The 47037-nt window shown below is 71.1% G+C and carries 45 protein-coding genes (1 of these 45 cut by a window edge); 27 read left to right on the top strand and 18 right to left on the bottom strand.

Features of this window, described 5'->3' with window-relative positions:
* Positions 1 to 155: 155 nt before the first annotated feature.
* Positions 156 to 1049 carry a dihydrodipicolinate synthase family protein gene (locus ABD093_RS08855; protein ID WP_193116459.1) on the top strand — a complete coding sequence of 298 codons (894 nt, stop codon included), beginning with the start codon at positions 156 to 158 and terminating at the stop codon, positions 1047 to 1049.
* Between the two features lie 28 nt (positions 1050 to 1077).
* On the opposite strand, the gene ABD093_RS08850 is transcribed toward ABD093_RS08855, so the two are convergent.
* The 5 genes from ABD093_RS08850 to ABD093_RS08830 all read right to left on the bottom strand — a co-directional run bounded on the left by ABD093_RS08850 (position 1078) and on the right by ABD093_RS08830 (position 6722).
* Positions 1078 to 1845 carry an SDR family NAD(P)-dependent oxidoreductase gene (locus ABD093_RS08850; RefSeq protein WP_193116458.1) on the bottom strand — a complete coding sequence of 256 codons (768 nt, stop codon included), beginning with the start codon at positions 1843 to 1845 and terminating at the stop codon, positions 1078 to 1080.
* A gap of 28 nt (positions 1846 to 1873) precedes the next feature.
* Entirely contained in the window at positions 1874 to 2341 is a 468-nt protein-coding gene (locus tag ABD093_RS08845; protein ID WP_226849713.1) for a P-loop nucleotide/nucleoside kinase family protein, read from the bottom strand.
* A 159-nt stretch (positions 2342 to 2500) separates the two neighbouring features.
* Positions 2501 to 4087, bottom strand: a complete 1587-nt coding sequence (locus tag ABD093_RS08840) for an MDR family MFS transporter (protein ID WP_193116457.1) — start codon at positions 4085 to 4087, stop codon at positions 2501 to 2503.
* Positions 4088 to 4536: 449 nt separating this feature from the next.
* Positions 4537 to 5235: a response regulator gene (locus ABD093_RS08835; protein ID WP_343923821.1), complete on the bottom strand. Its 699-nt coding sequence runs from the start codon at positions 5233 to 5235 to the stop codon at positions 4537 to 4539.
* A gap of 122 nt (positions 5236 to 5357) precedes the next feature.
* A complete protein-coding gene (locus ABD093_RS08830; protein ID WP_343923819.1) occupies positions 5358 to 6722 on the bottom strand; it encodes a sensor histidine kinase in 1365 nt (454 codons plus the stop codon).
* A 102-nt stretch (positions 6723 to 6824) separates the two neighbouring features.
* Between ABD093_RS08830 and ABD093_RS08825 the strand changes: the two genes are divergently transcribed.
* A complete protein-coding gene (locus tag ABD093_RS08825) occupies positions 6825 to 7574 on the top strand; it encodes a GAP family protein (RefSeq protein WP_193116455.1) in 750 nt (249 codons plus the stop codon).
* Between the two features lie 17 nt (positions 7575 to 7591).
* Here the strand turns inward: ABD093_RS08825 and ABD093_RS08820 are convergent, their stop codons facing one another.
* Positions 7592 to 8233 carry a hypothetical protein gene (locus ABD093_RS08820; RefSeq protein ID WP_193116454.1) on the bottom strand — a complete coding sequence of 214 codons (642 nt, stop codon included), beginning with the start codon at positions 8231 to 8233 and terminating at the stop codon, positions 7592 to 7594.
* 124 nt (positions 8234 to 8357) lie between these two features.
* Between ABD093_RS08820 and ABD093_RS08815 the strand changes: the two genes are divergently transcribed.
* From ABD093_RS08815 to ABD093_RS08795, 5 genes are all read left to right on the top strand, one after another.
* Complete coding sequence (locus ABD093_RS08815) at positions 8358 to 8981, top strand: TetR/AcrR family transcriptional regulator (RefSeq protein ID WP_193116453.1); 624 nt, start codon at positions 8358 to 8360, stop codon at positions 8979 to 8981.
* A gap of 225 nt (positions 8982 to 9206) precedes the next feature.
* Positions 9207 to 10253: a LacI family DNA-binding transcriptional regulator gene (locus ABD093_RS08810; protein WP_193116452.1), complete on the top strand. Its 1047-nt coding sequence runs from the start codon at positions 9207 to 9209 to the stop codon at positions 10251 to 10253.
* 5 nt (positions 10254 to 10258) lie between these two features.
* Entirely contained in the window at positions 10259 to 11545 is a 1287-nt protein-coding gene (locus tag ABD093_RS08805) for an alpha/beta fold hydrolase (RefSeq protein ID WP_343923815.1), read from the top strand.
* 417 nt (positions 11546 to 11962) lie between these two features.
* Complete coding sequence (locus ABD093_RS08800; RefSeq protein WP_343923813.1) at positions 11963 to 13303, top strand: MFS transporter; 1341 nt, start codon at positions 11963 to 11965, stop codon at positions 13301 to 13303.
* Positions 13304 to 13386: 83 nt separating this feature from the next.
* On the top strand, positions 13387 to 14028 hold the full coding sequence (locus tag ABD093_RS08795; RefSeq protein ID WP_193116449.1) for a TetR/AcrR family transcriptional regulator: 642 nt from the start codon (positions 13387 to 13389) through the stop codon (positions 14026 to 14028).
* A 42-nt stretch (positions 14029 to 14070) separates the two neighbouring features.
* Here ABD093_RS08795 and ABD093_RS08790 read toward each other — a convergent pair whose 3' ends face one another.
* Positions 14071 to 15345: an ATP-binding protein gene (locus tag ABD093_RS08790; protein WP_193116448.1), complete on the bottom strand. Its 1275-nt coding sequence runs from the start codon at positions 15343 to 15345 to the stop codon at positions 14071 to 14073.
* A 173-nt stretch (positions 15346 to 15518) separates the two neighbouring features.
* Entirely contained in the window at positions 15519 to 16535 is a 1017-nt protein-coding gene (locus ABD093_RS08785; protein ID WP_343923810.1) for a formylglycine-generating enzyme family protein, read from the bottom strand.
* 170 nt (positions 16536 to 16705) lie between these two features.
* On the opposite strand from ABD093_RS08785, the gene ABD093_RS08780 reads away from it, so the two are divergent.
* From ABD093_RS08780 to ABD093_RS08770, 3 genes are all read left to right on the top strand, one after another.
* The gene (locus tag ABD093_RS08780) at positions 16706 to 17128 is read left to right on the top strand and encodes an RbsD/FucU family protein (protein ID WP_193116447.1); all 423 of its coding nucleotides are present in this window, start codon (positions 16706 to 16708) and stop codon (positions 17126 to 17128) included.
* A gap of 155 nt (positions 17129 to 17283) precedes the next feature.
* Complete coding sequence (locus ABD093_RS08775) at positions 17284 to 18651, top strand: exo-beta-N-acetylmuramidase NamZ family protein (protein WP_343923807.1); 1368 nt, start codon at positions 17284 to 17286, stop codon at positions 18649 to 18651.
* A gap of 14 nt (positions 18652 to 18665) precedes the next feature.
* Positions 18666 to 20483, top strand: a complete 1818-nt coding sequence (locus tag ABD093_RS08770) for a glycoside hydrolase family 3 protein (RefSeq protein ID WP_193116446.1) — start codon at positions 18666 to 18668, stop codon at positions 20481 to 20483.
* 40 nt (positions 20484 to 20523) lie between these two features.
* On the opposite strand, the gene ABD093_RS08765 is transcribed toward ABD093_RS08770, so the two are convergent.
* Positions 20524 to 21666 carry a glycoside hydrolase family 183 protein gene (locus ABD093_RS08765; RefSeq protein WP_343923804.1) on the bottom strand — a complete coding sequence of 381 codons (1143 nt, stop codon included), beginning with the start codon at positions 21664 to 21666 and terminating at the stop codon, positions 20524 to 20526.
* A gap of 146 nt (positions 21667 to 21812) precedes the next feature.
* Positions 21813 to 23069, bottom strand: coding sequence for an MFS transporter (locus ABD093_RS08760; RefSeq protein WP_343923802.1), 1257 nt, complete (start codon positions 23067 to 23069; stop codon positions 21813 to 21815).
* Between the two features lie 142 nt (positions 23070 to 23211).
* Here ABD093_RS08760 and ABD093_RS08755 point away from each other — a divergent pair, with 142 nt between their 5' ends.
* The 3 genes from ABD093_RS08755 (at position 23212) to ABD093_RS08745 (ending at position 26001) form a co-directional block, all read left to right on the top strand.
* The gene (locus ABD093_RS08755) at positions 23212 to 23775 is read left to right on the top strand and encodes a helix-turn-helix domain-containing protein (protein WP_343923800.1); all 564 of its coding nucleotides are present in this window, start codon (positions 23212 to 23214) and stop codon (positions 23773 to 23775) included.
* A 62-nt stretch (positions 23776 to 23837) separates the two neighbouring features.
* Positions 23838 to 24725, top strand: coding sequence for a glycoside hydrolase family protein (locus tag ABD093_RS08750; RefSeq protein ID WP_193116444.1), 888 nt, complete (start codon positions 23838 to 23840; stop codon positions 24723 to 24725).
* 157 nt (positions 24726 to 24882) lie between these two features.
* Complete coding sequence (locus tag ABD093_RS08745; RefSeq protein ID WP_343923798.1) at positions 24883 to 26001, top strand: mandelate racemase/muconate lactonizing enzyme family protein; 1119 nt, start codon at positions 24883 to 24885, stop codon at positions 25999 to 26001.
* A gap of 81 nt (positions 26002 to 26082) precedes the next feature.
* Here the strand turns inward: ABD093_RS08745 and ABD093_RS08740 are convergent, their stop codons facing one another.
* Positions 26083 to 26481, bottom strand: coding sequence for an NUDIX domain-containing protein (locus tag ABD093_RS08740; RefSeq protein ID WP_343923796.1), 399 nt, complete (start codon positions 26479 to 26481; stop codon positions 26083 to 26085).
* Positions 26482 to 26543: 62 nt separating this feature from the next.
* On the opposite strand from ABD093_RS08740, the gene ABD093_RS08735 reads away from it, so the two are divergent.
* The 3 genes from ABD093_RS08735 to ABD093_RS08725 all read left to right on the top strand — a co-directional run bounded on the left by ABD093_RS08735 (position 26544) and on the right by ABD093_RS08725 (position 28537).
* Entirely contained in the window at positions 26544 to 27467 is a 924-nt protein-coding gene (locus ABD093_RS08735) for a phosphotransferase (RefSeq protein WP_343923794.1), read from the top strand.
* Between the two features lie 69 nt (positions 27468 to 27536).
* Positions 27537 to 28325, top strand: coding sequence for an SDR family oxidoreductase (locus ABD093_RS08730; protein WP_343923792.1), 789 nt, complete (start codon positions 27537 to 27539; stop codon positions 28323 to 28325).
* The gene (locus ABD093_RS08725) at positions 28322 to 28537 is read left to right on the top strand and encodes a hypervirulence associated TUDOR domain-containing protein (RefSeq protein ID WP_193116440.1); all 216 of its coding nucleotides are present in this window, start codon (positions 28322 to 28324) and stop codon (positions 28535 to 28537) included. Before ABD093_RS08730 ends, ABD093_RS08725 begins: the two co-directional genes overlap by 4 nt.
* 30 nt (positions 28538 to 28567) lie before the next feature.
* On the opposite strand, the gene ABD093_RS08720 is transcribed toward ABD093_RS08725, so the two are convergent.
* The 5 genes from ABD093_RS08720 to ABD093_RS08700 all read right to left on the bottom strand — a co-directional run bounded on the left by ABD093_RS08720 (position 28568) and on the right by ABD093_RS08700 (position 33542).
* Positions 28568 to 29962: an extracellular solute-binding protein gene (locus ABD093_RS08720; RefSeq protein ID WP_343923789.1), complete on the bottom strand. Its 1395-nt coding sequence runs from the start codon at positions 29960 to 29962 to the stop codon at positions 28568 to 28570.
* 401 nt (positions 29963 to 30363) lie between these two features.
* Entirely contained in the window at positions 30364 to 31266 is a 903-nt protein-coding gene (locus tag ABD093_RS08715) for a carbohydrate ABC transporter permease (protein ID WP_193116438.1), read from the bottom strand.
* Complete coding sequence (locus ABD093_RS08710; RefSeq protein ID WP_343923787.1) at positions 31266 to 32189, bottom strand: carbohydrate ABC transporter permease; 924 nt, start codon at positions 32187 to 32189, stop codon at positions 31266 to 31268. The genes ABD093_RS08715 and ABD093_RS08710 overlap by 1 nt, the downstream gene beginning before the upstream one ends.
* Before the next feature lie 3 nt (positions 32190 to 32192).
* Positions 32193 to 32714 (bottom strand): type 2 periplasmic-binding domain-containing protein, encoded by a 522-nt coding sequence (locus ABD093_RS08705; RefSeq protein ID WP_343923785.1) that lies wholly within the window; start codon positions 32712 to 32714, stop codon positions 32193 to 32195.
* A gap of 66 nt (positions 32715 to 32780) precedes the next feature.
* Positions 32781 to 33542 carry an ABC transporter substrate-binding protein gene (locus tag ABD093_RS08700; protein WP_343923783.1) on the bottom strand — a complete coding sequence of 254 codons (762 nt, stop codon included), beginning with the start codon at positions 33540 to 33542 and terminating at the stop codon, positions 32781 to 32783.
* A gap of 352 nt (positions 33543 to 33894) precedes the next feature.
* On the opposite strand from ABD093_RS08700, the gene ABD093_RS08695 reads away from it, so the two are divergent.
* From ABD093_RS08695 to ABD093_RS08645, 11 genes are all read left to right on the top strand, one after another.
* On the top strand, positions 33895 to 35019 hold the full coding sequence (locus tag ABD093_RS08695) for a glycoside hydrolase family 172 protein (protein WP_193116436.1): 1125 nt from the start codon (positions 33895 to 33897) through the stop codon (positions 35017 to 35019).
* Positions 35020 to 35047: 28 nt separating this feature from the next.
* Positions 35048 to 36040 (top strand): LacI family DNA-binding transcriptional regulator, encoded by a 993-nt coding sequence (locus ABD093_RS08690; protein ID WP_343923781.1) that lies wholly within the window; start codon positions 35048 to 35050, stop codon positions 36038 to 36040.
* 131 nt (positions 36041 to 36171) lie between these two features.
* Entirely contained in the window at positions 36172 to 37836 is a 1665-nt protein-coding gene (locus ABD093_RS08685) for a purine-cytosine permease family protein (protein WP_193116434.1), read from the top strand.
* Positions 37837 to 37839: 3 nt separating this feature from the next.
* Entirely contained in the window at positions 37840 to 38142 is a 303-nt protein-coding gene (locus ABD093_RS08680; protein ID WP_193116433.1) for an urease subunit gamma, read from the top strand.
* A gap of 9 nt (positions 38143 to 38151) precedes the next feature.
* Positions 38152 to 38505, top strand: a complete 354-nt coding sequence (locus tag ABD093_RS08675; RefSeq protein WP_193116432.1) for an urease subunit beta — start codon at positions 38152 to 38154, stop codon at positions 38503 to 38505.
* Between the two features lie 3 nt (positions 38506 to 38508).
* On the top strand, positions 38509 to 40212 hold the full coding sequence (locus tag ABD093_RS08670; RefSeq protein ID WP_193116431.1) for an urease subunit alpha: 1704 nt from the start codon (positions 38509 to 38511) through the stop codon (positions 40210 to 40212).
* Positions 40213 to 40277: 65 nt separating this feature from the next.
* Positions 40278 to 40934, top strand: coding sequence for an urease accessory protein UreF (locus ABD093_RS08665; protein WP_193116430.1), 657 nt, complete (start codon positions 40278 to 40280; stop codon positions 40932 to 40934).
* Positions 40927 to 41703 (top strand): urease accessory protein UreG, encoded by a 777-nt coding sequence (gene ureG, locus ABD093_RS08660; protein ID WP_319021504.1) that lies wholly within the window; start codon positions 40927 to 40929, stop codon positions 41701 to 41703. The genes ABD093_RS08665 and ureG overlap by 8 nt, the downstream gene beginning before the upstream one ends.
* Entirely contained in the window at positions 41700 to 42431 is a 732-nt protein-coding gene (locus ABD093_RS08655; protein WP_193116429.1) for an urease accessory protein UreD, read from the top strand. The genes ureG and ABD093_RS08655 overlap by 4 nt, the downstream gene beginning before the upstream one ends.
* 49 nt (positions 42432 to 42480) lie before the next feature.
* Entirely contained in the window at positions 42481 to 43368 is an 888-nt protein-coding gene (locus ABD093_RS08650) for an aldo/keto reductase (protein ID WP_343923776.1), read from the top strand.
* A 584-nt stretch (positions 43369 to 43952) separates the two neighbouring features.
* Complete coding sequence (locus ABD093_RS08645) at positions 43953 to 44453, top strand: FBP domain-containing protein (RefSeq protein WP_343923774.1); 501 nt, start codon at positions 43953 to 43955, stop codon at positions 44451 to 44453.
* A gap of 23 nt (positions 44454 to 44476) precedes the next feature.
* On the opposite strand, the gene ABD093_RS08640 is transcribed toward ABD093_RS08645, so the two are convergent.
* Entirely contained in the window at positions 44477 to 45139 is a 663-nt protein-coding gene (locus ABD093_RS08640) for a nucleoside/nucleotide kinase family protein (RefSeq protein WP_193116426.1), read from the bottom strand.
* On the bottom strand, positions 45123 to 47037 hold the 3' portion of the coding sequence (locus ABD093_RS08635) for a UvrD-helicase domain-containing protein (RefSeq protein ID WP_343923772.1). The gene runs 1325 nt beyond the window's last position; 1915 of the gene's 3240 nt are visible here — the last part of the coding sequence; its start codon lies beyond the right edge, outside the window; its stop codon occupies positions 45123 to 45125. Before ABD093_RS08635 ends, ABD093_RS08640 begins: the two co-directional genes overlap by 17 nt.

Genomic DNA, 47037 nt, shown 5'->3' with positions numbered 1-47037 from the left:
CGAGTGACCGGCGCTCACAGCGCCGGCCAGCAACTCCTCGGTCGGGTAGCGGAACACCGATCCACAGGTCTTGACAATTTCTCCGGATCACCGGCCATCCTCCCCTCGCGTGTAGCGTCCACGATCCGTTCTCCATCCGTCGCCCAGGAGCCCGCATGTTCTCCGGCCTCAGCGCCTTCCCGCTCACCCCGCTGCGCGATGACCAGGTCGATCTCGCGGCCTACAGAGGGTTGATCGATCGCCTCGTCGCAGCCCGCGTCGACTCGATCGGGGCCCTCGGCTCGACGGGTTCCTACGCCTACCTCGACCGCGCCGAGCGCCGCGCCGTCGTCGAGGCGAGCGTGGACCGCGCGGCCGGCATCCCGGTGATCGCGGGCATCGGAGCTCTGCGCACCTCGCAGGTGCTGGCCCTCGCGGAGGACGCCCAGCAGGCCGGGGCCGACGCCGTGCTGCTCGCCCCGATGAGCTACCAGGCCCTCACACAGGACGACGTGGCCGCGCTCTACGAGGACGTCACCGCCGAGCTCTCGGTGCCGCTGGTCGTCTACGACAACCCCGCGACCACGCACGTCACGTTCTCGATGGATCTCTACGCGCACATTGCGAACCTCCCGCACGTCGACGCGATCAAGATCCCGCCGATCACCCAGGGAGTCGATGCAGCGCGCGAGCGGGTGCGGGCGATGCGGGCCGTGATCCCCGAGCACGTGCGCATCGGCATCTCCGGCGACGGCTTTGCAGCGTCCGGGCTGCTGGCCGGCTGCGATGCCTGGTTCACCGCCGTGGGCGGCACGATCCCGCAGGCGATGTCCGCCATCGCGCGGTCCGCGCTCGACGGGAGGGCCGACGACGCCCTTGCCGCATCGGCCCGCCTGGCCCCGCTGTGGGACCTGGTCGCTCAGCTCGGCAGCCTGCGCGTCTCCGCGGCTCTCGCCGAGCATCTCGCTCTGGTCGACGCGCCGTGCCTGCCCCGTCCGCTGCTCGGGCTGCGCGGCGCGGAGAGGGAGCGGGCGGTGGCCGTCGCCGACCAGCTGGGACTGCTCTCCTGAGGCCGATCACCGGCGAGGAGCATCCGGCTCAATGCACCGAGAAGCCGCCGTCCACGGCGATCGACTGGCCCGTGACATAGGCCGAACCCGGTCCGGCGAGGAACACCGCGGCGGCTGCGAAGTCCTCAGGCAATCCGTTCCGGCCGACAACGGTCCGGGCCGCGAGGGCGTCGATGACTGCCGGATCGGAGATCGTCTCGCGGTTCAGGGGCGTGCGCACGAAGCCCGGGATCAGCACGTTCGCGGTGACCCCCCGCGAGGACCAGGCCTCCGCCTGCACCCGGGCGAGCCCTTCCACCGCGGCCTTGGAGACCCCGTACGCCCCGCTGTTCCCGAAGGGCCGATGCGCCTGTTGCGAGCTGATGTGGATCAGGCGGCCGTAGCCGCGCTCCGCCATCCCGGGGGCGAGGCGCTGGCCGAGCACGAACGGCGCGTCGAGGTTCACCGCCATGGTCGCGTCCCAGGTCGGCTCGTCCAGCTCCGACATCGGCGGGCGCAGGTTGATGCCTGCGCAGCTCACCAGGATGTCGACCTCACCGGCGACGTCGGCCAGGGCGTGGGCGCCGGCACGGGTGGAGAGATCTGCGCGGAGGCCCTCGGCGGTGCCGCCGTCGGCCCGGATCTCTGCGACGGCCTCGTCGATCGCGCTCTGCGTGCGGGCCGCGATCAGCACGCGTGCCCCGGCGCCGGCCAGGGCGCCCGCGATCCCGCGACCTATCCCAGAGCTGCCCCCGGTGACCAGGGCCGTGCGTCCGCGCAGGCCGAACAGGGACTCGAGGGTGGGGGAGGAGCTCATCGCCGAAGCGTAGCGACTCCGCGCCGGCTCAGTCGGTGCGGATCACGGTGATGGGGCCCTCGTCGTCCGTCGGCGGCTCGAAGTGGTCGTAGTAGATCTCCGCGAGAGCGCGCGGCAGGCGGAAGTCGTCGCCGTGCTGCTCGGCCCGCGCCTCGATCCGGGCCAGCGCGGTCGCTCGGGAGACGACCACCTGCACGATCTCCGGGGTGATGCCCGACGGGAGGAGCAGCGCCCGCCAGTGATCCCGCATCTCCCGCGACCAGAACGACAGGTCCAGCACTACGTCCTGCCCGTCGCGCACGCACGTGAGCAGGCGCTCCTCGAGCTTCGCGATGATCTCGGAGCCCACGGCCTCGGGCAGCGGCATCGTGCGGTGGCCGCGGGCCCAGGCCTCGGTGTCCACGGACAGCCGCACCATCCCGTCGGCCTCGTAGCGGCGCGCGATGGTCGACTTCCCCGAGCCCGCCGGGCCGCACATGAAGATCACCCTGCTCATCGCGCCAGCGTAGGGCAGCAGCACCGACTCAGCGGTCTCTGCAAAACATTCGGTCCCCAGCGCTGCCTCGACGCCGTGGAGGCGGTGAGGACACGCTGGGGACCGAAAGTTCGTGGGGCCGGCCGTGCGCGCCGGGTGGAGCGCAGCGACCAGAGCAGCTCAGGCGGTCTGGGCGACCTGCTCGGTCTGCTCGACCTCTGCCGGGTTGTTCTTGAGCGTGGCGGCGAGCACCACGGCGATCGTGGTCATGATGCCGCCGAAGGCGAAGGCCCACGTGGCGCCGCTGGCCTGAGCGGCCTGCGCCGTGGCACCGGATTCGACCGCGAGAACTGAGCCCAGCGTGAGCAGGGCGATGAACACCGCGGTGCCCAGCGCGCCGGCCAGCTGCTGCAGGGTGTTGAGGATCGCCGAGCCGTGGCCGTAGAGCGACCGCGGCAGCGCCCCGAGGGACAGTGCCATCAGCGGGGTCATGACCATGGCCATGCCGATGCCCAGCGGGACGTTCAGCGCGACGATCAGGCCCTGGCTCGACTCCGCATCGAGCAGGAGCACCTCGAGCCAGCACACGATCGCCATCAGCGCGGCGCCGGGAACTACGATCGGGCGCGGACCCACGCGGTCGAACAGAGCGCCGACCAGCGGGCCGAGCACGCCGGAGGCGGCCGCGCCGGGCAGCATGGCCAGGCCGACGTCGAGGGTGGACATGCCCAGCGACCCGGTCATGTACAGCGGCAGCGCCACGACGGTGCCGAGCATGGTCGCGAAGCCCAGCAGGATCACCAGCACGGACACCGAGAAGGTGCGCACCTTCAGCGGGCGCAGGTCCAGCAGGGGCTCCTTGCCGCGGGAATGCATGCGCACCTGCCGGTTCGCGAACACCGCGAGGGAGAGCACGCCGATGCCGGCCACGAGCAGCGGCACCAGGCGGGCCTCGCCCTCCACGATCTGGCTGATCGAGGCGAGTGCGTAGATGACGCCGCCGAAGCCGATCGCGGAGAGGATCACGGAGGTGACGTCCAGCTTCACCTTCTCGGGCTCGGTGTAGTTGCGCATGAAGATCAGGCCGATGACCAGGGCGATCACGATGATCGGCAGCATCATCACGAACAGGTAGTGCCAGCTCCAGTGCTCCAGGATGAACCCGGAGATCGAGGGGCCCAGCGCGGGGGCGGCCGAGATGACCACGCCCACCAGGCCCATCACCAGGCCGCGTGCCGTGATCGGCACGAGCGCGAGGATCGTGGTCATCAGCAGGGGCAGCACCATCGCGGTGCCGGCGGCCTGGACCACGCGGGCTCCCAGGAGCACGGGGAAGGTCGGGGCGGCCACAGCGATCGCGGTGCCGACCAGGAACAGCAGCATCGCGGTGATGAACACGGCGCGCACCGACAGTCGCTTCATGAGGAAGCCGGTGGTGGGGATGACGACGGCCATCGTGAGCATGAAGCCCGTGGAGAGCCACTGGGCGGTGACCGCGGTGATCGACAGGTCCGCCATCAGGGTGGGCAGCGCGACGGACAGCAGGGTCTCGTTGAGGATCATCACGAACGCGGAGACGACCAGGACCGCGATGATCGGGGCGACCTTGTAGGAGGTGGGCGCGCGGCCGTCCTTCACCGTGGTGCCGGGGTTGTCGGCTCCGTCGCGGGTGGCGTACTCGGCGTCGGCGGAGGCGGAGCCGCCGGAGACGATGCCGGGTGCATCGACGGCGGGGAACTCGCCCGTGGGCTGACGGGTGGAGGTCATAGGGGTGGCATGCTTTCTGCATCGAGGGACCGGAGGGCCGGAACCTGCACGTCCGCGCGCTGCAGGGCGGAGCAGTCAGGTCACCATCCGGTGGGGCCGACGGGCAGTGCCCGCGACCCGGACAAGTCTTTCAGGGGCGCTCGCATCCCCGTAGGGAATGTGCTGTACGCATCCCCCAACGCCGGGTCGTGCTCCCGCATTCCCGGCCGACGCACGTCGTCTGGGATCAGGCCTCCTGTCGGGGTCCAGCCCTCCTGTCGGGGATCAGCCCTCCTGTCAGGGTCCAGCCCTCCCGTCGGGGATCAGCCCTCCCGTCGGGCTCAGGCCTCCTGCACGCGATCAGGCCTCCTGCCGGGGCTCAGCCCTCCGTCGAGCCTGCAGTGTGTGTCGGTGAGAGCGCCCTCAACGACACACACTGCAGGCTCGAGAGAGAAGAGCGTCCGAAAGGGTCATCCGCGGTGCTGGCGCCACCACAGCGCCGCCTGCACGCGGGAGTCGAGCTGCAGCTTCAGGAGCGCGTGGGAGAGGTGGGACTTCACGGTGGTGATCTCGACGAAGAGCTGCGAGGCGATCTGCTGGTTGGAGAGCCCCTGTGCGACCAGGGCCAGCACGTCCTCCTCCCGGCGGGTGAAGGCGGGCTCGAGGAGGTCGCCCGGGACCGGCCGACGGTCAGAGGCGGGGCCCGACGTCGGGACCGGATCAGGTGATGGCTGCGATGCCTCTCCACGATCCCGGTCGTCGGCTGCCGATCGGCCCCGCAGCGCCCCGACCACGGCGCGGGTCGCCGCGGCGGAGAGCACGGCGTCGCCCCGGTGCACATCGCGCACCGCGGCGAGGATCCTCTGCGGGTCCTCGGACTTCACGAGGTAGCCGTCGGCCCCGGCGGCGAGCGCCCCGAGCACATAATCGTCGAGGTCGAATCCGGAGATCACCAGCACGTTCGCTCCGGTCTCGCGCAGGCGCGGGGTGATCTCGATACCGGTCGCGCCGGGCATCCGCACGTCGGTCAGGACCACGTCGGGCCGGTGCTCGCGGGCGGCGGCGACGGCGGAGTCCCCGTCGGCCGCCTCGGCGATGACGGTGATGTCCACCGCGGAGTCCAGCAGCGCGACCAGGCCGGAGCGCACCGCAGGGTGGTCGTCGGCCACCAGGACGCGGATCGGGCAGGTCGACGATTCGTCGGGTGCGGGTGCGGGTGCGGGTGCGGGTGCGGGTGCGGGTGCGGGTGCTTGCGTGGGCGCAGGCGGTCTGGGGCGCGAGGTCGCATCGGTCACGGTGTGGCCTCCTGGGCGGCGTGGGAGGAGGTGCGCGGATCGCCCTCCTCGGCAGTCGTCTCTGTCGTCTCTGTCGTCGTAACCGTCGGTCCTGTGGTGGTCGTCGGTGGGGCCGGTGTCGTCGAGGGGGCCCGATGCGCGGACGCCGGCCGGTCCTCCGGCGCATCCACCACGCTGGGCGCCCGCACGGGCAGCTGCGCGAGGACCCGCCAGACGTCGGCCTCCGCACCGGGACCCGGACCGGAGGTGGCGCTCCCGCCCACGGCCGTCGCCCGATAGGAGAGGGCGCCGCGGCCCACGCCGGTGCCGGGCACGGAGCGCTCGGCGCGCCGGTTCCGCAGCTCGAGCGTGACCTCGTCGGCCCCGACGTCGATGCGGAGGGAGATCGGTGCCAGCCCGTGCCGCACGGCGTTCGTCGAGGCCTCCGCCGCGATGCGCAGCAGGGCCGCCTGCACGGAGGGCTCCACGCGCGAAGGATCCGTGACGGCCGGGTCGATCTGCACGCGGGCCTGCGGATCGCGTCCGCGCAGGCGCGTGGTCAGCGAGGGCCAGTCCAGGGTCACCGTGGGCTGGGTGCCGGACTCCGCGGTGGAGAGCACCCCGATCATCGAGCGCAGGTCCCGCAGCGCCGCATGCGCCGACTCCCGGGCGGTGACCAGGGAACGGTCCCGTGCCTCGGGCTGTTCGAGGGAGGCGGCGAGGTTGGTGTGGAGGGAGACCGCGCTGAGGTGGCCGGCGATCACGTCGTGCAGGTCGTGGGCGATCGTGAGGCGCTCGGTCTCCACGGCCTGGGTGGCCCGCGCGGCGGCGAGCTCGTGCTCGAGGTCGGCGAGGGATTCCGCGCCCAGGCGTGCGTCGCGGTGATGGCGCACCTCCCAGCCCCACAGCAGCGGGGTGGACAGCACGAGCGCGGCCACCAGCAGCACCACCAGCACGATGGGACCCGGCGCGCCGAGCACCAGCGCGGCGAGCACGGAGACGACCCCGAGGCCGATCGCGAGGGCCGTGGTGAGGTGCGCGAGGCGCTTGGTGCCGTGCAGGACAGGGTCGAAGATCGCCTCGAACAGCAGCAGGTAGGCGGAGATCTGGCCGCCCACGACGATCTCCGCGATCGCCAGGGGCCCGGCCACGAGGAGCGTGATCCCTGGTCGGCTGCGCCTCCACAGCAGGCTCACGCAGGCGATCAGCAGCATCACCACCGAGACCCAGGTCGGCCACCGCAGCGCGCCGCCGACGAACCCGGAGTTGCTGGCGCCGGTCGCCGCGAGCAGGACGACCGCCCCCGCGTAGCCGGCCGCCGCGAGGGCGTCGTGGCGCGTGAGCCGAGGGCGCTCGGGAGTCCCGAACGGGTCTGCAGACATGCTCCGAGGCTACGCGGAGCCGGTGCGGGTCGCCTCCTCCCGGCGCACAGTCGGCACCTTGGGAGGAGGACCGCAGGAGATGTCGCGACCACGATGGTGGGCATGGAATCGCTCCCCGACGCCGCCGGCCCCCTGGGCCTGGTCCTGCTCGCCCTCGTGGACTCCACCTCGATGGGCACGCTGGTGATCCCCGTGATCCTGCTCGTGGTGGGTCAGGGAGGGGCGCTGCGCATCGCCGGGCGCACGCTGCTCTATCTCGCGGTGATCGGCCTCTTCTATCTGCTGCTGGGGATCGCGCTGCTGGCCGGGCTGCTCCCGCTGATCGAGTCGTTCGGGTACCTGCTCGCCTCGCCGGCGGTGATGCTCGCGCTCGCCGTGTCCGGGGTGCTGCTGGTGGTCTGGTCCTTCCGTCTGGACCCGAAGTCGGTGCGCAAGCGCGGCGGGGATCCGGAGGCGTCCGCCCGGCGCTGGACCGATCGCGCCCGACGGGCGTCCGGGCGGCCCGGTCTGCTGATCTCCCTGGCGCTGCTGGCGGGGGTGGTCGAGGCGGCCTCGATGATCCCGTACCTCGCGGCGATGGGGATCATCGCCGACATGGGGATCGGTCTGGGCGGCGGCGCCCTCGTGCTGGTGGGCTACTGCGCGGTGATGATCGTGCCGGGCGCGGGGCTTTGTGGAGTGCGCGCCGCTCTGGGTGCCCGGGCCGACGCCTTCCTGGACCGCGTGCACGAGTGGGCGGTGAAGAATGTGACCAGCGCCTTCTCCTGGGTCGTGGGCATCATCGGCGTGATCATCCTGCTCAACACGATCGGCCCCGCCCTGACCCTGCTGACCGGCGGCCAGGGCGCCTGAGATCCGGCCCCGTATGCTCAGCGCCTCAGCGTCCGGAACGTCGCCCACGCCGAGCGGGCGGAGTCCACGACGACGACCGCGGGGTCCCTGCTCGAGCGGCGCCCGGTGCCCGCGTCCTCGCCCCGACGGCCCGTGGTGACCGCGACTGTCAGCGCGAGGATGCCCAGGCCGAGAGTCGCGAACTCGACGGTCTCCCCGATCAGCCCGGCCAGGAGGGCGAGCCCCTCGTGGTCTCGCCCGGTCAGCTCATGCTCGAGCCCGGTCACGGGGACCGTCACCACGAGGCCGATCCCGAGCAGGACGGCGCCTGCGGCCAGCCAGAGGAGGGCCGTGGCCCGACCGGAACGCCGAGCACGACCAGAGCGCCCCTGCAGCGCTGCGACCGCGAGGAGCGCAGCCGCGACTCCGAGCAGGGCCAGCCGGAGCAGGGACACCTGGCTCATCAGGTCCGCCATCCCGGCGAACCCTCCGCCGTGCAGCGAGCCGAGGGGGAGTGCGCGACGGCCGAGGAAACCGACCAGCACGCCGAGCATCGCGAGCGCGCACCCGCTGAGCGCGAGGACCAGGGAGGCGCGGGGCGTGGTGCGCCGATAGACGATCAGGAGCGCCAGACCTGCCAGGGGTGCGAGCAGGCCGACGAGCTCGAGGATGCGGATCATGGACAGAGCTCCTTCGGGGACCGTGCACGGCCGACGGGATCGGCGTGTTCTCCGGTTATGGCAAGTACGTGCTAAAACAGTAGAATCAATCGCCGATTCTGGCAAGGGCGTGCTATAAAAAGGCATGCCCAAGATCGTGGACCCCGAGGAGCGTCGTCGCGCCATCGTCGAGGCCGTGTTCGTAGTCGTCGCCCGCGACGGCCTCGCACGCGCCTCCCTGCGCAGCATCGCCGCCGAGGCCCGCCTCGCGATCGGCTCCGTGCGCCACTACTGCGGCAGTCAGCAGGAGATCCGGGAGCTGGCCGTCGAGGCGCTGTCCACAGGATTCGAGGACAGGTTCCGCGCGCACCTCGCGGATCTGCCCGCCGTGCAGGCCGGGGCTCTGCCCCGTCGGGCGCTGGCGCAGCGCGCGCTCGAGGAGCTGCTGCCGCTGGACGAGCGGCGCCGATCGGAGATGGCGGTGTCGCTGGAGTTCACCGTCGCGGCGCGCACGGATCCGAGCGTCGGCCCGCAGGTCGCCCGGCTCCGTCGGGGGATGGTGATGGTCATCGCACGGATCCTCGCCGGGCTCGAGCAGGCGCAGGCGCTGCGCGACGGAGTCCAGGTGGAGGTCGAGATCGATCGCCTGGCGGCACTGCTGGACGGCCTGGCGCTGCGCGGACTGGACCCCGAGGAGCTGTCCCCCCAGCGCGCTCGGGACGTGCTCGTGCGCCACCTCGACGACATTCTGGAGCCCACGAGCCCCTGAGCGGGCCCGAGCGCGCCCGGACGGCTCGGCACCCGGGCGGGTTCCCGGCCGTGACCTGGTGCCTGCGCGGTAGCATTCGAGGACAGCGGCCCCGCCACCGGGGCCGTCGGGTGCGGCGGACCGATGAGGGGGCAGGGCGATGGCATTCCCGCAGAGTTCCGGCGATCCCGCCCGTCCCGCCCACCCCGTCGGTCCAGGCCCCGTCGACCAGGAGGTCCTGCAGTCATGAGCAACGGCGTCACCGGCCCCACCCACCGCACGGCGGTGACCCTCTCGGACGTCGCCCGCGCGGCGGGGGTCTCCATCGCGACCGCCTCGTTCGTGCTCAGCGGCCGCGACGGCAGCCGCTCCGCCGGCTCGCCCGCCACCAAGGCGAAGGTGCGCGCGGCCGCGGAGGAGCTCGGGTACGTGCCCAACCGCAACGCTCAGGCGATGCGCACCGGCCGCGGCGGCGGCATCGTGCTCGCGCTCGGCACCCTCGGTGACCCGTGGGGCGTGCAGCTGGCCAAGCAGGTGAGGGATGATGCGCTCGAGTATGACCTGTCCACCCTGGTCCTGGCCGATGAGCGCTGGAGCGAGTACTTCTCGGGCGCCTCGGCAGACGCCGGCTTCATCACCAGCGTCGACTTCCAGGAGGACGGTCCCGAGAAGGTGCGGCGACTGGCCGCAGCCGTCCAGACCGGGATCGTCGCCTTCACGGCGAAGATGGAGCCCGAGGGGTTCGACGTCATCTCCTCGACGCCCTACTGCGCGATCGCCAAGGCCTACGCCCGGCTGCGGGCCCGCCACGAGACCGTGCACCTGCTGGCCCCTGATCTGGCGAGCCGGATCCCCGGCACGATCAACCATCCCCGAACCCTCGCCTTCCTCGATGCGGCTCAGGAGCATGGGGACGAGGCGCCCGAACGACTGCTCCGCCTCACCCCGGAGAGCGGCCGCGACACCTATCTGTCGAGCCTGGAGTGGCTGGTGGCGCCCGATCGCCCCCGCGCCGTCATCTGCTTCACCGGCTATCAGGCTGTGGCCCTCCAGTTCGCCGCCGAGCGGCTGGGCCTGAACGTCCCCGACGACCTCGAGATCATCGCCATCGGCGATGTGCCCGCAGAATCCGAGTACTTCGGCCCGATCAGCTACTACGGGGTGGACGACGTGTTCGCCCGCATCTCCGCCGTGGTGATCGACGCCGCTCGTCGGCGCGGTGAACGAGCCGGCGAGAAGCACACCTTCGACTGGGAGTTCTTCCCCGGCGCCACCACCCACCTCGACGAATGAGCCCGATGCCCTCCACCACCTGGACCCTGCCCGGCCTGCACCTGCGCGACGTCACCCTGCCGGTCCCGCTGGACCATGCCGACCCCGCCTCGCCGACCCTGGAGCTGTTCGCCCGCATCGTCGCGGAGCCCGACGGCCAGGACCGACCCTTCCTCGTCTACCTCCAGGGCGGCCCGGGATCCGAGGCGCCGCGCCCGTTGGAGGCCGGGTCCCCGCCGTGGCTCGCCCGCGCCCTGCGCGATCACCGCGTGGTCATGCTCGACCAGCGCGGCACCGGCCGCTCCACGCCCGTCGGCCTGGATGCGCCCCTGCCCGAGGGAGCAATCGACGGCGCGACCACCCTCCGCGCGGCGAGCCCTGCACAGCAGGCCGCCTATCTCACCCACTTCCGGGCCGACGCGATCGCGCACGACGCGGAGCTTCTGCGCGAGCATCTCGGGGCGTCGATCTGGTCGCTGCTGGGGCAGTCCTTCGGTGGCTTCACCACCCTGCGCTACCTCAGCGCCCACGCCGGCAGCGTCGACAAGGCCCTGTTCACGGGCGGACTGCCGACGCTCGGCCCGGACATGGACACCGTCTACGCCACCACCTGGGACGGCATGATCGCCCGCAGCGAGCGCTACTGGGCACGTTTCCCCGGAGACCGCGATCGCCTGCGCGCCCTCTCCGATCTCGCCGCGGGCGGGCAGCTGCGCCTGGCCGACGGGCAGAGCGTGGGCGTGGAGCGCCTGCGCCGCCTGGGCCATCTGCTCGGAGCCTCCGGAGGCCAGGAACGCCTGCACTACCTGCTGGATCTCGAGCCGACATCACCGGCCTTCCTCCATGACCTCGCGGCCGCCCTGCCCTTCAGCGGCCGCAACCCGCTGTACGCCGTGATCCACGAGAGCTGCTGGGCCGACGGCGTGGCCACCCGCTGGACCGCCGACCGCATGATGCCCGAGGCGGTGCGCCAGGATCCGACCCTGCTGGGCGGTGAGCACATCCACCGCGACCTGTTCGCGGAGGACCCGGAATTCATGCCCTGGGCCGAGGCCGCCGACCTGCTCGCCGAGCACGAGTGGCCCCGGCTCTACGACGAGGACGCCCTGCGCGCGGCCGACGTGCCCGGCGCGGCCGCCGTCTACTACGACGACGCCTACGTGCCGCGCCAGTACTCCCTGGCCACGGCGGAGCTGCTCAGCGGCGTGACGCCCTGGGTGACCAGCGAGTACGAGCACAACGGTCTGCGCGCCAGCGGCGACGGGGTCATCGACCACCTTCTCGACCTCGCCACGGGCCGCCGCGCCGCCTGACGCCCGCCGCACGCCACCGGCCGCCGCGCCGCCGACCGCCTGGCGCCGGCTGCCGGACCCGAGCCCTGGCCCGGGCCCGACCGGGCGTACGAACTTTTGTCACCAGGCGTGGGCTCAGCCTCTCCAGGGCGCTGGTGCCACGCCTGCTGACGAATCCTCGTACCGGTACCCGTCCGCTCGTCCGTCCGCCGGGGCCGCCTGTCCATGTCCACTGCAGCCAGGAGCATGCCGGCACTGTGATTCACACCACTGCCGATGGCCAGAATGCCTGGCTGCAGGCTCGCCTTCGCGCCACTTAATGACCAGTGGTCGGTATCGGCTCGACTTATTAGTGCGGTGGAACTAATAATGCTCGTCGTGGCTGCTCCGAGCGGCCGGCAACGACGCACATGCGGCACATGACGAAGGAGTCCATCCGTGACGACACCCTCAAGCGGGACCGGTTTCGCCCCGGACCCGACCATCGACCTCCAGGGAAGCCCGAACCTCATCGGTCCCGAGCTCCCGATCCCGCACCTCGGGATCAAGCCCGAGGCCAAGCGACCCGTCTGGTTCATCGCCGGACTCGTCCTGGCGCAGTTCGGAATCTTCGTCGCGCTGCTCGGGCCGGCCACGGTCTCGATCCAGATGAAGGCTCAGAGCCTGACCACGGACCCTGCCGAACAGGTCGCGATGACGGCGATGGTCATCGCCCCCGGCGCGCTCGCCGCAGTGATCTTCAATGCGGTCGGCGGGCGGATCTCGGATCGCACCACCTCCGGCCTGGGCAGGCGTCGACCGTGGATCGTCCTCGGAATCATCGGCCTGACGCTCTCGCTCCTGCTCATCGCGCTCGCCACCGGCCCGCTGATGATGGCGATCGGGTGGTTCCTCGCCCAGGCCTGCGCGAACCTCGGCTTCGCCGCGTTCCTCGCATCCGTCGCGGACCAGCTGCCCTCCGAGCAGTACGGCAAGACCTCCGGCCTGATCGGGATCGCCCAGAACTCGGCCATCATGGTCGCGACCTGGCTGAGCGCGGCGTTCTCCACCAACATGCTCCTGCTCTTCATGGTCCCGGCGGTGCTCGGACTGATCCTGGTCGTGGCGTACGCACTGATGCTGCCCGAGCCGGTCCTCAAGGAGAACCGCTACCCGTTCAATCTGCGGGAGCTGGTCACGACCTTCTGGACGAACCCCGTGACGTACCCGGACTTCGGCCTGGCCTGGTGGGGCCGCTTCCTGATCATCCTGGCCTCCTACCTCTTCATCACCTTCCGGCTGTTCTACATGACCAACCACCTCGGTCTCGCCGCCGGTGCCGCGGCGGCCGCTGTCGCCGTCGGCGTCACGATCTACACCGTGGCCTCGATGGTCGCGGGCCTGCTGGCCGGCTGGATCTCCGACAAGCTCGGCAGGCGCAAGGTCATGGTCGCCGTCTCGATCCTCGTCTTCGCCATCGGCACCTACGGTCTCCTCCACGCGGACACCGTGACCGGGTTCTACGTCTGCGAGGCGATCATGGGGATCGCCTACGGCATGTACCTCGCCGTCGACCTCGCCCTCGTGTTCGAGGTGCTCCCGGACCGCGAGAAGACTGGAAAGGATCTGGGTGTGTTCAATATGGCCAACGCCCTGCCTCAGTCCCTCGCCCCCGGGGTCGGTGGCTTCCTCCTGGCCAAGCTCGGCGGCGGCACGGACTTCACGGCGCTGCTCGTCGCCGCTGCGATCTCCGCGGTGGCCGGCGCGATCCTCACGATGTTCATCCGCGGCGTGAAATAGTGATCGCCTGACATCGACGGCCGGGACGGAGCGATCTGTTCCGGCCGTCCTGCTCCCACTTCCCGAAGGAGACCCCGCGACCGATGAGCGCCACCGGCCAGGACTCCCGCCCCGCCCGCCGTCGGCCCGGTCGGCCCCGCGGGCAGGACTCCGCTGTGGTGCGCGAGAGCGCGATGCGGGCGGCGATCGACCTCATCGCGCGGCAGGGCTTCGCGGCGACCTCGATGGCGCAGGTCGCGGCCGCCGCAGGGATCTCGCCGTCCGGGCTCGTCCATCACTTCCCCTCGAAGAAGGCCCTGCTCGGCGCGGTCCTCGAACACCGTGACACGGTGGACAGCTTCCCTCGGGAGGAGTTCGGGGACGGCCCCTGGGCCGATTTCGACCACCTGGTGCATGTGGCCTGGCTGAACATGGAGCGGCGCCAGCTCGTGCTCCTGTACACGACGATGATGGGGGAGGCCGCGACTTCCGAGCACCCCGCGCACGAATGGCTGAAGGGCCACTACGCAGCCGTCGTCGGGACGCTCGCCGACGCCGTCCGCGTCGCGCAGCGCGACGGTCACATGCAGCCCGACGCCCCAGCGGACCGCATCGCGCGCTCCACGGTGGCGCTGATGGACGGCCTCCAGGTGCAGTGGCTGCTGGATCCGGAGATCGACATGGAGGTGGCCCTTGGCGATCACGTCGCCGAGCTCAAGCGACGATGGAGCGCAGGCCCTGCCTGAACTATCGGCTCACGCTGGGGCTGACGGTTGGGCTCATCGCTGTCAGCCCAGGAGTGCCAGAGGCACGACAGCGACACCGTCTTTGCGGCGATAGGCGGTGGTTCCTGTCGTCAGAATGACCTTGTTCTTCAGTCGGTCCCCGATCGTGTCACCCAGCCAGTGAAGGTGGCGGACGTCGTGATCGTCGACTGAACGCGCGAGCTTGACCTCGAAAGCGATGACCGCCCCGTCGAAGCGCTCGAGGATCAGGTCGACTTCGTGATCCCCGCCCCGAGTGCGCAGATGGTAGGTCTGGGCCTCGGCGGCCGCTCCGGCACTGCGCACCGTCAGTGTCGCCAGTGACTCGAGGAGATTGCCGAACAGCTCTCCGGAGCCCTGAGTCCCGCTCAGGAGATTCTGTTCCGACACATTCAGGAGCGTGGCGGCGAGGGCAGGATCCGCGAGCTGATGTTTGGGTGCCTGGACCAGTCGCGACAGAGGTGACATCGACGGGAGCCAGGCTGGCACGGGGTCGAGGATCCAGATCTTCGTCAGCACATCGCGATAGGCGAGCGTGGTTGCCTTCGCCGGCTTGTTGCTTTCGTCGGACGTGGCAGCGTCCAAGATCTTCACGTATTCGGTCGTTGTCGACGAGGCCGCGGCATAGGCCGCCATCCATGCTCGAAGGGTTGCCGGCTTTCGAAGCGAAACGCCCTGGTCGACGATGTCTCGATCGATGATGTTCCGTACGTAGCTGTCGAGGGCGTAGCGCCGAGCTCTCTGCGAGAGGTCAGTGATATCGGGCAGCCCTGAGGAGCAGATCTCCCGCGCATAGTCCGCGAGGGTCAGATCCGTCGCCCCTGCGATCGTGACCTCGGGCTCGAAGAGGTCCTGGATGCGGACGGTCGGTGAGGTTCCTCGTCGTTCGGAGAGGCTCAGCGGTCGCTGTCGCAACGAGATGATCCGTCCGGCCCCAGAATGTGTGTCCACGCCGTCTCTGGGTGTCGCGCTCCCGGTGAGCAGGTACGTGTGGTTTGTCCTGGAGTCCACTGCTCGGCGGACCACATCCCAGACCTCCGGGAGGTGCTGCCACTCATCGATCAGAACGGTTTCGCTGCGACGGAGTTGAAAGGACGGATCGGCGGCCACGAGCTGTCGGACGGCGGGGTCGTCCAGAGGGAGGGTTGTTCCGGCGCGCCGCGAAGCGGTCGCCGTCTTCCCGACCCCTTTGGGGCCGTCGACGGCAATAGCTGCCAGCTCTGGCAGCAGAGCGTCCAATTCATCGTCCACGTACCGCCGTAGATAGCCGGTGGTCGATGACGTGTCGTCGAGCGCCATGGATCTCCTCCCAACACGTCGCTAGCAGGTGCTACGGTTCATAATAGTCCTCTTGCCAGGCATCTACTAGTCCTCTTGCCAGGCATCTACTAGCCCTCTTGCCAGGCATCTACTAGCCCTCCTGCCGGGCATGAGGGTAGATCCTCCCGGAATCGGGACATGCCGCAGCATGTTCAGGCATCGGCCGCGAGGCGGAATCCCTTGTTGCCGCTCGCGTCCTCCGCGGCCGTCGAGCTGCGGGCCGCGACCCGGTAGCGGTTGCAGTACGAGTCGTGGCACAGGTATGAGCCGCCGCGCATCACCCGCACGTCACCGTCGAGCGAGGGCGCATCGCCGGTGGACCAGTTGTCGCTGCACCACTCCCACACGTTCCCCGCCACCTCGTACAGCCCGAACCCGTTGGGTGGGAAGGACCGCACGGGCGCCGTCGCGACAAAGCCGTCCTCCTGCGTGTTCCGCACGGGGAAGGCGCCCTGCCAGATGTTGCAGCGGTGCTCGCCGTCCGGCGTGAGCTCATCGCCCCAGGCGAATCGCGCCTGGTCCAGGCCACCGCGGGCTGCCTTCTCCCATTCCGCCTCCCGGGGCAGACGCATCCCGCACCAGGTCGCGAAGGCCTCCGCGTCCCGCAGCGAGACGTGCACGACGGGATGATCGGCGCGGCCTCCAGCGCCGGACTCTCCCACGTCAGACGCTCCCACGTCGGACCCCGGGCCCTCGGGCTGGTCCCAGCGGGCCCCGTCGACCGCTCGCCACCAGGGGGTGCCGGGCGGCTTGCGGCTCGCTCGGCGCAGGTCCTTCTCGAGCAGCGGGGCGAACACGAACGACCAGCCGAACTCCTCCGCCTCGGTGACATATCCGGTCTCGTCGACGAAGGCCGCGAACTCCGCGTTGGTCACGCAGGTCGGATCGATCCGGAAGGCCGGGACGTCGACCGTGCGCACCGGGGACTCGCCGTCGCCGGGGTTGCGGTCGCGGTCCTCCGAGCCCATCCGGAACGGCCCGGCAGGGATCGCGACGGCGCGATCGGCGCGGCCGCGCACCTCCGCGACGGGCGCCGCCCACGGGTGCGGCCCCTGATCGGCGGGGTCCCCGAGGTGTGAGGGTGCGGCCGACGGCATCTCGACCGCGCTCCGGCCGGCGCTGCAGCAGGCGGTCGGAGTCGCAGGAGCGGGGTGCTCGATTTCGTTCATGCCAGGTCTCTCTCCGTCAGTGAGGTCCGTCCAGCGGCGTCGTTGACACGCCGTCAAGCCAGTCCATACGGTATCCGGACCTGCTGTGGCGCGGGCCGGGACCAGCACCGACGGCGAGGTCGCCGCGAACTCGGCGTCCGCCCGCCCCACCCTCCCGAAAGGCCCCACCCATGCTCACCGGCATCGACCCCCTGCTCACCGGAGACCTGCTGCGGATCCTCGATCACATGGGGCACAACGACACCCTGCTGATCGCCGACGCGCACTATCCCTCCCATGCGATGGGGGCGCCCGTGATCGACCTGGCGGTGAGCTCGCCCGAGGCGGTGCGCGCCGTGCGCACCGTGCTGCCCGTGGATATGTACGAGGGCCCCTCGGTCACGCTCATGACGCCGGAGCCCGGCACCGGTGAGGAGGTGCAGGCACAGCTGCAGGAGTCCGCGGCGGCCCGGACCGACTGTCTCGAGTGGATCGACCGTTTCGACTTCTACGAGCGGGGCCGGAGCGTCTTCGCCGTGCTGCGCACCCTGGAGACCCGCAAGTACGGCTGCGTCATGCTGCGCAAGGGCGTGGTGGGGGACGACGAGGGCTGAGCGCGTGTGACGGTTGTCACCGGGTCGCTTCGTTGTTAGCGTCGGGGCTCCGAGCAGAGCGCCGAAAATCGTTTCGGTGGATGCCGCACGACGTGGTGCGGACCCCTCCGCCCTGCACGGGACCAGATCCGACGACGATGACGGAGGACCGCGACGTGTCGCACCCTGCCCCTCAGCCCCGCGCTCAGACCATGCACGACCGCACCGGGCAGGAGGGGAAGAGACCAGGTCGCCGCCGCGTCCTGGCCTCGCTCGGCGCCCTCCCCGCGGGCGCCGTGCTCGCCACGGCCGGAGCTGCCCAGGCGGCCCCCGCCGGCACGGGGAAGGGCTCCGGCTCGGGCGATTTCGCCCTCGGCGTCGAGAACCTCCTCGCCCCGGAAGCCCTGGAGTCGCTGCGCGACGCGCGCGTCGGCCTGATCACCAACCCCACCGGCGCCGACCAGCAGCTGCGCTCCACGATCGACCTCCTGGTCGAGGCGCAGGAGGGCGGCGGCTACACGATGGCCGCGCTGTTCGGGCCCGAGCATGGGGTGCGCGGCGCGGAGCCGGCCGGCGGCTCCGTCGGCGACTACATCGACGAGAAGACGGGCCTGCCGGTGCGCTCTCTCTATGGAGCCACTCAGAAGCCCACCCCGGAGATGCTCGCCGACGTGGATGTGCTGGTCTTCGACATCCAGGACATCGGCGCGCGCTTCTACACCTACATCTGGACCCTCTACTACGCGATGGAGGCGGCCGGTGAGAACGACAAGCGCTTCGTGGTGCTGGACCGCCCCAACCCGCTGGGCACCGACATCGAGGGCTTCGTGCTCGAGCCGGAGCTGTCCAGCTTCGTGGGCCTGAAGGAGATCCCGCAGACCCACGGCCTGACCGTCGGCGAGCTCGCCTCCCTGTTCAACGGCGAGTTCCTGGGCAAGGCCCTGGACCTCGAGGTGATCGAGATGAGCGGCTACGACCCCGAGGCTCCGCCGTCGGCCGATCTGCCCTGGGTGCTGCCCTCCCCGAACATCCCCACCCCGGATACGGCCGTGGTCTACGCGGGCACCGGCCTGATCGAGGCGATCAACATCTCCGAGGGCCGCGGCACCACCACGCCGTTCCTGTGGTTCGGCGCCCCCTTCATCACCGAGGCCCAGGTCGACGCGATCATCGCGGACCTGCAGGCCGCGGAGCTGCCCGGTGTGCTCTACCGCCCCATGTTCGCCACGCCCGCCAGCTCCAAGCACGCCGGCGAGTTCTGCGGCGGCCTGCAGCTCCACGTCACCGACGCCGCGGCCTACGAGCCGGTGCGCACCGGCATCCATGTGCTCGCCGCCCTGTTCGCGAACGTCGACGAGGTCGATTGGCGCGAGGGGGAGGACTGCCGCACGGAGGACGACGTCTGCTGGATCGACAAGCTCTCCGGCACCAAGCGCACCCGCGCGATGCTCGAGGCGGGCGACGGCGCGCAGGCCATCGTCGCCGCCTGGCGCCGCGAATCCCGCCGCTTCGAGGCCACCACCCAGCGTTACCGCCGCTACTGAGCAGGAGAGCTCCCATGACACCCGAGAACAGCAGTCCCCGCAGTCCCAGCACATCCACCAGTCCCGTCCTGTCCCGTCGCGCCTTCGCCGTGGCCCTGGCCGGCGGTGCCGTCGCCCTCCCGGCCGCCGCCCATGCCGCTCCTGCCGGGCGCGGCAACGAGACCGCACGGATCGACGAGCTGATGGCCGGCATGAGCCTGGACCAGAAGATCGGCCAGCTCTTCGTCGCCGTCGGCTACGGCTCCGCGGCCGACGAGCCCCACGACTCGAACACCTCCACGACCGGCGTCGACACCATCGCGGACATCGTGCGCACCCATCACGTGGGCGGGCTGATCTACTTCACCTGGAGCGACAACCTCCAGGACATCGAGCAGATCGCGACCCTGTCCAATGACGTCCAGGCCGCAGCCCTGGACTCCGGCGGCATCCCGCTGATCATCAGCGCCGACGAGGAGCGCGGGGTCGTCTACCGGCTGCCCGCCCCGGCCACCCCGCTGCCCGGCGAGATGGCTCTGGGCGCGACCGGCTCGCGGGCCCACGCGCGCAAGGCCGGGGACATCGTGGGTTCCGAGCTGCGGGCCGCCGGCCTCCACCAGGCCTTCGCCCCGGTGGTCGACGTGAACATCGAGGCGCAGAACCCGGTGATCGGGGTGCGCTCCCTCGGTGCGGACCCCGCGGCCGTCGCCCGCCTGGGCGCCGCCCAGATCAAGGGCCTGCAGGGGGCGAACTGCTCCGCCGCCGCGAAGCACTTCCCCGGCCACGGCGACACCGCGACGGATTCCCACCTGGGGCTGCCCGTCATCGACCACACGCGCGAGGAGCTCGACGCGATCGACCTCCCGCCCTTCCTGGCCGCGATCGACGAGGGCGTGGACGTCATCATGACCGCCCACATCGTGGTCCCGGCACTCGACGACTCGGGCCGACCCGCCACCCTCTCGCACCCGATCCTCACCGGACTGCTGCGCGAGGAGCTCGGCTACGAGGGCGTGATCGTCACCGATTCGCTCGCCATGGAGGGCGTGCGCACCCTGTTCGGCGACGACCGGGTGCCGGTCGAGGCGATCCTCGCCGGCGCCGATCAGATGCTCATGCCGCCCGATCTCGTGGTCGCGATGGACGGCGTGCGCGAGGCGGTCGCCTCGGGGGAGATCACCGAGGAGCGCGTGGAGGAGTCGGTACGCCGGATCCTCGCCCAGAAGCTGCGCCGCGGGCTGTTCGACGAGGTCCAGGTCGATGCCGCGACGGCCGCCTCGACGATCGGCACGAAGCGCTCGGTGGGAAGCGCCCAGGCGATCGCCGATGACGCGGTCACCCTGATCACGGACGACTCCGGGATCCTGCCCCTCGCCGCCGGCTCCACGGTGCTGGTCACCGGGGTCGGCACCGCTGCGAAGCTCAATGTGGCCGTGGCCGCCCTGCGTGAGCACGGGCTGGAGGCGAACTCCCTGGTCATGCTCAGCGACGGTCGCACGATGACGGCGGGCGCCGAGGCAGAGGCCGAAGCGGCCGCCCGCGGCGTCGACGCGGTGCTCGTGTTCACCTCGTCCTCGGGATTCACCACCCCCGCCTCGCAGGTCGCGACGGTCGAGAAGCTCGCCGGGGGAGACGTCCCTGTGCTGCACGCCTCGCTGCGCAATCCCTACGACGTGGTGCACGTCGGCGAGGTCGCGGCGTCGATGGCCGCCTACGGCAACTCCGACTGCAACCTCCGGGCCGTGGCCGGCGTGGTCGCGGGCGCCGTGAACCTCCGCGGGAAGCTCCCGGTCGCGATCCCCACGGCCGACGGCACGGGGGAGGCGTTCCCGCTCGGGCACGGCCTGCGCTGACAGACGGTCCACTGGCAGCATGAGGGCGCTGCGGGGCGGTTCAGCCCTCCCCGCAGCGCCGTCCCAGGGGGTCCTCGATGCGGAACTGCTCCACGTGATACGGCCAGTCCGGGCCGGTGCGCCACTGCGAGCACACCAGGTGCATGACCTCGAGCGTGGAGCCCGGCACGATGAAGGGCCCGTACAGCTGGGCGACGACGTCGTGCGCCTCCTCGCCCCAGTCGCCGCCGTGCAGCAGGGTCGAGGGTGTCGCGCCCGCGATCGCGATGGGGGAGTCGGCGGCGAGGACGTCCACCCGGTAGTTCCCGGCGTCGAAATAGGTGAGGACCCACTGGTCCTCCACGAGCCGCAGGCACATCTCGCCGATCGCGCCGTCCAGCACGGTGACCCCGTCGCCGCCCCAGGTGCCGTCGCCGCTGAAGGTCTCGTACGCCTCGGGGTCCAGGATCGAGCCGGCCTCGACCCGTGAGAGGATCACGCCCTTGTCCCGCTGGAAGCCCGTGGTCAGCAGATACACGAAGCCGTCCTCGGGGTGGGTCGACCAGGTGCACTGCTGCATGAGCCCGCCTGCGTGGTCGCCGGGGAACATCTCCGCGGTGCGCTCCCAGCTCTTCCCGGAGTCCTCGGAGGTCCAGATCTCGGTGCCGGCGACGGTGCCGAAGCCGTGGTTGACCATCATCCACAGGTACATCGTCTCGCCCACGGTGAGCACGTCCCCGGGCAGGATCGTGGAGACCGGGTCCTCGTCGTGCTCGTAGGGCACGAGCTGCTCGGCGATCTCCCCGCCGACGGCGGAGGTCCAGGAGATCCCTTCGTCCAGAGGATGGTCGGGATCGGCGAAGAGGCCGACGGGGGAGCGCCAGAAGCCACCTCCCACCACGGGCTCCTCGAAGGTGTCGCCGAAGACGAACAGGATCCGTCCATCGGGAGCCACGGCGGGGGCGCCGAGATCCGTGGCGGCCATGCGGAAACGGTCGGTCACCCCGGGGCCCGTGATCGGCGGCATCCGCTCGATGCGGGGGCAGGCCTCCGCCGGGACGGGGCCGAAGGACGAGTCCTTCTCGGTGGCGGCGGTGCCGGCGTCGGGCACCTCCTCCGCGCCGCAGGCGGCCGTCGTCGTCGTCGTCGCGCCGAGCCCGGCCAGGGCTGCGGACCCGTGCAGGAAGGTGGAACGGGACAGCATGGCGGACCTCCTCGGGTCCTCGGTGCCCCCGCACGGCGGCGTGCGGGGTCGTGATCGTCTCGGAGCTCCTCGACGACGAAAGCTGGAGGATCACGCAGGTTCTCCGACCACCCTACGGAGTCACCGGGACGTCAGCAATCGTGTACTCACACCGAGCTGCCGACGGGCTCCTCGGTCGCGTCGGACTCGCGCACCGCGTCCGTCCGCAGCGCATCGTGAGCACGCAGCGCGTCGGCCTCGCGGGCGAGGCGGCGCCGGCGCCCCTGCACCCAGGCCCGGGTGAACACGCCGCCGGCGAGCAGCAGCACCGCGCCCATCAGGGCGATGACCACGGTGAACGTGGCCTCGAGCGAGACCAGGGAGATCAGCGCGCTGGAGAGGATGATGCCCAGCGCGCTCGCGGTGCGCAGCTGCGCGAAGACCTCGGCGCGGTGCTCGGGCTCGACCAGGCGATCCAGGACCAGCGAGTAGTAGGTCGCCAGCGGGGCGAGCACGGAGCCCACGAGCAGGGCGCCCACGACGGTGGCGGTCACCGAATGGCCCAGCCCCACGGAGGCGACGCCGAGACCGGTCACGGCGAGCCAGGCGAGCACGGTGCGCCGGCGGGGCACGCGGTTGCGCACGCTCACCCAGATCCCGCCGCAGATCGAGGTCACGCACAGGGCCACGGGGAACACGACGCCCCAGGCGGCCGGCAGGCCGAAGGAGACGGCCATCGAGACCGCGCCGATCTCGATCGCGGAGATCGCGGCCGCGCTCGCCGCTGCGCACACCAACCACAGGGCGATGATCGGGGTCAGGCGCAGGCGGCTGCGACGGTGCTCCGGGCCGGGAGCGGTGGCGCTCGCGACGCGGGGCAGCAGGAACAGGGGCCCGACGCCCAGCAGCACCATCGCCCAGACGGCGGCCTGGGGAGAGATCCCGCCGAGTGCGGCCGCGAGCACGGGCGAGGCCACGAAGGTCACCTCGTTCAGGGTGGCGGCGACGCCGAGGGCGCGCGGCAGGCGCGAGACGGGCACGAGGTGGTTGAGCACGGCACGCAGGGTCCCGAAGGCCGCGCCGTTGACCAGGCCGGCCGCGGCCGCACCGCCGACCACGAGGGCGAAGGGGGCGTCGGTCGCGGCGAGCACCGCGATCCCGACCAGGGCGAGGGCGCGCAGGCCGATGAGCGTGCGCACGAAGGGGAGCGGCGAGAAGCGGCGGCCGAAGCGGGTGATCGGCACGGCGCCGATCACCTGGGCGAGGGTCATCGCGAGCATCATCGCGGCACCGCTGGCGGCATCCCCGGTCAGCGGCAGCGCGATGAGCGCGAAGGCGATCGGGGCGGCGGCCTGCGGCACGGCGAAGAGCCCGGAGGAGGCGAACCAGCGCAGCAGGCGCACATCGGTGGTGGGGCGACGCATGGGTGACCTCCTTCGAGGCAGGACGGGGCAGAGCGGGACGAGGCGGGGTCGCGCGGTGCGAGCCCGCTCGCTATGAGCAACATAGTGCTCATCGACCAGGATGCGCAATATAGTTCCCATCACTCCCGCTAAGCTCGTCGCCATGACCGGAGGAATGCGCCCCGCCGTCGTCGAGCAGCTCGGCGACCGCATCCGTGCGGCCCGCCAGGAGCTCGACCTCAGCGTCGCCGCCCTGGCCGAGCGCAGCGACGTCAGCCGCCGCATGCTCACCCAGATCGAACTGGGCCAGGCCAACCCTTCCGTCTCGACCCTGGATCGCGTGGCCGCCGGGCTGGGGACCACCTTCGCCGCGCTCATGGGAGTGGGCGCCGACGCCCCGCCCGACGGGGTCGAGGTGTGGTCCACCGAGGGCGGCAGCTGGTCCGTGCTGCTCGATGCGATCGACACCGAGGGCCTCTCCGTCGAGACCTGGAAGTGGAAGCTGGTGGGCGAGGACCAGCGGCTGGGCGGCTCCGGCGTGCCCTCGCCGGGTGTCATGATCCACGTGATCGACGGCGCCCTGGAGATCGTGTGCGGCGAGGATGTGCAGGTCATCGAGGCCGGCGGCTCCGGTCGTGTGATCACCGACCAGGAGTACGTATACCGCGCCCGCGACGCCCAGGGCGCCGTGTTCACCTCGGTCGCGCTGCAGTCCCGCGCCGGTTAGGGTCGGCGGAGGCAGGAGCTGCTGCTTCCGCCGCGACCGCACCCGCTCGATGAGGAGCCCCTGTGCCCGCACCTCCTGCGCCCACGAACCCCGCCCCCGCAGCACCCGTCCGCCTGGTCCCCGGCGAGAAGCGGCGCCTGCTCGACGCCTCCCCGCGCCCGGAGGAACCCTGGTACGTCAACGACCACACGCTGATCCGTGCCGCCGACGGCACCTGGCACGCCTTCGGCATCTGGCACCCCGAGCCCGCCGACCCGCTGCACGAGGACCTCTTCCTCCACGCCACCGCAGCAGACCTCGAGGGCGCCCCCTGGACGGTCCACGACTCTGTCCTCCCCGCACGGCCGGATCTCGGCGAGACCCACGTCTGGGCCCCGCACGTGATCGAGCATGAGGGTCGCTACTGGATGTTCTACGCCGGAGGCACCGCCGACCACACCTCCTACCGGTTGACGCTCGCGACCAGCGAGGACCTGTTCAGCTGGACCCGCCACGAGCCGCCGCTGTTCACCGACGGCTTCGACGCTCGAGATCCCATGGTGATCCGCGACGGCGTGCGCTGGCTGCTGTACTACACGCGCACCTCCGCGCCGGACGGTGGCTTCCACGAGGTCGCCGTGCGCACCTCCGAGGACCTCCTGACCTGGTCCGAGCCTGTCGTCGCCTATCGCTCGACGCAGTCGGGGACCGTGGGCGGCCCCACCGAATCGCCCTTCGTGATCCGTGCCGGCGAGGGCTGGGTGCTGTTCGTCTGCGAGTCCACCCAGTACGACAGGACCCTCGCCTACTACTCCACCGATCCGCTGCACTTCGAGGACTCCGGCTCCCTCGACGTCGACCTCGACGAGCACTGCGCGGAGATCGTCGTGGACGGACCGCGCACCTGGACCACCGGCGGCGGCTGGGGGAGGGGCGGGCTCACCATCCGCCCGCTCGAGGTGCGGACCTGAGGGGCTGCGGACCGGGGCGTCCGGGTCGCCAGGGTCGCTCGATTCCACGGGGCGGAGCCATATACGTCGGCCCCGCCCCGCACTAAGCTCGAACCCGGCGGGCGAGCGTTCTCCCGTCCCGCCCCGTCCCCACCGGACCGCTCGACGAGGAGCCCCCGTGCCCGCAGACCTCCCCACCGACCTGCCCGGAACCGGCGCCCTCGCCGGGCACTGGATCGCCGCCGTCGACTCCACCCGCGTGCGCAGCAGGTACCCCCGCACGATCGGCCGCAACGCCCGGCTCGGGGCCCACGGCGACGGGCCCGACGTCCTCGCGATCACCGTGCGCACCGACGCCGGTGCCAGCGGCTGGGGACTCTACGAGGGACCGGAGCCCGACCTCGCCGCCTGCGTCGGCCGACCCCTCGAAGAGCTCTTCGACCCTGCTCTCGGGGTGATCGACCCTGCTGCCCTGCCCCTGGACATCGCCCTCCACGACCTCGCCGGGCGGATCCTGGGCGTGCCGGTGCACGCGATGCTCGGCGGGCACGGCACCGTGCCCGTGGCCTGCTACTCCGGGGCGATCTACTTCGACGACCTCGACCCCGAGGAGAGCCCGCGCGGCCTCGACGGCGTGCTCACGGCCTGCGCGGCCGACTGGGACGCCGGCTACCGCGCCTTCAAGCTCAAGATCGGCCGGGGCAACCTGTGGATGCCGGCCGACGAGGGCTTCGCCCGGGACGTGGAGGTGGTCCGTGCGGTGCGCGACGCCTACCCCGAGGCGCGACTGCTCGTGGACATGAACGACGGCTACAGCCCGGAGCGCACGATCCGGTTCCTCGACGCTGTCCAGGAGTGCGACCTGTACTGGATCGAGGAGCCCTTCGCCGAGCACGCCGAGGGTCTCCGCGCGGTGCGCGAGCACCTGAACCGGACCGGTTCGCGGGTCCTGGTGGCCGACGGCGAGTTCGACCCCGACGTGGAGCAGGTGCTCGACCTCGCCGCGGCAGGCCTGCTGGACGTGCTGCTCATGGACGTGCTGTCCTTCGGCTTCACCGCCTGGCGCCGCATCATGCCGCGAGTCCGCGAGGCGGGCGTGCTCGCCTCGCCCCACGCCTGGGGCCACCCGCTGAAGACCCTCTACGCCGCGCAGCTCGCCGCCGGGCTCGGCACCATCCCCGTCGTCGAGGCGGTCCCCGGCCGCACCGAGGGCGTTGACGCGACCGGCTACACGCTGCACGACGGGGCCATCACACTGCCGGACGATCCCGGCTTCGGCCTGCATCTGGGCGGCTGACGCCGGCCGACGGATCGCCGGATCGCGTCGGCCGACGGGCGCGCGGCCTCGGCGCTGAGCCGCCGGCGCTCCCGCTCGGAGTCAGGCGCCGTGGCGCCGCAGGGCCGCCGTCACGGCGACGACCGCGCCCTCCGGAACCAGCCCGATGTCCGCGAGCTGGGCGATCTCCACCCAGCGGGGCGTGTAGACGTTCTCGTCCGATGACCGCTCGACCTCCGGCCCGCCGAGACGCAGCGGACCGTCCGCGACCGTCACCGCGAAGTACCTCGCCGCGGGATCGGAGCGGATCTCCAGCTCCTGCGGGTCGCGCCCGATCAGACCGGTCTCCTCCTGCAGCTCCCGCAGGCAGGCCTCCTGGACGCTCTCGCCCCGCTCGACGCCGCCGCCCGGCAGCACCGCATACTCCCGGCCGGACGTCCGTCGGCCGATCACCAGCACCGACCCGTCGCGGACGACGACGGCGGCTGCTCGGATGCGCATGCCCCGAGCGTACCGGCGGAAAATCCCGTGCCGTCGGGTCGGCCGCGTGGAAGGGTGTGCCCATGACGCACCGGCTGACCTGGACCGACTTCCCCGACCCGCTCCGTGCGCGCCTCGAGGAGCTGCTCGGCGGAGCCGTGGTGTCCACGCAGTCCTGTCGCGGAGGTTTCTCGTCGAGCAGCGCCGAGATCCTTCGCTCGCAGGCCGGGCGTCGGCTCTTCGTCAAGGCGGTGCGCGAGCGCGACAATCCCGGTTCGATGGCCCTGAACCGTTCCGAGGCCGCCGCGCTCGCGACCATCCCCGCCTCCGCCCCGGTCCCGCCGCTGGTCGCGGCCTTCGACCACGAGGACTGGTTCGTGCTGGTCACCGAGGTGGCGCCCGGGGTCCTCCCGGCCGAGCCCTGGACCGCGACGCAGCTCAATCGGGTGCTCGCAGCGCTCGACGAGCTGCAGGCCGCGGCCACCCCGTGCCCCGTCCCGGGCCTGCGCAGCGTCGCGGAGTCGCTCGGCCCCGACATGCTCGGCTTCGACCGGGTCGCCGAGGATCCGCCGACGGATCTCGACCCGTGGATCGCCGAGCGGCTCGACGAGCTGCGCGAGGCGGCGAGGCGGGGCATCGGCGCGCTCGACGGGGACACGCTGTGCCATGCCGACGTGCGCGCGGACAACATCCTGCTCACCACAGAGGGGGAGGTGAGCCTCGTCGACTGGGCCTGGGCCTCGCGAGGCAGCCGCATCGCCGACGCCCTCCAGCTGCTCGCCTCGGTCCCGGACCCCGACGGCACGCTGCGCGTGAACGACCGTGTGGACGCCGTGCTTGACCGGCACGGTCTGCCCCGGCAGGTGGGCACCGATGTGCTGACCGGAATCCTCGCCTTCTTCGTCGACGCCGCCCGATGGCCCCATGACCCGAGCCTGCCGCTGCTGGGGGAGCATCGGCGCCGGTTCCGCGACTCCCTGGTCGCCGTGGTCCGAGAGCGCTGGTGAGGGTCCCGTCTGTGGGCGTACGATCCCAGACACCCCGGAGTCGGCGGTCAGCGTCGGAGAGGAGCTGAGATGCCCCAGCTCATCGCCGTCGTCGGCGCGACAGGCACGCTCGGGAGGACAGTCGTCGAGGTGGCCCGCGCCGAGGGGCTCGAGGTGCGGGAGATCGCCCGCTCCCGCGGCGTCGACATCGTCACGGGTGAGGGCCTCGACGAGGCGCTCCGCGGCGTCCAGCTCGTCATCGACTGCTTCAAGCCGCCCACCCTCGAGGCCGAGCAGGCGACGGAGTGGTTCCACGAGGCGATGAGCGGCCTCGGTGACGCGGCACGCCGAGCCGGCGTGACGCGCACGGTGGTCACCTCGATCGTGGGCATCGACGGGATGCAGGACTACGGCTTCTACCGTGCCCAGCTCGCGCATGAGCAGGCCGCGCGCGAGCACTGCCCGGGCACCGTGATCGTGCGTGCCACGCAGTTCCACGACTTCGTGGGGAACATGCTCGTGCGCGACGGCGAGGGTCTGCAGGTCATGGAGGCCCCCTCGCAGCCCGTCGACACCCGCGCGGTCGCCGCCCTGCTGCTGCGCACGGCGCTCGCCGAGCAGCCCGACGAGCTGCTCCAGATCGCCGGACCTCAGGTCGAGAACACCCTGGACCAGGCCCGGCGCCTGCTCGCCGCACGCGGGGACGCCACCCCCGTCACAGGCGCTCCGGCCAGCGAGTCGATGTCCCGTGGCGGCATGCTGCCCGGCCCCGAGGTGCCGACCGTCGGCCAGACCTACGAGCAGTGGCTCGACGAGCACGAACGGCCCCACGACACGATGACCGGGGGCGCACCCCGGCAGGGAGGAGATCGGACATGAGCACGGAATTCGCCGTCGGCGACCACGTGAGCTGGAACTCCGAGGCCGGGCAGGTCTCAGGAACCATCACCGCGGTCCATACCGCCGATTTTGACTACAAGGGGCACACCCGTCGCGCGAGCGCGGATGAGCCCCAGTACGAGATCCGCAGCGACACGACCGACCACGTCGCCGCGCACAAGGGCTCGGCCCTGTCGAAGCTCGGGAACTGAACACGGTGGCCCGACGGGTCCGGCGACGGTTCAGAGGCTGAAGTCGGGGTCCGGTTCCCCGAACCCCTCCGGGAGCCTGACCGGACAGAACTGCTGCATCGTGGGGTCCACGTAGTCCTGGGCGAACCGGACCGCTTCCTCCGGGGTGCGTGATCTCTGGTTGAGGCTGTCCTGCATCATCATCATGGCGTCCCAGAGCTTCGTGCCGACGGGAAGCGGCGGGCGGGAGCGGGCGAACTCCATGATCTCGACGAAGAACTCGATGCTCGGATCCCAGGCCTCGGGGTCCTGGACGGCATCCATGCTCGTCGGGATCCGGGAGATCTGCGGCATGAGGATCCGCTGCCCCTCGTATCCGGCGTAGAACGCCATGAGCTTCCAGGCCGCCTCGGACCTGCTCGACCCCTTCGGCATCGCCAGACCGAAGCCGCCTGCCCAGGTGAAGGGGTCGTCGCTGCCATCGGCGATCGGAACGTGGGTCACCCCGTAGCGCATGTCCGGTTTGTAGTCGCTCTGGGACTGCACTCCCCAGGGGCCGGAGATCTGGAACATCTGCCGCTCGGAGAAGAACGAGGTCTGCGTCGGCGGGGCGTTCGGCGGCTGGTAGGTCGCCTTGAAGGCGTCGACGCGGGGGAAGTCGAGCCGATCCACCCAGCTCGCATACTCCGTCGCGACGGCCAGCATCTCTGGGGAGTCGAGCGTCATGCTGCAGGTGCTGTTGTCGAAGAACGTGACGCCGGAGGCCATCGCCCACATCAGCAGCGAGGCCTCGCCGTCCCAGGGGATCCAGGTGATCCGCTCGTAGTTTCCCTGCTCGTCCTGGATGTCGAAGGCGTCGCTGATCTCCCACATCTGGTCCAGCGTCATGGGGCCGTTCGCCGGGTCCAGCAGCTGGGGATCGATCCCCGCCTCGTCGGTGAGGTCCGTGTTGTAGTACATGGCCCGGGTGTCCGTATCCAGCGGGAGCCCGTACCACTGGCCGTCGTAGAGCACCTCGTCCGTCGAGAACTTCACCCAGTTCGCCATGAACTCCTCGGGCTCGACGCCTTCGTACTCGCGGATCAGCTCGTCGAGCGGTTCGAGCAGGCCCAGGGACGCCATCTCGGCACCGCTGAACCGTCCCATGAAATAGACGTCCGGTCCCGTGCGTCCGCGGACAGCCGTGATCACCGAGGACGCATCGCCCTGCGAGCTGCTGGGCACCTGCGAGACGGACACGGTGATGCCGGGATTCTGCTGCGTGAACGCCTCGATGACCTCGGCTTCCTTGTCCACGTCGCTCGCCCAGATGCCCCACAGGGTCACCGTGTTCGGATCCCGGTCGGATCCGGTGGGTCGATTCGTGCATCCCGTGATGGCACCGCCGGCCACGGAGACCGTGCCCCCGGCGGTGAGGGCGCGCAGGAACTCTCGGCGATCAATCATGGCGGCACCCCGGGAACGCCGTCGTTCCGGCTGGGAGGAGAGCACTCATCATCGACCTTTCCCCGAGCGGCGACGGTACGGCCCGGTCCGTCACCGTATCCAGGGGACACGGGGGTCGATAGGCCACAGGCGGACGCGCGAGTTCGCACGACGGACGCCGCTGCTCGGGTCGCGAAGGGTCCTGCGTGTCCCGGCTGCCCCGGATGGGTCATCGGACGCAGCGGCGGCTCGGAGGGTGCGGGCGGCGGCACGCACGGGCCGATGGTGAGGCGAGCTGGCGATATGGACAGCTCACCTCACCATCGGCCAGTCGAACATCGGCGAATCGCGTCTGTGCCTGTGCCCGGCTCCGGGAGTCGCACGGTACGGCTCGCTGGTCGCCCTGGTTTGGAGCGTTCGGACTACTTCAGCCCGGCCATCTTGATGTTCGCGATGATCTGTCGCTGGAAGATCAGGAACAGGATGATCACCGGTGCCGCGGCGAGCGTCGAGCCCGCCATGAGCAGCGCCAGTTCGCTGGAACGCTCGGAGCGGAAGGTCGCCAGGTACTGCTGGACCTGGTAGAGATCCGGGCTCGTGATCGTCATGACAGGCCACACGTAGGCGTTCCAGAACACCAGGAATGACGTGATGCCCACGACCACGAAGGGCGGTTTCGACAGCGGCACGAACAGTCGCAGGAAGATCCCGAACTTCCCGCAGCCGTCGATCATCGCGGCCTCCTCGAGGCTGCGGGGGATGTTCAGATAGAACTGCCGGATGAAGAACACGTGGGCCGCCGCGGCCGCGCCGGGCAGGATCAGCACCGCGAGGGTGTCCAGCATGTGCAGCTTCGTGACCACGATGAAGCTGGTCAGCAGGATCGTCATGCCGGGGATGAACATCGTGGAGATGACCACCACCCACAGCGTGCGCTTGAAGGCGAACTCGAGCCGGGCGAAGGCGTAGGCGGCGAAGGAGTTCACCGTGAGGCTCAGCAGGGTGAACAGCACCGCGCCGAAACCGGTGATCGCCAGGGTCCGCACGAAGGCGGGGTCGGCGAGGATCTGCTGGTAGTTCTCCAGTCGCCACACCTCGGGGAAGAACTGGAACGGGGTGCGCACCACCTCCTGCTTCGACTTGAATCCGGCGATGGCCATCCACGCCAACGGGAAGAGGGCGGCGGTGACGATGACGATCGCGACGACGGTGCGGATGATCGCGGTGAGCACCCGGCGCACGGTCAGAGGCCGGCGTCGTGGCTGCGAAGGAGAGACCGGTGAGGCCGGCGCGAGGCGCCGGGAGGTCTCCAGGGGCACGGTCATCAGTCCACCAGTTTCTCGGAGTTCAGCACGCGGAAGATCAGGGCGGAGACCGCTCCCAACACGAGGAACAGCAGCAGCGCCGCCGCGATCGAATAGCCCTGATAGGTGTCCCCGCGGAAGTGGTTGAAGATGAAGAGGTTGGGCAGCGTGGTGGAGTCCAGCGGCCCGCCACCGGTCATCACCAGCGGCAGCTCGTACTGCTGGATCGCGGCCACGAAGCCCGTGATCAGCAGGTACAGCAGTACGTTCTTCATCTGGGGGATGGTGATGTACCGGGTGCGCTGCCACCAATTCGCACCCTCGAGCTGCGCGGCCTCGTAGAAGCTCTCCGGCACGTCGAGCATCGCCGCGATCATGATCAGGGTCATCAGTCCCAGCCCCATCCAGATCGCTGGCACCGCGATCGCCGGCAGCGCGAGGCGCACGTCGCCGATCCACGCCTGGTCCTCGATCCCCACCAGCCCGACGGCCGCGTTCAGCAGCCCGCCGGAGTACTCGTAGATGAGGGCGAAGGTGATCGAGGTGATCACGGCGGAGATGATCGTGGGGATGTAGACGGCGATCTTCAGGGTCGTGGCCAGGCGTCGCCCCACCCCGGTCACGAAGCTCGCGATGAGGAAGGACAGCAGCAGCTGAACGGGGAGAGTCATGAGCACGAAGAGGAGGCCGCGCCGGATCGCCGCCCGGAATTCCGGATCGGTGAGCACATTGACGAAGTTCCGCAGACCCACGAACTCCGATTCCTGGTAGAAGCTCCAGTTGAAAAAGCTCAGGTAGATCGCAGAGATCGTGGGCACGATGACGAAGATCGTCAGCAGGATCAGCACCGGCGCCAGCATCAGCAGGGCGATGCGGGTGTCGCGGGGCGGGTGGGAGTGCAGGGGAGCGGGGGAGCCCTGCGCCGTCGGGGAGCTCGTCGCCACCGGTCAGTCCCTGGGTGCCTTGCCCGCGAGCTCCTCGCGGTCGATGACCTTCTGGATCTCGCCGTTCGCGCCGCTCAGCGCCTTCGCGGGATCCTCGCCGTTCATGCCCTTCTCCAGAGCCTTGCCCATGGCGAGCAGGATGTCCCAGGGGTAGGACGGGGTGGGGACCGACGCCGGTGCGATGTCCTCGCTGACCACGGCGGACCACGGGGCATCCGCCGCTTCGGGCGCGGCCTGCACGGCGTCGGCGACGTCGGGCCGGGCGGGCGCCTTCGTGAACTGGGTGCCCACGAAGAAGGGCACCAGATTCGCGACGTCCCCGGCGAGGCACCAGGACAGGAAGTCCGCCGCGCCATCCGGCTGATCGGTCTTCGCGTCGATGACCCACTTGAAGTTGCCCAGCGTCGCCACGGAGGCGGACAGGTCGCCGTCGCTCGTGGGGAAGGGCGCGATGCCGGTGACGCCCAGGAGGTCGTCGTAGTCCGAGGCGATCTCGCTGAAGGCCCAGGACCCGGAGGTCATCATGGCGCACTTCTGTTCGCCGTACGCCTTCGCCTCGACATAGGCGCCGAGCGGCTGCTTGGGGATGTATCACTTCTCGCGCAGGGTCTTGTAGAAGCCCAGCAGCTCCTCGTACTGGGCATCCTCGGCATCGGCCTCTGACCAGTCGTCGGTGATCGGGAAGTGGCCCGCGACCTGGAACTGCTGGCCGACCGTCGCCCAGGCGAAGGTGTCCTGATCGCCGGCTGTGGTCAGCGCGAACGCCCCGTCGGGCAGGGTGGGCAGGAGCTTCTCGCAGGTCGCGTAGAGCTCATCCCAGGAGGTCGGCGGCTTCTCAGGGTCCAGCCCGGCCGCCTCGAACATGTCCTTGTTCCAGAACAGGGCGGACTGCGGCTCGAGCAGCAGCGGGTAGCCGTAGACCTTCCCGTCCACGGTCACGAGCTCCTTCGCCTGGTCGGTGAGGTTCTCGAGCTGCTCGGCGTCCAGCAGGTCGTCGAGGGCGAGGAACTGTCCCAGCCGCGCGCCCTCGTCCATCGTGGAGGGGTCCGTGTACACATCCGGCATGGTGCCCGCGGCCTGGGCGGATTTCACCCGCTGGTCCCAGGCGTCTGCGGGGACCTCGACGTCCTTGACGAAGAACTTCTCCTGGGCGTCGTTGTACGAGGAGACGATCCCGGCGTACCACTCGTTCTCGAAGGGGGTGAAGGTGCGATGCCAGAACTCGATCGGGGTGCGTCCGTCGGCCTCAGCGGCATCGTCCTTGGACTCACCGGGCGTGCCGCTGCCGCAGGCGGCGAGGGATGCCGCGGCTGCGGACGCCGCGGTCGCCGTGAGGAGGGTGCGTCGTTTCATGGTGCTGCTCCTTGCGTCGGTGCTGCCATGTCGGGGGAGGAGCTGCGTCGGGCCGATCAGCTCCGCTGCTGGGTGGACGTGCTGGATGCGCGGAGGCGCTGGGCTCGGGACCATGCCGGCCAGACGTCGGGGCCACCGCTCAGCGACGTTGTCGAGGGTGTCCGATGTGCCGATCGATCCCGACTCGACGCCTCTTCGCCTCGGTCGGTAATCGTTTGCGCGCCAACGTAGTCCGGGGTGCCGAAGGTGTCAACGACCAGTGCCAGGTCGCGGACCGTTGACGCCGGTCGCCCCGCTCCGTATCGTGCCGGTAAACGTTTCCTGATCATCGCCGATCTTCTGGGAGTACCCCGTGACCCACCCCGCCCGAGACCTCGCCGCGCTGCGACCCGTCCAGACCCGTTCGATCAGCCCCGAGAACGTCGACGGCTCTGTCGGCGGAGGCGGCCGCGCCACCGAGGGCACCGGTGCCGACGCCGCCCGCGACCTCGGCCAGGGCTGGAAGGTGTCTCCGAGCGTCGACGTCAAGGCGGGGGAGACCTTCACCCTCGCCGACATCGATTCGGCCGGGGTCATCACCCACATCTGGATCACCACCCACACCGACCACTGGCGCCAGCTCGTGGTGCGCGCCTACTGGGACGGCGCCGAGGAGCCCGCGGTCGAGGTGCCCTACGGCGACTTCTTCGCCAATGGCTGGGGCGTGTTCGCGCAGGTCGACTCGCAGATGGTCGCCGCGAACCCGCACGGCGGCTTCAACTCCTACTGGCCGATGCCGTTCCGGGAGGGCGCTCGCCTCACGCTGGAGAACACCTCGGACCAGGACGCCCGGGTCTACTACCAGGTGACCTACGAGCTCGGCGGCGACCACCGTGAGGACGCCTACTTCCACGCGCAGTGGCGCCGCTCGAACCCGCTCCCGGAGGCCACCGAGCACGTGCTGCTCGAGGGCATTGAGGGGCAGGGCCAGTACGTGGGCACCTACATCGCCTGGGGCGTGCACTCCAACGGCTGGTGGGGCGAGGGTGAGATCAAGTTCTACCTCGACGACGACCAGCCCGACGGCGGCTTCCCGACCATCGCCGGCACCGGCACCGAGGACTACTTCGGCGGCGCCTGGAACTTCGACATCCCCGGCGAGGGCTACACGGCCTTCTCCACGCCGTACCTGGGCATGCCGCAGGTGATCCGGCCCGACGGGCTTTACATTGCCCAGCAGCGCTTCGGCATGTACCGCTGGCACGTGGCCGACCCGATCCACTTCACCACCGGTCTGCCTCGCGTGGACATCCAGGCCCTGGGCTGGAAGAGCGCCGGCCGCTACCTGCCGCTGCGCGACGACATCGCCTCCACCGCGATCTTCTACCTCGACCGTCCGGTGACCACGCGTCCCGAGCCGCCGACCTTCGACGGCATGGAGGTCCACCTCGGATCCGGCGCCGGCCCGCACAGCCCCGCAGGTCCCGTCCGCGCCTGAGCGGCGCCCATCAGCAGGGAGGACCGCGGTGTCGCAGAGACCCACGATCATGGATGTGGCCGCCGCCGCCGGCGTGTCCTCGGCGACGGTGTCCCGGGTCGTCAACGGCGTCGCCTCGGTCGACCGGGACCTCGCCCGACGGGTGCGTGTCGCGGTGCGCACCACCGGGTACGTCCCCAATGCGCTGGGGCGCTCCCTGCGCCGCGGCGGGACCGCGCAGATCGCGGTGGTGACCCCCGATGCGGAGAACCCCTACTTCACGCAGATCATCAGCGAGGTGGAGCGGATCGTGCGCGCCGACCACTACTCGGTGACGGTCGCCCACACGGAGGACGACCTCGACCTCGAGCGGGACTGCTTCGCCCAGCTGGTGGGCCGCCATGTCGCCGGGGTGCTGCTGGTCCCGGTGCACGGCGCCCGCACCGATCTGTCGCCCCTCACCGATGCCGGCATCCCCGTGGTGCTCGTGGACCGCTGGATCGACGGCGCCGCGACGGACCTGGTCGCGACCGACAACATCGAGGCGGGCAGGCAGGCCGCCCGGCATCTCCACGAGCGCGGCTTCCGCGCCCCGGCGGTGCTCACCGGGCCCTCCGATCTGCGCACCACCGAGGAGCGCGTCGTCGGCCATCTCGCCGCGTGGCGCGAGCTGGGAGTCGCGGCCCCGGACTCCGTGATCGCCCGCGGCGACCTGCATCTGGAGTCCGGGCGCGAGCTGATGGCGCAGATCCTCGCCGCCGGCGAGGCCGACTGCGTCTACGTGACCAACAACCGGATGTCCGCCGGCGCCTTCGAGTCGATGCGCGGCGTCCAGGACGCCCCGGCCCTGCTCGCCACCGACGACGACCTGTGGACCCGCCTGGTCACCCCGTCGGTCTCCGTGGTGCACCAGCCGGTGCGGGCGACCGCCCGGGCCGCGGCTCGCATGCTCGGCCAGCGCATGACCGATCCCGAGGAGGAGCCCTCGACGACCCTGCTGCGCTCCCGGATCATCGACCGGGAATCGACCCGCCCGCGCTGATCCAGCGCTGAGACGGCTGGTCACGAACGGGTCACGGCGACGTCCGGCGAAGACGTCGACGGACCCTGCGCCCTACGGTTCCGGTGTCCCGAACAGGCCTCTGGCCTGCCCCCACCGAACGGAGCGCTGCCGTGAGCCTTGACGCCAGACCCAGTCCCGAAGCCCCCGGACTCCCCGCCGATGCGCGCGCCGCGACCAACGAGAGCCTCGAGGACTACACCCTCCGATTCGCCCCGCGCTCGTACCGCAGGTGGGGGCCGGGTGTCGTCGCGACGAGCGCCCTGGGCGGCATCGCCTACCTCGCGGACTTCTCCATCGGCGCGAACATCGGCCTGACCCACGGCACGCTCAACGGGATCATCGGCATCCTCGTCGCCGCCGCGATCATCTTCCTCAGCGGGTTCCCGTTGGCCTATTACGCGGCCCGCTACAACCTCGACCTCGACCTCATCACCCGCGGCGCCGGCTTCGGGTACTACGGCTCGGTCATCACCAACGTCATCTTCGCGTCGTTCACCTTCATCTTCTTCGCCCTCGAGGGCTCGATCATGGCGCAGGGCCTCTTCCTGGGCCTGGGGATCCCGCGCTGGATCGGGTACCTGATCTCGACTCTGCTGATCTTCCCCCTGGTCATCTACGGCATGAAGGTGCTCGCGAAGCTGCAGGTCGCCACGACCCCGGTGTGGCTGGTCCTGATGGTCATCCCCGTCGTCTACCTCGTCGTCTCCCACCCCGAGTCGGTGCAGAACTTCTTCGCGCACACCGGGGAGGGCGGCGGAGGAGTCAGCTTCGCCTCCGCGATGCTCGCCGCCGGCGTGTGCCTCTCGCTCATCGCGCAGATCGCGGAACAGATCGACTACCTGCGGTTCATGCCCCCGCGCACCGCGCAGAACCGGCGCCGGTGGTGGGCCTCCACCATCCTGGGCGGGCCCGGCTGGGTGCTCTTCGGAGCCACCAAGCAGATCCTCGGCATGTTCCTCGCGATCTACCTGGTCGCCACGGTGCCCGGCGCCCGCGAGTTCGCCAACGAGCCCGTCCAGCAGTTCCTGGTCACCTACCAGCAGCTCATGCCCGCCTGGCTGGCCCTCCTCCTCGCCGTCGTGCTGGTGGTCATCTCCCAGGTGAAGATCAACGTCACCAACGCCTACTCCGGCTCGCTGGCCTGGACCAACGCCTATACACGGCTCACGCGCCGCTATCCCGGGCGCCTGGTGTTCCTCGGGGTGAACCTCGGCATCGCCCTGGTGCTGATGGAGGCGAACATGTTCGACTTCCTCAACGGGATCCTGAGCTTCTACGCGAACCTCGCCATGTCCTGGATCCTGGTGGTCGCCTCGGACATCGTCATCAACAAGCACCTCCTGGGACTCTCGCCGAAGAAGCCCGAGTTCCGCCGCGGGATGCTCTACAACTGGAACCCGGTGGGTCTGGTCGCGATGGCGCTCGCCGGCGGCATCTCGATCGCGATCTTCTTCGGGGCCTTCGGCGCCGCCGTCCAGCCCTACTCCCCGCTGTTCGCCGTCGGCATCGCCGTGGTGGCGACCCCGCTCATGGCGGTCATCACCCAGGGCCGGTACTACCTGCGCCGCACCGACGACGGCATCGACCTGCCGATGTACGACGAGGACGGCAACCCCTCCGGGGAGACGCTCACGTGCTGCGTCACCGGGCTGGAGTTCGAGCGCCCCGACATGATCGCCTCGGCGAAGCCCGGCCCGAACGGCGAGAAGCAGTACCTCAGCTCCCTGGCCCTGGCCACCGACCGCACGGGCGAGCACGTGCTGCCGGAGGAGTGAGCCATGCGCTTCACTCCCGGTGACACCGAGAAGCTGATGCTGTCCGTCGCGGGGATGGTGGCCCGCGACCGTCTCGAGCGCGGCGTGCAGCTGAACCATCCCGAGGCCGTGGCGCTGCTGTCCACCTGGGTGATCGAGCGCGCCCGCGACGGTCGCCGCGTCGAGGAGCTCATGGTGAGCGGCCGCGAGGTGCTCAGCCGGGACCAGGTCATGGAGGGCGTCTCCGCGATGCTCACCGACGTGCAGGTCGAAGCGACGTTCCCCGACGGCCGCAAGCTCGTCACGATCCACCATCCGATCGACTGAGAGGGCCCCATGACGGAGGCAGAGAGCGCGCCGGCGGGACCCGGCGCGATCCGGGTGCGCCCCGGCGACCGGGTGCTCAACGTGCGGGACCGGGAGGAGGACCGTCTGGTGCTGGTCCTCGAGAACACCGGGGACCGCCCCATCCAGATCGGGTCGCACATCCATCTTCCCGACGTGAACGCGTCGCTCGTCCTGGATCGCGAGGCCGCTCAGGGCTTCCGTCTCGACATCCCCGCCGGCACCTCCCTGCGCTTCGAGCCGGGCGCCTCGCGGGAGCTGCCGCTGGTGCGCCTCGGCGGCGCCGCACACGTGCCCGGGATCCAGATCCGTGCTCCCCACGATCCTCACGGGAAGGCGGTCTGATCCATGGCCGTCATCAGCTCCGCGCGATACGCCGCGCTCTACGGCCCCACCACCGGTGATCAGATCCGGCTCGGCGACACCGACCTGTGGATCGAGGTCGAGGAGGATCGCACCTTCGGCGGGGAGGAGGCCGTCTTCGGAGGCGGCAAGTCGATCCGCGAGTCGATGGGCCAGGGGACGACGACCCGCGCCGAGGGCGCCCCGGACACGGTCATCACCAACGCGATCGTCCTGGACTGGTGGGGAGTCGTGCGGGCCGACGTCGGCCTGCGCGACGGTCGCATCGTCGCGCTCGGGAAGGCCGGCAACCCCGATGTCTCCGACGGGATCCATCCCGCCCTGAGGATCGGCCCGTCGACCGACATCATCGCCGGTGAGGGGAGGATCCTCACCGCCGGGGCCTTCGACACCCACGTCCATCTGCTCTCCCCGTCGCAGATCCACGAGGCGCTCGCCACCGGCACCACCACCATCGGCGGAGGCGGCACCGGCCCCTCCGAGGGCAGCCGCGCCACCACGGTCACCCCCGGCGCCTGGCACCTCGGGACCATGCTCCAGGCTCTGGACGATCTGCCCGTGAACGTGCTCCTGCTGGGCAAGGGCAACACGGTCTCCGCGGAGGGCCTCGCCGAGCAGGCGCTCGCCGGCGCCGCCGGGTACAAGGTCCACGAGGACTGGGGCGCGACGCCCGCCGCGATCGACGCCTCGCTGCGGGCGGCCGGCGAGCACGGCCTGCAGGTGGCCCTGCACTCGGATTCCCTCAACGAATCCGGCTTCGTCGAGTCCACGATCGCCGCGATCGGCGGGCGCACGATCCACGCCTTCCACATCGAGGGCGCCGGCGGCGGCCATGCACCGGACATCCTCGAGATCGCCTCGCTGCCCCATGTGCTGCCGGGGTCGACGAACCCGACCCTGCCGCACACCGTGAACACCGTCGCCGAGCATCTCGACATGCTCATGGTCTGCCACCATCTCAAGGCCTCGGTCCCCGAGGACCTCGCCTTCGCGGAGTCCCGCATCCGCGCCTCGACGATCGCCGCCGAGGACCTCCTGCACGATCTGGGAGCCCTGTCGATCACCTCCTCCGACGCCCAGGCGATGGGTCGCATCGGCGAGGTCATCACGCGCACCTGGCAGGTCGCCCATGTCATGAAGGACCGCGTCGGCTCCCTGGGCGGTTCCCTCCCGGCCGACAACGAGCGGGCCCGGCGCTACGTCGCGAAGTACACGATCAACCCCGCGATCGCCCACGGCGTCGACGCGCACATCGGTTCCGTGGAGCCCGGGAAGCTGGCCGATCTGGTGCTGTGGGACCCGCGCTTCTTCGGGGTGCGACCGGCGCTCGTGCTCAAGGGCGGCGCGATCGCCTGGGCGGCCCTGGGCGATCCGAACGCCTCGATCCCCACGCCGCAGCCCGTGCTCATGAGGCCCACGTTCGGGGACGCGATCGGCGCGGACCTCTCCGTCTCCTTCGTCGCGCCGTCGGCGATCGACGACGGACTGCGCGACCGCCTCGGACTGCGCCGGGAGCTCCTGCCCGTCGCCCCGACCCGGGAAGTCACCAAGGCCGACCTGCGCAACAACGACGCCCTGCCGCAGATCGACATCCGCCCCGACACCTTCGAGATCCGGATCGACGGGGAGCTGGTCGAACCCCGGCCCGCCCGCACCGTGCCGCTCGCCCAGCTCTACCAGATGTTCTGAGCGCCGTGCCCACGACCCCTGTATTCCCCGCGCCCCCTGTATCTCCCGCGTCCACGACAGTTGCGATGCTGCTCGCGGACTCCCGGCTGCCCGCCGGCGCCCACGTCAGCTCGAACGCCCTGGAGGCGGCGCTCCGCGACGGTCTCGCGCCGTCGGCCGTCGCGGCCTACCTCGCCTCCCGCCAGCGCACCGTCACCGAGGTCGAGGCGGGGGCCGCGGTCGTGGCGCGGCGGATCGCGCTCGACGCCGAGCGGGCCCCTGCTCCGGAGGCTCTCGAGCCCCTGCTGCGTGAATGGGCCGCGCGCACCCCCAGCCGCGCCCAGCGTGAGGTGGCGTGCGCCCTCGGGGACGGCCTGCGACGGCTCGCCGACGTGCTGTGGCCCGGCGCCGTCCCGGCCCCGATCTCGCGCGAGAGGCCCTGGCCGCGTCCGCTCGTGCTCGGCCTGGTCGCAGCGGCGGCGGGCCTCGCGGCCGAGGACCTCGTGCGCCTGGTCGCCTACGACGATGCGCAGACCGTCGCCGCCGCCCTGCTCAAGCTCGAGCCCGGCGATCCGCGCTCCGCCGCAGCCCTCGTGCTCGAGGCCTGCGCGCTCCTGGAACCCCGCGTGGCGGAGCTCGCCGCGCTCGAGGACCCGGTGCACATCCCGTGCACCGGGGCACCGCTGACCGAAGGCTGGGCCGAGGCCCAGTCGACCCTGCCGAGGAGGCTCTTCCGTGCCTGAGAACACCGCCCCAATATCCGTGGCCCCGCAGCGTTCGCTGCGACTCGGGGTCGCCGGCCCCGTCGGCACCGGCAAGAGCTCCCTGATCGCGACGATCTGCCGCGCCCTGGCCGGCGAGATCCGCATCGGCGTGATCACCAACGACATCTACACCGACGAGGACGCCCGCTTCCTGCGCTCGGCGGGAGTGCTCGAGCCCGAGCGCATCCGGGCGGTCGAGACCGGCGCCTGCCCGCACACCGCGATCCGCGACGACGTCACCGCCAACCTCGCCGCGGTCGAGGAGCTCGAGGCCGACTTCGACCCGCTGGACCTCGTGCTCGTCGAGTCCGGTGGGGACAACCTCACCGCGACCTTCTCCCCGGCGCTCGTGGACGCGCAGATCTTCGTGCTCGATGTCGCCGGCGGCGGCGACGTGGCCCGCAAGGGCGGCCCAGGCATCGGCCGCGCCGACCTGCTGGTGGTCAACAAGGTCGACCTGGCCCCCCACGTGGGCGTGGACGTCGAGCTGATGCTCGCCGACGCCGCCGAGGCCCGCGAGGGCGGCCCCGTGCTGGGCGTCTCCCGCCATCAGGAGGACACCGTCGCCGCCCTGCGCGGCTGGGTGCTCGAGATCCTGGCCGCCCACACCGCGGGCACCCACGCTCCGCAGGACCCGGGGCCGATGGCGCCGCACTTCCACGCCGAGGACGAGGACCACCCCCACGAGCACGACCACCCCCACGACCACCCCCATGAGCACGAGCACGAGCACGTCCACGCCGGATGACACGGATCAGCATCCTGCGCGCCGAGCGCGGTCCCGTCCGGGTGGCGATCACCCCGGGGCTGCTCCAGGCGCGCACGATCGAGCGCCATGCGACCGGCGCGCAGGTCGCGCTGGTCGCCGGCGGGGCGACGCTGGTCGGAGGTGACCATCTCGGCGTCGACGTCCACGTCGGGGCCCGCTGCACCCTCGATCTGGAGGACGTGGGCGGCATGGTCGCCTACCCGACCGACGGCAGGCGCAGCCGTTTCGACGTGCGGATCCGGCTGGACCGCGGGGCGACCCTGGTGTGGCGGGCGCATCCCTTCGTGATCGCCGCCGGTGCGGCCGTGGACCGCGACATGACGGCGACGCTCGACGACGGGGCCGCGCTCTGCCTGCGCGAGACCCTCGTGCTGGGCCGTACGGGCGAGCGCGGCGGCCAGATCAGGAACCGCCTGCACGTCCGTGATGCCGAAGCGTCCCCGCTGCATCTCGAGGACCTCGAGCTCTCCGGCGACAGCCCCGCGGCGGGCGTGCTCGGCCCCCATCGCGTCCTGGACAGCGTGATCCAGCTCGGCCGTCGCCCTGCGGCGACCGCCGAGGACGGGCCGGCGGGGCCGGTGATGCTCCACCTCGATGCCCCCGGGGCGATCGCCCGCACGGTCGCGGACGCCACGCACCGCACCGGCCTCGACGGCGTGTTCGCCCAGTGGTCGGAGGAGCTGCTCACCGATGCCGGCTTCGGCTGACGGCGGACAGCTCGTGACCTGGGCCACGCCGACGGCATAGGCTTTCCGTATGACTGCACCCACTCGCCGTATCGGCTCCCTGACCGTCTCCGCCCTGGGCCTCGGCGCCATGCCCCTGTCGATGGGACGCGGCGAACCCGCGCCGGAGGATCGTGCGAACGCCACGATCCACGCGTCGCTCGATGCCGGTGTCACCTTCCTCGACACCGCCGACATCTACGCCCCCACCTGGGACACCATGGGCCACAACGAGAAGGCCGTGGCCGAGGGGCTGCGCACCTGGGACGGGGACCGCTCCTCGGTGGTCCTCGCCACCAAGGGCGGCATCACCCGCTCCGAGGGCGAGGTGGGCGGCCGCAACGGCACCGCCGAGTACCTGCGCTCCGCCCTCGAGAAGTCCCTGGCGAACCTCGGGATCGAGTCGGTGGACCTCTACTACTGGCACCGCCCGGACCGCAGCATCCGCTACGCCGAGGGCATCGAGGCGCTCGCCGCGCTGAAGGAGGAGGGCCTGATCCGGGAGATCGGGATCTCCAACGCGAACGTCGAGGAGATCGACGTGGCCCTCGAGGTCCTCGGAGAGGGAGGCCTCGCCGCGGTGCAGAACCAGTTCTCACCCACCTTCTTCCACACCTCCAAGCGCGAGCTCGAGCATTGCGGCGAGCACGGCATCGCCTTCGTGCCGTGGTCGCCGCTGGGCGGCACCGGCGGCGGCGCGAGCGCCGTGGGGGAGCGGTTCCCGCAGATCCAGGCCATCGCCGAAGCCCACGGGGTGAGCCCGCAGCAGGTCGTCCTGGCCTGGGAGCTCTCGCTCGGCGAGCACGTCGTCCCGATCCCGGGGGCGAGCCGCCCCGAGTCGATCACCGATTCCGCCGGCGCCATCGCCCTCGAGCTTGGCGCCGAGGACCTCGAGCTGCTGAACCAGATCATCGCCTGATCCGAGCGGGGCCGCCGGGCGGGGCCCGCTGCCCCGCTGCCCCACTCCCGCCCCGGGCCCGCCCCCCCCCCGCACGGCGCCCCGCCCCGCCCGCGCGCCTGCGGAACGGGTCGAGCCTGCACCACGTGTCGGTGAGCGGCCCCTCACCGACACGTGGTGCAGGCTCGAGCTCATCGTCGGCCCGCAGGCCGACCATCACCGCCTCAGAACCCTCGCGATCTGGGTCGCGGCGAAGGAGGCGGGCGCAGGCCCGGAGACCGTCGAGCTGGAGCAGGTGTTCGCCCGCACCGGCTCGATCGGGACGGCGCCGCCGCTGCGGTGAGCGTCGCAGCGCACAATGTGCTTGTCCCCGCGGGGACGCAGGCGTAGCGTGTCCGCGGTCGGCGCCCGTCATGGGCGCGGCACCACGATGCAGCGAGGAGATGAGCATGCGCACCCAGCATGCAGGGAGCGAGGCGGCCCACCGGGCCTTCTCGGTGTGACGCGGCACGGCCGCATCCGCCATCGCTCCATCCCCGCATGCCCTCCACAGCTCGGCCGTGCCATCGGCCGTGGGCCGGCATGCCCATCGTGAGGACACCCCCATGAAAACCCTGACCGAATCCCAGATCCGCAACGCCTTCGTCAACGCCAGCAAGGGCGAGGCGAAGCGCGCGGCCCTGCCCGACCTCGAGTCGATCGACTTCTCCGGGCTGGACTATCTCGGCTGGCAGGACGCCAAGCGGCCCCGCCAGCACTACGTCGCCCTCGAGGTGGACGACGAGCTCGTGGTGCTGCTTCTGCGCGGCGCCGAGAACCCGCCGGGCCGCAAGATGATGTGCGCCTGGTGCGAGGACGTGGTCGACGGCCTGCATGCCGCCTCGTTCGTCGCCCCGCTCGCCGGTGCTCCCGGCCGGCGCGGCAACTCGATCGGCACGTCCGTGTGCGCGGACTTCAGCTGCTCGCGCCACGTGCGCCGGCCCCCGCAGCCCTACGAGCTGCGCACCGAGGACCCGGCGCTGCTGGCCTACCACCGCGAGATGCGGATCGAGGGGCTGCGTGAGCGCTCCACCACCTTCGTGAAGGCCCTCCTCGCCCGCAGCTGACGGGTCGGTGCTGCGGTCGGTGGTCAGCGGGCCGTGAGGTCCACGACGGCATCGGCGCGGTCGCGGGTCGCTGCGACCCGGCGGGCGTTCGTCTCGTCGGGTCCCAGCGTCCACTCGCGCGCAGCCTGCGGGGACTTCCCGTACTGCACGTGACGGGCGATCAGCCGCTCGTGCCGCAGCGCGTCGGGCACCTCGATGAACCAGCGGGCATCCAGCAGCGCAGGCACCTGCGCGAAGGCGCCGTCGTCGGAGAGCAGGTAGTTGCCCTCGGTGATCACGAGCGGCACCTGCGCGTCCACCTCGATGGCGCCGGCCAGGGGCTGCTCGAGCTCGCGCTCGAACATCGGCGCCCACACGGACGGATCCTGCGGCATCGCGGAGCGGATCCGCTGCAGCAGCGCCACATAGCCGCCGGCGTCGAAGGTGTCCGGCGCCCCCTTGCGGTCCGCTCGGCCCAGCCGCTCCAGCGCCACATCCGCCAGGTGGAACCCATCCATCGGCACCACCACGCAGGAGCTCTCCGGCAGCCGCTCCTCCAGCAGCTGCGTGAGCGTGGACTTCCCGGCGCCGGGCGCCCCGGCGATCCCGAGCAACCGCCGGGTGCCCGACCGCCGCGCCTCGTCGACCAGCAGCAGAGCCCTGGACACGGCCTCCTCGGGAGCGATCGCCTCAGTGCTCCTGCCCATGAACCCTCACCTCGACGATCTCTCCCCGCAGCGGCAGGTGCATCAGGATCCGGTCCGGCGCGCGGCCGGCGGCGGCCAGCGCCTGCGCATAGGTGCTCATCTGGCCCAGGTAGTGCCGACGCACGTGCCCCACGGGGTCATCACCCGGATACGCCTTGTGGTCCACGAGCACGATCTCGCCCGAGGGCAGGCGCAGCAGGGTGTCGATCCATCCCTCCATGACCTGCGAGTCCTCGTTCCACCAGGTGATCGGCTGCTCGGTGAGCTGCGCGGCCCCGGGGAACTCCGAGTCCACGAAGCGCGCCCACGCCTCCCCGGCGTCCAGCAGCACCTGGGCGTCGACCGTCCGGGTCACCACCCAGCGCTGCAGCAGGCGCTCCGCGGCCGCGAGCCGCTGCTCCGGCGAGAGATGCTCGAGCGGCAGGCCGAGATAGGCGTGCACCGCCTCTCCCACGCGCTCCCACTGCGGGCCGCCCCCGCGCACGAGCACCGGTCCGATGCTCCGCGGCTCGGCGACCTCCCCGAGCGTCTCTCCCGAGCCGACGCCGGACGCCTGGAACCGGGCCGACACCCGGGCAGCGGCGTCCGGTGCCGGGCGCAGCGGCACGTCGGTCGCCGCGAGCGGATCGGCCCGGCGCGGCAGCTGCGCCGGGATCTCGTCCAGCAGGTCGTCGACGTTCACCGTGCTCACCCTCGCCGGCAGCGTGCCCTCGGTGCCGTGCACGGTGAGGGCGTCGTCGGACCAGCTCACCAGCGGCGGGGTCTCGATGAGGGTGTCCAGCACCGTCGAGGTGCCGGGCACGGCGAGCACCGAGGTGCGGGCGGCGCGGGTGAGGGCCACGTAGTGCAGCCGCCCGGACTCCTCCGCCTCGGCATCGCGCCGGCGGTTCGCGAACCCCGAGGCCGCGAGGTTCTCCGCGACCTCCGCCGGGGCGGCGACCTTCGGCCAGAACCGCAGGCTGCGGCCGGCGAGCGGGGCGGTGACGTCGAGCGCCCCGGGGGAGACCACGAGCACGCCGCTGGAGTGGTCGCGCTCCTTCGGGGGTGCGCCGAGGTAGGCGACGACGTGATCCCATTCCAGGCCCTTGGCGCCATGGATAGTGCCCACCCAGACCGCCTCGGGCAGGGCGGAGAGGTCCGGTCCCTCCGTCCAGGCGTCGAGCTCGGCGCGCAGGCCGGTCAGCGTGATGGGGGAGCCCTCCGCCCGACGCCGCTGCGTGGTCTCCTGCGCCATCGCCCGCAGCGCATCCAGGGTGCGGCGGCGGGAGCCCTGCCCACTCCAGCGCTTGATCCGCTGCGGCAGGTCCAGCGCGTCGATCAGCGCGCTGATCATCTCCACCGGCGTGAAGCCGATGCAGGCCCGCCGCACCTCGCGCAGCCCGGCCAGCACAGGATCCTCCCACCACCTCGCGAACACGGCCCTGCGCGCCTCGCGGTCCGACGCCGCCATCAGCTGCGTGAACCAGTCCTCGTGCGCGCCGTGATCGCTCAGCAGCGTCACCAGCTCGGTCAGCGCCAGGGTGTCGGAGCCGTCGAGGGTCACCGCGAGCGCCGCACGCACCATCTGCGCCTCCCTCGTCGCGAGCAGCGGATGGGCGGCGCCGGCGGTGGGCACCCCGCGCTCCTGCAGGGCGGCGACCACGGAGGCCCGCTGGGTGTTGCTGCGCACCAGCACCGAGGTCGATCCCGCGGTGAACGCACCCTCGTCGATCCGGCGCCGGATCTGTTCGGCGATCATCGCCGCATGCTTCTGCGCGGAGACCACGCGGCGGTCGTTCTTCGTCGCCTCCCACACCTCGAGCGTGCCGCCGCCGGCCTCCACCTCCCGCTGCGCGGGGATCTGGAGCCGCACCCGCTCCAGGCCCTCGCCGTCGGGCGCGAACACCGGGGTGAACAGG

The sequence above is a fragment of the Brachybacterium tyrofermentans genome (assembly GCF_039526165.1).
Classification (GTDB): domain Bacteria; phylum Actinomycetota; class Actinomycetes; order Actinomycetales; family Dermabacteraceae; genus Brachybacterium; species Brachybacterium tyrofermentans.
The sequence above is the reverse complement of the archived record's forward strand: the minus strand, read 5'-3'. Positions and strand labels throughout refer to the sequence as shown.

Excerpts from the sequence above, each read along its gene's own strand:
- ABD093_RS08830 (WP_343923819.1), bottom strand. The coding sequence starts at position 6,722 with ATGTCTGCAGACCCGTTCGGGACTCCCGAGCGCCCTCGGCTCACGCGC.
- ABD093_RS08700 (WP_343923783.1), bottom strand. The coding sequence starts at position 33,542 with ATGAAACGACGCACCCTCCTCACGGCGACCGCGGCGTCCGCAGCCGCG.
- ABD093_RS08680 (WP_193116433.1), top strand. The coding sequence starts at position 37,840 with ATGCGCTTCACTCCCGGTGACACCGAGAAGCTGATGCTGTCCGTCGCG.
- ABD093_RS08720 (WP_343923789.1), bottom strand. The coding sequence starts at position 29,962 with ATGATTGATCGCCGAGAGTTCCTGCGCGCCCTCACCGCCGGGGGCACG.
- ABD093_RS08825 (WP_193116455.1), top strand. The coding sequence starts at position 6,825 with ATGGAATCGCTCCCCGACGCCGCCGGCCCCCTGGGCCTGGTCCTGCTC.
- ABD093_RS08765 (WP_343923804.1), bottom strand. The coding sequence starts at position 21,666 with ATGCTGTCCCGTTCCACCTTCCTGCACGGGTCCGCAGCCCTGGCCGGG.
- ABD093_RS08640 (WP_193116426.1), bottom strand. The coding sequence starts at position 45,139 with ATGGGCAGGAGCACTGAGGCGATCGCTCCCGAGGAGGCCGTGTCCAGG.
- ABD093_RS08665 (WP_193116430.1), top strand. The coding sequence starts at position 40,278 with ATGCTGCTCGCGGACTCCCGGCTGCCCGCCGGCGCCCACGTCAGCTCG.
- ABD093_RS08705 (WP_343923785.1), bottom strand. The coding sequence starts at position 32,714 with ATGATGACCTCCGGGTCCTGGGCCTTCAGCGAGATCGCCTCGGACTAC.
- ABD093_RS08675 (WP_193116432.1), top strand. The coding sequence starts at position 38,152 with ATGACGGAGGCAGAGAGCGCGCCGGCGGGACCCGGCGCGATCCGGGTG.
- ABD093_RS08740 (WP_343923796.1), bottom strand. The coding sequence starts at position 26,481 with ATGCGCATCCGAGCAGCCGCCGTCGTCGTCCGCGACGGGTCGGTGCTG.
- ABD093_RS08715 (WP_193116438.1), bottom strand. The coding sequence starts at position 31,266 with ATGACCGTGCCCCTGGAGACCTCCCGGCGCCTCGCGCCGGCCTCACCG.
- ABD093_RS08785 (WP_343923810.1), bottom strand. The coding sequence starts at position 16,535 with ATGAACGAAATCGAGCACCCCGCTCCTGCGACTCCGACCGCCTGCTGC.
- ABD093_RS08840 (WP_193116457.1), bottom strand. The coding sequence starts at position 4,087 with ATGACCTCCACCCGTCAGCCCACGGGCGAGTTCCCCGCCGTCGATGCA.
- ABD093_RS08655 (WP_193116429.1), top strand. The coding sequence starts at position 41,700 with ATGACACGGATCAGCATCCTGCGCGCCGAGCGCGGTCCCGTCCGGGTG.
- ABD093_RS08810 (WP_193116452.1), top strand. The coding sequence starts at position 9,207 with ATGAGCAACGGCGTCACCGGCCCCACCCACCGCACGGCGGTGACCCTC.
- ABD093_RS08845 (WP_226849713.1), bottom strand. The coding sequence starts at position 2,341 with ATGAGCAGGGTGATCTTCATGTGCGGCCCGGCGGGCTCGGGGAAGTCG.
- ABD093_RS08760 (WP_343923802.1), bottom strand. The coding sequence starts at position 23,069 with ATGCGTCGCCCCACCACCGATGTGCGCCTGCTGCGCTGGTTCGCCTCC.
- ABD093_RS08790 (WP_193116448.1), bottom strand. The coding sequence starts at position 15,345 with ATGGCGCTCGACGACACGTCATCGACCACCGGCTATCTACGGCGGTAC.
- ABD093_RS08815 (WP_193116453.1), top strand. The coding sequence starts at position 8,358 with ATGCCCAAGATCGTGGACCCCGAGGAGCGTCGTCGCGCCATCGTCGAG.
- ABD093_RS08850 (WP_193116458.1), bottom strand. The coding sequence starts at position 1,845 with ATGAGCTCCTCCCCCACCCTCGAGTCCCTGTTCGGCCTGCGCGGACGC.
- ABD093_RS08725 (WP_193116440.1), top strand. The coding sequence starts at position 28,322 with ATGAGCACGGAATTCGCCGTCGGCGACCACGTGAGCTGGAACTCCGAG.
- ABD093_RS08645 (WP_343923774.1), top strand. The coding sequence starts at position 43,953 with ATGAAAACCCTGACCGAATCCCAGATCCGCAACGCCTTCGTCAACGCC.
- ABD093_RS08855 (WP_193116459.1), top strand. The coding sequence starts at position 156 with ATGTTCTCCGGCCTCAGCGCCTTCCCGCTCACCCCGCTGCGCGATGAC.
- ABD093_RS08670 (WP_193116431.1), top strand. The coding sequence starts at position 38,509 with ATGGCCGTCATCAGCTCCGCGCGATACGCCGCGCTCTACGGCCCCACC.
- ABD093_RS08730 (WP_343923792.1), top strand. The coding sequence starts at position 27,537 with ATGCCCCAGCTCATCGCCGTCGTCGGCGCGACAGGCACGCTCGGGAGG.
- ABD093_RS08735 (WP_343923794.1), top strand. The coding sequence starts at position 26,544 with ATGACGCACCGGCTGACCTGGACCGACTTCCCCGACCCGCTCCGTGCG.
- ABD093_RS08795 (WP_193116449.1), top strand. The coding sequence starts at position 13,387 with ATGAGCGCCACCGGCCAGGACTCCCGCCCCGCCCGCCGTCGGCCCGGT.
- ABD093_RS08770 (WP_193116446.1), top strand. The coding sequence starts at position 18,666 with ATGACACCCGAGAACAGCAGTCCCCGCAGTCCCAGCACATCCACCAGT.
- ABD093_RS08805 (WP_343923815.1), top strand. The coding sequence starts at position 10,259 with ATGCCCTCCACCACCTGGACCCTGCCCGGCCTGCACCTGCGCGACGTC.
- ABD093_RS08650 (WP_343923776.1), top strand. The coding sequence starts at position 42,481 with ATGACTGCACCCACTCGCCGTATCGGCTCCCTGACCGTCTCCGCCCTG.
- ABD093_RS08780 (WP_193116447.1), top strand. The coding sequence starts at position 16,706 with ATGCTCACCGGCATCGACCCCCTGCTCACCGGAGACCTGCTGCGGATC.
- ABD093_RS08820 (WP_193116454.1), bottom strand. The coding sequence starts at position 8,233 with ATGATCCGCATCCTCGAGCTCGTCGGCCTGCTCGCACCCCTGGCAGGT.
- ABD093_RS08755 (WP_343923800.1), top strand. The coding sequence starts at position 23,212 with ATGACCGGAGGAATGCGCCCCGCCGTCGTCGAGCAGCTCGGCGACCGC.